The organism is Neobacillus sp. DZ-9 (genome assembly GCF_059587065.1).
This window is the reverse complement of the sequence record NZ_JCAIOL010000008.1, coordinates 57,672-115,342: the sequence shown is the minus strand read 5'-3', so window position 1 is coordinate 115,342 and position 57,671 is coordinate 57,672. Positions and strand designations below refer to the sequence as shown.

The following is a 57,671-nucleotide window of genomic DNA, read 5'->3' as shown; positions in this document are numbered from 1 at the left end:
TGGATCAAGCGTGCAGCCATGACAACTCTTTTCATAATGGCCTTATTCGCGACTTTCCAATCTATTTCTGGTGTTAATGCTCATACGTTAATTTCACAATTTGCATCCGTTATTTCATCAAGCGAAAATGTATCAGGGACAACCTCTCCGACATTAGAGGATGCCTTTGATTGGTCAAAGTATCCAAAGCAAACTGTTACAGCTACCGGCTACACTGCAGGTTTTGAATCGACTGGAAAAAGACAAGGCCATCCTGAGTATGGGATAACCTATTCAGGGGTTAAAGTGAAACGCGATTTATTTTCTACAGTAGCAGCAGATTTGAACGTATTTCCGATTGGTACAATTCTGTTTATCCCCGGATATGGATATGGGGTCGTGGCTGATAAGGGTGGAGCGATAAAAGGAAATGAATTAGATCTTTATTATGAGACCGTTGAAGATGTTTATAAAAAATGGGGCAAAAAGCAGTTAGAGGTTTATGTTGTCAAAAAAGGCAATGGAAAACTGACAGAACAACAATTACAGGAATGGAACGAAGATAAAACGCTGCAGGTATTCCGCCAGCAGTATATTAGCTCAGAAAAAAGGTAAAACAGGCATCGAGCCTGTTTTTTTATTTTGGGTTCGGTATAATAAATGATGAATAACACGGAGGTGAATTGAATGTTTCAAGTTACATCAGAAATGGAGTTAACTGCTGAACATGAAGGTCTGGTCATTGGTCTTTTTGAAAAACCAGAAAAATTCTCAGGTGCTTTAGCTAATTTGGATAAAAAATTCGATGGACAGCTAACTGAGTTAGTGAAATCAGGCGATATTTCGGCAAAATTAAAAAGTATTAGCAAAATACATACCTTTAGTAAAATCGGTGCAAAACGAATTTGGTTTGTCGGTCTGGGGAAGGAAAAGGAATTAACCTTCGATAAACTAAGAGAAGCATTTGGTAAGTTATTTAAAGATGTGAAGGCAAGTAAACTAGAAGAGGCTGCTGTTTATCTGGATACTTTCCTTACGGATAAATTGGATGGATCTGACGCTGCCCATGCATTAAGCGAAGCTTTTTCACTGGCTACTTATCAATTCAAGGATTATAAGCAAAAAGCGAATGAACCTGAGAAAAAACTGAAGTCCCTGACTGTTTACTGTGAGGGCTTTGATAGAGACGATATTCAAGCCTCGTTATCGGTCGGCTTTGCTTTCGGAAATGGAACAAACTCGGCTCGGACGCTTGTCAATATTCCGGGGAATTTGCTTACAGCCACCGCTATGGCAAATTATGCAGAAGAGCTGGCTGATAAGTATGATTTTGAGATAGAAATTTTAGATAAAGCAGAAATTGAAAAACTTGGTATGGGGGCATTCCTTGCTGTTAACCAAGGGTCAACAGAGCCTCCTAAGATGATTGTCCTGAAATACCAAGGTAAAGAAGAATGGAAAGATGTGATCGGTCTTGTCGGAAAAGGAATTACCTTTGATACAGGCGGTTACTCGATTAAAACAAAAGCCGGCATTGTTGGGATGAAAACAGATATGGGCGGAGCGGCTGCTGTGCTTGGAGCAATGGAAATCATTGGTGAAACCCGCCCAGAACAAAATGTTGTAGCTGTTATCCCTTCTACTGATAATATGATTAGCGGACATGCTTTTAAGCCTGATGATGTCATTACCTCAATGTGTGGGAAAACGATTGAAGTATTGAATACGGATGCAGAAGGCCGTTTGGTGTTAGCGGACGCGGTGACATATGCAAAGCATCATGGAGCCGAATATTTAGTCGATGTGGCTACATTAACAGGCGGGGTTATTACAGCACTTGGGCTACATACAACCGGAGCAATGACTAATCATGAATCATTATATGAACAAGTGTTAGAAGCATCGGTGGAAGCCGGTGAGCAAATGTGGCTATTGCCTTTGTTTGAAAGTGAGAAGGAACGAGTCAGAAATAGCAAAGTAGCTGATTTAAATAATTCCCCAGGCAGTGAGGGACATGCGCTTGTTGCCGGTGCCTTCATCGGCGAATTTGCTGAAGGCACTCCTTGGGTCCATTTAGATATTGCCGGAACAGCTACGACTGCTAAAGGCAATGATCTTGGTCCTGCAGGTGCAACCGGAGTGATGACACGTACTCTTGCCTTATTTGTAGAACGGTTTGAACCAATTAAAAAATAAACTTTTAAACCCACGGAAATCTTCCGTGGGTTTTCTAAATGATTGCCCACTCATTACCATTCCTTCTCGCATATGAAATAGTGTAGGCAAGTATAGCGAAAAAGGAGGTATGGTAATTAATGTACCCATATCGAAGTCCCTACCCGGTACAAGATCAACGATTTTTCGGCTTTGGATTACCCTTAGCGATAGGCGGGCTTAGTTTTTTAGGTGGTTTAATTGGAGGCGGACTTGGTGCATCGTTTGCTGCACGTCCATTTTATGGCGGTTTTGGTTACCCTGGCTTAGGCTACCCGGGATCAGGATTTGGTTTTGCACCAGGACTTGGTTTTGGAGCTCCAGGGCTTGGCTTGGGCTATCCTGGTATAGGCGGCCCTGGATTCGGAGCGCCATTTTATTATTAATAAAGGAAAAAACAGCTCTAGGGCTGTTTTTCCTTTAATAAAAGAAGGAAATTCATGAAAAAAAGAGAATAGGATTAATGATGAGGGCTTTCTTAGTGCATTACATAGAATGAAAAAGAGGAGGATTATGATGATTAAAGATACATTAATTGAAGCTTTAGGAATCGAAATCACGCATATTGAAGAAGGAAAAATCATCGCAACCATGCCGGTTGATGAGCGGACGCGCCAGCCTTTTGGCATCCTGCATGGCGGTGCATCTGTGGCCTTGGCAGAAACAGTTGCGAGTTTGGGCGCTTATGAGTTAGTTAATAAAGAAGAGGAAGCAGTAGCCGGTCTTGAAATTAATGCGAATCATGTTCGATCTATTCGAGAAGGTGTGGTCACAGCGGTGGGCACAGTCCTGCACCATGGCAGAACCACACAGGTCTGGGATATTAAAATTTCCGACGATCAGGAACGCCTTATTTGCGTTTCAAGATGTACAATGGCAGTCATAAAAATCAAAAAATGAGAATGGGATTTTTACCCACTCTCTTTTTTATTGAAATATTTAAAAAATTTAAGGAAAATCGTGTTATAATTGAAAATAAAAATAGAACAATAGCACAGTTTTTTGTACATGTTTCTTTATATAATGGTAGTATAACTGATTCATAAGAAATGGGGGTGAAGAATATGAGAGCAAAGCGGCAATACCTATTTATTGATTTTGAATTTACAATGCCTGAACGAAATGGACGCATGAAGGATTTTTTCGCGGAAATTATCGAGGTTGGAATTGTATCCGTTATTGACGATCAGATCGCCGAACAGTTTTCTTCCTTTGTTACTCCTCTAAAGTTCCCTAAGCTATCAGAACGCTGTAAATCTTTTTTACATATTTCACAGCAGCAGGTTGACACGGGCCTATCCTTTTATGATTTTATCCGAAAGCTGGAGGAATTCAATAAAAGTAATTTGGAAACCACTATTGTTACTTGGGGAAATATGGATATGAAGGTACTTCGGCATAACTGTTTGGAGGCTGGTACTGCTTTTCCATTTCATGCTTCAGAATTAGATTTGTCAATGGAATATAAACGATTCTTCGGAGATCAAAATCAAACAGGACTGTGGAAGGCCGTTCAAGAATATGGCAAGGAAGGGACAGGCAGACACCACCGGGCACTTGATGATGCCTTGACTACCTATAATATATTCAAACTTGTTGAAAAGGATAAACGATATCTAGAAAAACCAAAGCCAACCACCATCGGTGACCGGGTTGATTTTTCAAAGTTATTAAATGAATTCGCATAAAAGGCCAAATCACTCAACCTGATTTGGCCTTTAGTGTTTTAATCTTGGCTGCTTTGTGGATTTCCGCTCCAATCAACAATATCCTTTACCACTTAGGCTTTGAAATAATCCTTTTCTAGAGAGTCTATCATTTTTAAGCTCATTTCAGCCCATTGTGAAGATGTTTCTAACAATTCGTTTTTCATTTTATCTACCGCTATTTTTAATGACTCTTTGTAGTCGGGGATTTCATCTGTAAAAGGTTTGACCATCTGCTTTGGAATATTGGCCTGCTCTCTAAAGGCCAATGCGCGCCTCTCATGGAAAATGAGTACATCCGCTTCCTTTGGATTATGAAGATCGCCTTGCATTGGATGCTTGAGAACCCCTAAAACTCTTACTAAATAATGCTGCGGCCGAATATCCGTTATTTCTCCGATATACTTTCCTGTTTTATAGATAGCTGTTACTGAAGTACCAATCTGCAATTCTGACATAAAAAAACCCCCTGACACCCAATCTTAATCTTGATTCTTCCCCTTCATTATGACTAAATTTAAAACAGAGTGCAAAAATTTTTATTTTCGATTAAAGTGAAAAAATGGAGGGATGATAAATGAAGAAGCTAAAATTCATGATTGCTTTATTTGCTATTATTTTAGTATTGGCAGCATGTGGGACAAGCACAACTAAGAAGGAAGAAGCAAAACCGAAAAGTTCTGAGCCAAAATCGGAACAGAAGGAAGGGGATCAACAAGTGTCAAATGATGTCTATCCTCAGCTTTCAACAGAGGTATCTGAGAACGAGAAGCTCGTTGAAATGGAAACATCGATGGGGACAATAAAAATTAAATTATTTCCAGAGTATGCGCCAAAAGCCGTTGAAAATTTTGTGAAGCATAGTGAGGAAGGATATTACGACGGTTTAATTTTCCACAGGGTTATCAAAGACTTCATGATTCAAGGCGGCGATCCTAATGGGAATGGAACAGGCGGCGAAAGTATTTGGGGGAAACCATTTGAAGATGAATTCTCCAAAAACCTTTTCAACATCCGCGGCGCCTTGTCAATGGCCAATTCAGGCTCTAACACGAACGGCAGCCAGTTTTTTATTGTTCAAAAAACTTCTCTTGACCCGCAAATGAAATCGGAAATGGAGAAGGCTGGATACCCGAAAGAAATGATTGATGCATATGATGATCGCGGCGGAACACCGTGGCTTGATCACCGCCACACAGTCTTTGGACAGGTTGTTGAAGGCATGGATATCGTTGATAAGATTGCTGACACACCAGTGGGGGCACAGGATAAACCAGAAAAAGATGTTATTATTAAAAAGATTAAAGTATTAAAATAAGCTATGTTGGTCGGGAACGTTTTTTCTTGCTATAATGTTTTATTAGAGCAAGTCCTTTATAGAAAGGAAGAAAAAAATGTTTCAGTCATTAGTAATGTCCTTATTTCTATACTTTCCTGAAGATAAATCGGAATATATTCCCGCAGGAATTACGTTTTTTATTTTTTTCATAGGTGCTTTGGTGACGATGAGGATAATCATTGTTCACTCCAAGCGGGAAGCCAAAAAAGCAAAGGAATTAGAGGACCGAATCCAAAAACACGAGCTCAATCAGAGGAACAGTTAACCGCAGCTGTTCCTTTTTTTTGCCCTAAAACACTGAATAGTCCAATGTTCGTTTGTCTATACTAACGGCAAATTGCCTATTGTAGGGGGATTACATATGAAGAAATTCTGGATGATTGTTCCACTTCTCATTCTAACTGGATGCACGGAAAAGAATATCACAAAAATCAATGTGGAATTGTTTAATGCGGTGGGAGATTCTTTGGGAACAGTCAAATTACAGGAGCAGGCCAGTGGTGTGAAAATGTCCGTCGATTTGAAGGGGCTTCCACCTGGGGTCCATGCCATTCATTTTCATGAGAAAGGAACCTGCAAGGCACCTGATTTCAAATCTGCCGGAAACCATTTTAATCCGGAGAAAAAGGAACATGGACTTCTTCATCCAAAAGGCGCCCATGCCGGCGACCTGCCCAATTTAATAGTTGAGGATGATGGGTCCGTAAAGGCAGACCTTATGGCACCAAATGTCACCTTAAAGGATGATAAGAAATCTCTGTTTACAAAAGAGGGGACATCGCTTGTTGTTCATGAAGGAAAAGATGATGGCATGACTCAGCCTGCCGGCGACTCAGGAAATCGAATTGCTTGCGGGGAGATTTCTAAGGATAAAAATAAAGAAGGTCAAAAGAAAGCACAGGACGATAAAAAATAGTGTGTAAAAGCTATCTCATTGAGCGAGATGGCTTTTTATATGGAATTTTTCTTTTTTGGGTAAAAATCTAAGCTTTTCCAAGGTGTGGACATACACTAACAAGGAGATTGTTAGGAGGCGAGTATTGATGGAGAAAAGACAATTTGGCGTTCCTCAGGGACAGCCTGGTTTTCAACAAATGGGTTTTCCTCAGATGGGCGGATTCCAGCAAGGGTTTCCACAAATGGGGGGCCAACCGCAAATGGGGGGCCAACCGCAAATGGGGGGCCAACCGCAAATGGGGGGCCAACCACAAATGGGGGGCCATCCACAAATGATGGGAGGTTATCCATATCACGGGTATCCTCATATGGGAGGGTATCATCACGGCTATCCATATATGGGTGGCCATCCACAAACGATGGGCGGTTTCCAGCAGCCTGGAGGATTCCCGCAAATGATGGGCGGACAACAAACAGGATTTCCACAGGGAATGGGCGGACAGCAAACTGGTTTTCCTCAAGGTATGGGCGGTTTTCAACAAGGCCAAATGCCACAGACTCAACCATCTACATTTGGTCAACGTAAAGACAAAAAGTAACTATTAATATTTTTGGAAACCTGTCCTTTAAAATACTGGGACAGGTTTTTTCTTGATTTCTCATCCTTTTTTCAAGACAATGAGGTTATTAAAATATAGGAGCTAATGAAATGGAAAATAAACTATATTACCAAAATGCCTACGTTCAATCATTTACAGCACAGGTGCTTAAACAAGAGAAAGACGAGGAAGGGAATTGGTACGTTATTTTAAATCAAACGGCTTTTTACCCAAATGGCGGCGGCCAGCCTCATGACATTGGGACAATTGGAGAAACCATTGTAATAAATGTAGAAGAAGTACATGGGGAAATACGACATTACATAGAGGGGCAATTGCATAATATCGATAATGAAGTAATTGGAGTCATCGATTGGGAACATCGCTTTGATCATATGCAGCAGCATGCTGGCCAGCATATATTATCAGCTGCATTTGAGCAATTGTTTGATTACAAGACCGTTGGCTTCCATTTAGGAAATGAAATGGTCACCATTGATTTGCAGACAGAAAATTTAACGGAACAGGAAGTGAAGAAAGCGGAAGAGCTTGCAAACCAAATAATATTGGAGAATCGGACTATTGAAGTGAAGTGGGTAACAGAGGAAGAGTTATCTCAATATCCATTAAGAAAAGAAACGAAGGTTAAAGAAAATATCCGTCTCGTGATTATTCCAGACTTCGACTATAACGGCTGCGGCGGAACCCATCCCAAAGCAACAGGAGAGGTTAATGCAATAAAAGTTTTAGATTGGGAGAGACAAAGGAAAAACATTCGCCTTCAATTTGTCTGCGGAAATCGAGTTCTAAAACAGCTTGGGCAAAAACAGAGAATCCTGTTTCAGTTAACCAGCCTGCTTAATGCACCTGAAAAAGATATGGAGGCAGCCGTTATTCGGATGCTAGAGAATGCAAAATCGCAAGAAAAGCTTTTGGAACAAACCAAGGATCAATTGCTGCAATTCGAGGCAAAGGAATTGATTGATAAATCTAATGCTGATAATATCATAAATGAAATTTTTCAAAATCGCAGTATTCAAGAACTTCAGAAGTTAGCTCGTTTTATCACGACAAACAATGAAAATGCTGTGGCTATCTTTGTATCGAACAATGAAGATAAGCTCCAAGTCGTCTGTGCAAAGGGAACGGCTAGAAATGAAAATATGAAAACGATTATTGGAAAAGCTCTGCCTTTCATTAATGGTAATGGTGGAGGAAATGATTCATTTGCGCAAGGAGGCGGTGAAAAGCTTATTACCCCGGAGGAATTACTGCGGTTATTATTCGAGTAATCGAAATAGCAGTCTTTTTTCTTTTATTGATACACTTTTTACTAATAAAAAAGTGTATTTTTTTTAACACTATAAATATAAATTTTATTTTAAGTGATATGCGAAAAAAATTTTCTTATATGTTATAATTTAAATAAATTTTTTTTCATAACCTTGAAGGGATGATCAGATTGGAAAAGCAAAAAGTTGGGGTTGTCGGTGTAGGTGTAATGGGAAGAAGTTTGGCCCTGAATTTTGAAAGCAAAGGGTTCCCGGTTTCCGTATACGATCTCTCCGCTGAGAAAGTAAATGAAATTGTAGAAAATAATAAAGAGAAAAATATAATTGGTACTAACAAAATTGAAGAATTTGTTCAATCATTAGAGCTTCCGCGAAAAATTTTATTAATGGTAAATGCCGGTGAAATCACGGATAAAGCGATTGACTCGTTGGTTCCGTATTTAGATAAAGGTGACATTCTAATTGATGGAGGCAACAGCTATTATAAAGATACCATTCGTCGAAATGCCGATCTTGCTGAAAAAGGGCTTCTTTTCATAGGTGCCGGTGTTTCTGGTGGTGAAGAGGGAGCATTGACAGGTCCATCGATCATGCCGAGCGGACAAAAAGAAGCTTACGATGAGGTTGGTCCGCTCTTAACGGCTATTTCGGCTAAAGTGGATGGCGACCCATGTTGTACATATATTGGTCCAAATGGTGCTGGGCACTATGTAAAAATGGTGCATAACGGAATTGAATATGGTGACATGCAGTTAATTTGTGAATCCTACCATCTAATGAAAACTCTTCTTGGCTTGTCTGTCAACGAGCTTCATGAGGTCTTTAGCGAGTGGAATCAAGGTGAGCTGGACAGCTTTTTGATTGAAATTACCGCTGACATTTTTACAGTAATGGATCCGGAAACTGGAAAACCATTAGTAGATGTCATTCTCGATACTGCAGGACAAAAAGGAACAGGAAAATGGACGAGTCAGAGTGCCCTTGATTTGGGTATTCCGCTATCCATTATAACTGAATCTGTGTTCTCGCGTTTCCTTTCAGCTATGAAGGAAGAGCGTGTAAAAGCCAGCAAGGTGCTAAAAGGTCCTAGTGAAAATAAATTTATTGGCAATAAAAAGGACGTTATTGAATTAATTCGTAAAACCTTGTATTTTAGTAAAATTATTTCATATGCACAAGGCTTTTCCCAATATAAAGTGGCTTCCCATGAGTATAATTGGGATTTAAGACCGGGAGAAATTGCGAAGATCTTCAGAGGCGGCTGCATCATACGAGCAGCATTCCTACAGAATATTATGGATGCGTACGATCGGAATCCGAATTTAGATAACTTGCTCATGGATTCATACTTTCAATCAATTACAGGTGATTATCAAGATGCAGCGAGAGAGGTTGTTTCCATCGCTATTAAAGCAGGGATACCTGTTCCTGGACTCTCTAGTGCACTATCGTATTATGACAGCTATCGCTCAGAGGTTCTGCCTGCCAACCTGCTTCAAGCTCAGCGCGATTATTTTGGAGCCCATACATATCAGCGGGTGGACCGTGAAGGAACTTTCCACACCGAGTGGCTTGAAAAATAATTGGCAAACCAGACGTGGAATTCACGTCTGGCTTTTTTATATATGGAAACTTATGTATACTAAAATGAGAGAATTGAGTTGAGAGGGTGATTTTGATGGGTTTTTTAGATGGTCTAATGGGCAATGCCTCAGAAGTGAATGTACAAGAAATCCAAAAGGAATTTGAACGCGTTCTGGCTCCTAGTGAGAGAATTGATAAAGCGTATAGGCTCATTCGGGACATGTTCATTTTTACGAATAAACGGTTAATTTTAGTTGACAAGCAAGGTTTAACTGGAAAAAAGGTCGAATATCATTCCATTCCCTATAAAAACATTACCCATTTCAGCATTGAAACAGCAGGAAGCTTTGATTTAGATGCTGAATTAAAGATTTGGATCTCCGGAAATGCCCTTCCGCTGCAAAAGCAATTTAATAAGAATTTAAATATATATGAACTGCAAAGTGTTTTAGCTGAATATGTGTTGAAATAATCTTTTTATACCTTCTTATCGACCGAGGGAGCCAATTTTTTAGTTCGACGGTCGATAAGAAGAGTTCATAATGACCGAGGGAGCCAATTTTTTAGTTCGACGGTCGATAAGAAGAGTTCATAATGACCGAGGGAGCCAATTTTGGGGTACAACGGTCGATAAGAAGCGATCATAACGACCGTGAGCCCCAATTTTGGGGTACAACGGTCGATAAGAAGCGATCATAACGACCGAGGGAGCCAATTTTTTGGTTCGACGGTCGATAAGAAGAATTCATAACGACCGAGGGAGCCAATTTTTTAGTTCGACGGTCGATAAGAAGAATTCATAACGACCGAGGGAGCCAATTTATCGGTTCGACGGTCGTTAAGAAGTGTTCATATTAACTTAGTGCTCTTTTTAGACGTTCTAGCCCCTCAATTAAATCATCCTTAGGACAGGCAATATTGATGCGGACGAATCCTTCCCCGCCGGGGCCGTATTTAGGACCCGGTTCTAATGCCAGCTTTCCTTTTTGAATCAGCAAGTTTCGTAACTCTTTGTCGCTTAATGCAAGTTTCCGGCAATCAAGCCAAAGCAGGTAGGTTCCTTCAGAATCAATACAGGTGACTTCCGGGAAATGTTCCGCTAGGAATTGAATTGTATAATCTTTGTTCACCTGCAAATAATTAATCAAATCATCGAGCCATTCCTCACCGTGACGATAGGCTGCCTCCATTCCAATTATCCCGAAGGTATTCAAGGAGAAAACACCTTGGCGTTTTTGCTGCTCCTGAAATTGGTTCCGTAATTCCTTATTTTTAATGACCACAGCTGACGCTTGTAAGCCAGCAAGATTAAACGTTTTGCTTGGAGCAATTAAAGTGATGGTTCTATCCAACAGCTCATCGTTTAAAGAAGCAATCGGTGTATGAGTAAACTTCTTATAGATAATATCAGCATGAATCTCATCAGAAACAATAAGGCAATTATATTGTAAACATAACTCACCAATTTTTAATAGCTCATCCCTTGACCAAACTCTGCCAGCAGGATTGTGCGGATTGCAAAGCAAAAATAATTTACAGCCTTCTTGCAAAGCTTTTTCAAAACCCGCAAAATCAATTTGATAACGATCTCCGTCCAATAGAAGTGGTGAGTTTACGACGATACGTTTATTTTTTTCAATCATATCAAAGAAGGGAGTATAAACAGGTGATTGAAGCAGCACCCGATCACCTTCCTTAGTAAAAGAATAAATGGCCGTACTGATGGCTTGAACCACACCGCTGCAATATAATAGCCATGAAGTGTTAATTTTCCATTGGTGCCTCTTTAACAGCCATGTGTAAATAGCTTCTGAGGTGGAAGACGGGACATAAGTATAGCCAAAAACCCCGTGTTCGACGCGATTCTTTATCGCATCGATGACGGCCTGTGGCGGCTTAAAATCCATATCCGCTACCCACATTGGCCATAAATCAGACTCTCCAAAAATATCTTTTGTTAATTCCCATTTCACTGATGACGTCTTTAACCGATCTATCCGTTCATTAAATACCGACATATGCACACCACCTGTAATATTTTCTTACCCTCTGCTTCTTATGATAAAATAAATCCATCAAATGTTAAAATAATAGGAGAAAAAAATGAGAAAAGAGATTCAGACAAATTTAAAATTTGTTGACCTATTAAATGAATGGGATCCCTTCCATTTGAATAATGGCAGTTACGAAACGGAAATCGCCGATGTGATAGCAGCTGTTCATGAGCTCGACCACCCATTAACACTTGCAAAGAGAATTCAAAGCATCTATGAATTTTCCTTTGAAAAGCTCATCCCACTGGAAAGCTGTTTAAATGTGGCAGGGGAACTATTAGATATTAAGTCGGACGATTCTTGCTCGTTGTAAAAAAAGGAAAAAAAGAGGACATCCCAATACGGGGTGTCCTCTCAAAAAGGGGGGAATACTAGAAAGCTTATGATATAAGGTTTGCCAGATTTCCCCTTTTTTATACAACCATGAAAAAAAGATTTATTAATGTTCCACTGACGAGGAGTTTGTATGAAGTTTGTGGTATTCTAATAACTCAGATGCAGCGATATCTAGTACAGTAGATAATTTTAAAATGGTCTGACTACTTGGAATTTGTTCACCGGATTCATATTTTTCAATCGTACTTGTTCCAACTCTGATTTTTTGTGCTAATTCTTCCTGTGTCATGTTACGCATTTCACGAGCGGTTTTGATTGTTTGGCCGATTTTATTCATACTGTTCACCTCAACTTAAAATAATAAGTTACTCCCTAATAGTGTAACATTGGATAAATCTTTTTTCTAATTCCACATGTTAAGATTTACTGACAATTTTGTATTTGGAAGGCGCTCTGTTTCTATTATTTTACTTTCTTTGATAAAAACAATCCTTTGTGGTATAATCTTATAATGCGTATATAAGGGATTAAATAATTATTTACTTAGGAGTGTTTTCATGTCAGGAAAATTTGAAACAGGAAGTATCGTAACAGGTAAAGTAACAGGAATTCAACCATACGGCGCGTTCGTAGCATTAGATGAAAATACACAAGGTCTTGTGCATATTTCAGAAATCACGCACGGTTATGTGAAGGATATTAATGACCATCTTAAAGTTGGGGATGACATTCAGGTAAAAGTTTTATCGATTGATGAAGGGGCTGGAAAGATCGGTCTTTCAATCAGAGCAACTGAAGAAGCACCAGTCGAGCAAATTGCCAAAGTGAAGAAGCCTCGCAAACGCCAAGCTGCTGCGATCATTCCAGAAACAGAAGGACAACAAGGTTTTAATACTCTTAAGGATAAACTTCAAGAATGGATTGACCAATCACAGCGTGAAGATTTAATTAAAAAATAATTCATAAATAAAGTCAAGGCATACTGTTGAAAAGCAGTTGGCCTTGGCTTTTTTTTATAAAAAACTTTCATTCTTTTTTCCTGCTCGGCTACAATAAAGTTATGTGTACATATCATGTTAATGAAATGGAGGAAATGTAAATGGCTGCAAAAATAAATACAAATGAACTCATTGAAAAAACAGAGAAATATGGTGCAAAAAATTATCACCCCCTGCCAATCGTCATCTCTCGTGCTGAAGGGGTTTGGGTGGAGGACCCTGAAGGAAATAAATACATGGACATGCTTAGTGCCTACTCGGCAGTAAACCAAGGACACCGGCATCCGAAAATTATTCAGGCATTAAATGAGCAAGCGGACAAGGTGACATTGACTTCCCGTGCCTTTCATAACGACCAGCTTGGTCCATGGTATGAAAAGGTAAGTGAATTAACCAATAAAGAAATGGTTCTGCCTATGAACACAGGGGCTGAGGCAGTGGAAACAGCTGTGAAGGCGGCACGCCGCTGGAGCTATGATGTGAAGGGAGTAGCGGAAGACCAAGCGGAAATTATCGGCTGTATTGGGAATTTCCATGGCAGGACGATGACGGCGGTTTCATTATCGTCAGATGCTGAGTACAAACGAGGATTTGGACCGATGCTTCCGGGAATTAAGCTTGTGCCATATGGTGATTTAGAAGCATTAAAGCAAGCCATTACTCCAAATACGGCTGCCTTTTTAATCGAACCGATTCAGGGAGAGGCGGGCATCGTTATTCCGCCGCAAGGTTTTATGAAGGCAGCTTCTGAGCTGTGTAAAGAAAACAATGTCCTGTTTATCGCGGATGAAATTCAGGCAGGTTTAGCACGGACAGGTAAAATGTTTGCCTGTGAGTGGGAAGATATTGAACCTGACATGTATATTCTCGGAAAAGCTCTAGGAGGCGGTGTGTTTCCAATCTCTTGTGTTGTTGCCAATAGGGAGATTTTAGGAGTCTTTAATCCAGGATCCCATGGTTCTACCTTTGGTGGAAATCCGATGGCATGTGCTGTCTCTATTGCCGCTCTTGATGTGCTTGTCAGTGAAAAGTTAGCTGAAAAATCCTTAGAGTTTGGTGAGTATTTTTTAAGCAAACTAAAGGAAATTAACAATCCGATTATTAAGGAAGTTCGCGGACGAGGCTTGTTTATTGGAGTGGAGTTAACGGAACCGGCCCGAAAATATTGTGAACAATTAAAAGAACAGGGATTGTTGTGCAAGGAAACACATGATACAGTCATTCGATTTGCGCCTCCGCTCGTGATTACGAAAAACGAATTAGATTGGGCTATTGAAAGAATCACGAAAGTATTAGGCTAAATTGGATTGCTAGGGGTGCCAAAATGGGGAAAATTGATGGAGCAGGCAAAGAAAAAGAGACGTTAAACCTTCTTACATCAACACAAACTATCATTCGTGATGCAATAACTGAACTCGGTCTTAACCATGATATGTATCATCTGCTAAAAGAACCTATAAAAACATTCGAAGTCAGGATCCCTGTTCGTATGGATGACAGCTCGACGAAGGTATTTACTGGTTTTAGATCCCAGCATAATGACTCACTCGGGCCGACCATGGGCGGTGTCCGTTTTCATCATCAGCTGAAAGAGGATGACATAAAAGCCTTATCAATGTGGATGAGTTTGAAATGTGGAATAGCTGATTTACCTTTCGGAGGAGGAAAGGGCGGCGTTATTTGCAATCCAAGAACGATGTCTTTTGGTGAACTGGAACGACTAAGCCGCGGATATGTAAGGGCAATAAGTCAAATCGTCGGACCAACCAAAGATATCCCAGCACCAGATATGTATACTAATTCGCAAATTATGTCGTGGATGATGGATGAATACAGCCGTCTCCGACAATTCGATTCACCCGGTTTTATCACAGGAAAACCCCTTGTTCTTGGCGGGTCTGAAGGCCGCGAAAAAGCAGGAGCAAAAGGTGTCATCATTTGTATTGAAGAAGCGGCCAAGAGGAGTGGAATCAGATTAAAGGGAGCACGGGTGATTGTCCAAGGGTTCGGTAATGCCGGAAGCTTCATCGCTAAGTTTCTGCACGAGGCGGGGGCTTATATCGTTGGGATTTCTGATGTATATGGCGCTCTTTATGATCCAGATGGATTAAATATTGAGTATTTACTTAGCAGGCGCGATAGCTTTGGTACTGTTACCACCCTTTTCGAAGGGGCTATTTCTAATCAGGAACTACTGGAGCAAGATTGTGACATTTTAGTTCCAGCGGCGATTTCGAATCAAATTACGTCTGAAAATGCTGGAAGCATAAAAGCTAAGCTTATTGTAGAAGCGGCGAATGGCCCTACATCGCTTGAGGCGACCAGGATTCTTACAGAGCGTGGAGTGTTAATCGTCCCTGATGTGCTGGCAGGGGCTGGTGGTGTAACGGTTTCCTATTTCGAGTGGGTGCAAAATAAACAGGGCTATTATTGGTGTGAAGAGGAAATCACCGGAAAATTACGGGATAGAATCGTCAAGTCATTTAATGAAATTTACAACCTCGCGCAAAACCGTCAAATAAATATGCGTTTAGCTGCCTATATAGTTGGCATAAGAAAAATGGCCGATGCCACAATATTTAGAGGGTGGATATAATTTCTCCTTGCATTCTTTATGGATGCAAGGTAATTTTTTTGCAAAAAAATCTTAAATCAATAATAATGTTTAGTGAAAAGGATGGTGTTAATTTTGGATAATTTTACATTTTGGAATCCCACCGTTTTAATTTTTGGAAAAGACCAGCTTGAACAATTAAAAACACAAGTTCCCCGCTTTGGAAAAAAGGTGCTGCTCGTGTACGGCGGCGGTAGTATCAAGCGAAACGGCTTATATGATAAGGTGACGTCCCTTTTAGATGAAATCGGGGCTGAAGTGTATGAGCTATCAGGTGTGGAACCAAATCCACGCCTTACAACTGCCCAAAAAGGAATTGAAATCTGTAAAAAAGAAGGAATTGAATTCCTATTGGCGGTTGGCGGCGGAAGCGTTATCGACTGCACCAAATTGATTGCTGCCGGCGCAAGATATGAGGGAGAGTCCTGGGATTTAGTAACGCGAAAAGCAGTTGCCAAGGATGCCCTTCCGTTTGGTACTGTTTTAACCCTTGCTGCTACGGGTTCAGAAATGAATGCCGGTTCGGTTATTACCAATTGGGAAACAAATGAAAAATATGGCTGGGGAAGTCCTGTGACGTTCCCGAAATTTTCGATTTTAGATCCTGTTAACACTTTCACTGTTCCACGAGATCAAACCATTTATGGAATGGTTGATATGATGACACACGTTTTGGAACATTATTTTCATCTTGAGGAGAATACGGATTTTCAGGACCGTATGTGTGAGGGCTTGCTGACAACCGTAATGGAAACGGCGCCAAAATTGCTCGCTGATTTAGAAAATTATGAACACCGAGCCACGATTCTATACTGCGGCACAATGGCTTTAAACGGCATTTTAAACATGGGATACCGCGGCGATTGGGCGACACATAATCTTGAGCATGCGGTTTCTGCCGTCTATGATATCCCTCATGGCGGCGGGCTTGCGATTTTGTTCCCGCACTGGATGGAGCATAACCTTTCAGTAAAACCGGAACGCTTTAAAAAGCTGGCGGTAAGAGTGTTTGGCGTTAATCCGGAAGGAAAAAGTGCCGAGGAAACAGGACATGAAGGAATTAGAAAACTGCGTGAATTCTGGAGCAGCATTGGTGCCCCAGCTCGGTTAGCAGATTATGATATTGATGACAGCAAGCTTGAAATTATGGCAGATAAAGCTATGGTGTATGGTGAGTATGGAAACTTTAAAAAGCTGAATCGAGAAGATACACTAGCAATATATCGCGCATCATTATAAATGCATGGACTCGGGCACTTGGTGTCCGAGTTTTCTTATTTTTATGTTAATAGTTATCCATTCGACAAAATCTACGAAATTGTAAAAAAATTATCGAAAATGTGTACGCTTACATGAAAGGACCCTGCTTGATAATCCGTCTGCCATTCGATAAAGTGGTTATTGTAAATAAAATTATGGAGGATCATTCATGACACACGTTCGTTTTGATTACTCAAAAGCATTAACCTTTTTTGGAGAGCATGAACTTACATATCTGCGCGATGCCGTTAAAGTTGCCCATCATTCACTGCATGAGCAAACAGGTGCGGGCAGCGACTTTTTAGGGTGGATTGAGCTTCCAACTAACTATGATAAAGAAGAATTTTCCCGGATACTAAAATCAGCCGAAAAAATTAAAGCTGATTCTGACGTACTTCTTGTCATTGGAATAGGTGGTTCTTACCTTGGCGCAAGAGCAGCGATTGAAATGCTCCAGCACAGTTTTTATAATTCGCTTCAAAAAGAAAAGCGGACCACCCCGCAAATCATTTTTGTCGGTAACAATATTAGTTCCACATATATGAGGGATTTAATGGATCTCCTTGATGGCAAGGACTTCTCCATTAACGTTATTTCTAAGTCTGGGACTACAACAGAACCAGCGATTGCTTTCCGTATTTTCCGTAAGCTTCTTGAAGAAAAATACGGACAAGAGGAAGCACGTAAAAGAATTTATGCAACTACTGATAAAGCCAGAGGTGCTTTAAAAACATTATCAAACGAAGAAGGCTACGAAACCTTTGTTATTCCAGATGATGTAGGCGGCCGTTACTCCGTTTTAACTGCAGTTGGTTTACTTCCTATCTCCGTGAGCGGTGCAAATATAGAAAAAATGATGGAAGGAGCTGCCAAAGCACAGGAGGATTTTGGTCATTCCGAACTTGAAGACAATGCTGCCTATCAATATGCAGCCGTTCGAAATGCTCTTTATAATAAGGGAAAAACGATTGAAATGCTGATTAACTATGAGCCAGGGCTTCAGTATTTCTCAGAGTGGTGGAAACAGCTTTTTGGTGAAAGTGAAGGAAAAGACCAAAAAGGAATATTCCCTTCCTCGGCAAACTTCTCAACAGATCTTCACTCACTTGGTCAATATGTCCAAGAAGGTCGCCGCGATTTATTTGAAACGATTATTAAGGTTGAAAAGCCGCGTCATGAGCTTACCATTGAAGAAATGGACAATGACCTGGATGGTCTTAATTACTTAGCCGGCAAAACGATTGATTTTGTCAACAACAAGGCGTTTGAAGGCACGATGCTTGCCCATACAGATGGCGGTGTACCAAACCTGATCGTAACCATTCCATCTTTAGATGAGTATACATTCGGCTATCTGGTTTATTTCTTTGAAAAGGCCTGTGCCATGAGTGGATACCTGCTTGGCGTCAATCCATTTGACCAGCCTGGCGTCGAAGCATATAAAGTCAATATGTTTGCATTATTAGGTAAACCAGGATTTGAAGAGAAAAAAGCTGAACTAGAAAAACGTTTGAAATAAATAGGCTATTGTTAAAGTCCATTGTTGGTTTATTACACTGTTGATTGGCGCGGAAGGCGCGAGACTCCTGCGGGATAACGGGGCAGGGGAGACCCCACAGGCGCAAAGCGCCGAGGAGGCTCTCCGGACCGCCCTAAGGTGCGCGAAGCGCCTGGAGCGCAAATCAACAACTAAGTTTAACTGGCCCATAATTAAAAAAGTGCTGATTGGATTTTACGCAATCAGCACTTTTTTTATTGAAATTGGAGAAACTAACGGTAATGTCTAAAGGGGGTAAATAAATAATGATTGAATTACCATCGAAAGTAGAAGGGAAACAATTTGATTTATACAAGCTTGAACAAAAATTAAAACCAATCGGGTATTCGATTGGCGGGAATTGGGATTATGATCACGGAGCATTCGACTATAAAATCAATGATGATGATAGTTATGAGTTCTTGCGCTTGCCATTTAAAGCTGTGGACGGCCAGCTAGACGCCCGAAATTGCACAGTCCAATTAGAAAGACCATTTCTGTTATCACATGTTTATGAATCAGGATTGGACCAACTAGGCTCTTCTGGAGGAGGTACTTTCAATCAATTTCAAGATCCTGTTGATAAGGATGCCAGTTTTCCAGAACAATATATCGAATCCGGAAAATCGCTCGTTCAGGAGCTAGAGTCATTGCTGTTAAACGATTAGCATTATTTAAAAGTCAATAGCTGGTCATTTTCTTCAATCTTGAAAGAGTGGGAGGGGTTAAGCATGGTATCCTCTCCTCTTTTAATTCCGATTAAAAGAAAACCTTTGCCGAGCAGCTCCTGACAAAGCTCCATGAAGGTTTTTCCAATATCTGTTTCCATTACTTTAGAGGAAGATAATCGACTTTCCTGGAGCTGATGGATCACGCTAGATAAGAGCCCGTCACCATTGGAATGGAGGCTGTTCACCATAAAAACGCTAGTTAGCTTATTAGATTGAATGACCTCGTCAGCACCGGCTCTAATCGCATTAATCACTTGTTCAGCGGTTAATATTTCAACGATGCATTTAACCTTTGAGCATAGCCCTTTAATCGTTAATAAGGTTAATATACTATTCATATCAGCTTGCAGCTCATCATTTCCCCGGTCGGCAGTGATTAAAACCTTTTCTGCCTTTTCGATATCACTTTTAAGGATTGTTTCATCTACATGACCTTTTCCTTGAATAAAATGAACAAATTTTGATTTCACCGGATTCGTTTCAAGTGTTTCGTCGATTAAGACAATCATTTGTGGAAAGTTAGTATTTGTCAGCTTGCTAATTAATTCTTTGGAGCGTTCGTTCCAGCCAATGATAATAATGTGGCTTTCACCCTTAAAAGGAATTCTCCCCTCTGAAAATGCATCTTGCTTTGTGACGGCGGCAGCTGCGAGTGTTCCAAAATAGGAAGAAACAAAACCTACTCCCAGTAAGATTAAAAATAACGCTGTTAATCTGCCCAATAACGACTGAGGTACATAATCTCCATACCCCACTGTGGAAGCAGTGATAATAGCCCACCAAATTCCATCAAAAATAGTTGGAAAGGTTTCTGGTTCTAATAGATGAATGGTTATTCCGAAGGTAAGAAAAACAAGCAGGGCAATCAGTAATATCCTTACTAGAAGCGGCATTCGTAAAAAGCTTATATAAACCCTATTTGGCACAACCAACACCTCTTTTCTACTAAGTAATATTATGGACGAAATTGGAGGATCTAATAATCGTATCTAGTAATTTCTAAAAAACACGAAAACCCTTCCGATCCGTTTGGAAGGTTTTTTTATAGGAATAAAATTTATCAAATTTGTAAAATTTAAACGAAAGTGACCAATTATTTCAAGATTTATGAGGTGTATAAGGTGCTGATTGAAAGAAAAAAAGAGCGAAGATATATCCTCTTTGCCTTGATTGTTATAGCGGTCTATCTTTCCCCGCTTTTTATTCTTCAAGAAAATGCCCATATTCGTGTCCATGATAATTTAGACTCTAATTTGGCATGGTATAAAGTTTTAGCTAGAAGCGGCGAGATGTTTGGGGGTGTACATGCTCCTATCCCGCAAATCATTAATGGACTGTTACCTAGAAATGCCTTCGGAACAGAATATAGCGTGATTGTTTGGTTATATGCGCTTCTTCCAACCATGGCAGCCTATGGTTTGAGTCAAGCTTTAACAAGACTTGTGGCCTTTTTTGGTATGTACTTACTGTTAAAGGCGCATTTACTTCCCGGGGAAAAATGGCTTCCCATTCAAATAGTAACGGCTTTGGCTTTTGCTTTAACGCCTTTTTGGCCATCGGGGATGCTAAGTACGTTAGGGATGCCGCTCGCACTATGGTCATTCCTTAATTTTCGGAATCGAGAGGATACGTGGAAGGATTATTTAGTAATAACCTTATTACCCTTATATGCAAGTATTGTCTTAGGCTTTTTCTTTTTCTTAAGCGCTATGGGCATCTTCTGGCTGACAGACGTTGCAAGAAGAAAAGGCTGGAACCTGCGCTTATTGTTTGCCATTGTTTATATGACCTTCATTTTTATGCTAGTAGAATATCGCTTAGTTTATTCGTTTCTATTCAAATCTGAGCCCAACAGCAGAGATGAATATTTCCATGCACAGATGCCATTTTGGGGGGCCGTTCGTCTCTTTTTTAAAAATTACCTGCTTGGGCACACGCATGTTCTGACGGTACATACTTTTTTTATTTTACCGGCTACGTTTATTGCCATTTACTTTGTTTTTATGAAACAGCTTTGGAAACAAGAAAGAATTTTTGTATTTTTATTTGTTTTCAATATTTTGTTGTCGGCTTGGTATGCCTTTTGGTTTTATGAGGGCTGGCTTCCTTTGACAAAGAAATTTCATTTTATGGATACCTTTAATTTTGCTCGCTATCATTTTTTGAGGCCGCTCGTGATTTATGCCAGTTTTGCCCTTGCCTTAAAGATCATTTCACTGCAGGGATTTTCCTGGAGAAATACGGCAAAATGGTTAGCTATTATGCAAATTGTTTTTTTAGGATTATTTAATGATGAAATCATTTATCAACAAAAACCAACTGTGAAGGAATTTTATGCAGTGGAATTATTTAGGGAAATCAAAGAGCATATTGCTCTTCCTCAAGAAAAATATCGAGTGGCCAGTATCGGAATCCATCCAGCAATCTCCCAATATAATGGCTTTTACACACTTGATACCTATAATAATTTTTATCCTTTAAGCTATAAACATCAATTTAGGAAAATAATTGAAAAAGAATTGGCGAAAAATAAAACGGTGCGAACGTATTTCGATCAATGGGGCGGGCGCTGCTATCTGTTTACTTCTCAGCTTGGAAAAAGATATATGATCAAAAAGGATTCAAAACAACATTTGAAAAAACTAGAGTTAAATACAGACGTTTTTAAAGAAATGGGCGGCCGTTATATATTCTCTGCCATCCCAATCGATAATGCCGAGCAAAATCAGTTACTGCTGGACAAAGTGTTTGAATCGAAAAAATCTGCCTGGAAAATTTATTTATATAAGATTTTGTAGACATTGGGGGTATATAACAGATGATGGAACCAGTTCTTACGATTGTGGTGCCTTGCTATAACGAAGAAGAGGTGTTGCCGGAGACAATGATGAAGCTTGGTCAGCTGCTGCAGGAGCTAATGAGCGATGAGCTAGTTTCAAAGCAAAGCAAGATCTTATTTGTGGATGACGGAAGTAAGGACCGTACGTGGGAAATGATTTATAAAGAAGGGTTAAAAAACGACCATGTACGGGGCTTAAAATTAGCACGCAATGTTGGACACCAAAACGCATTATTGGCTGGTTTATTTACCGCTCAGGAACTTTCTGATTGTGTCGTTTCCATTGATGCTGATTTACAAGATGATATTCAGGTAATCCGGGATTTTATGTTGAAATTTCATGATGGCTGTGAAATCGTTTATGGTGTTCGCAAAGGCCGTGATACAGATACGTTTTTTAAACGAAGCACGGCACAGGGATTTTATAAAATCATGAAAATGCTCGGTGTCGATCTCGTATACAACCATGCGGATTTCCGGTTAATGAGCAAAAGGGCTTTGCAAGAGCTGGAGCGATTTAAAGAGGTCAATCTTTTTTTACGGGGGATTGTCCCACTCTTGGGTTTTCGAACTGACGTGGTCTATTATGACCGATTAGAGAGGCAGGCGGGAGAAACAAAGTATCCTTTAAAGAAAATGTTGGCCTTTGCATTTGATGGGATTACTTCCTTTTCAATCTCTCCGATTCGTTTTGTTTTAATGATTGGCTTTGTCTCATTCTTTATGAGCCTTGTCTTTGGCGGCTACTTTTTAACGTTAAAATTTTTGGGGAATACTGAAACCGGCTGGACATCACTGATTACATCGATTTGGTTAATTGGAGGTCTGCAGTTAATTGCGATTGGTTTAATTGGAGAATATGTTGGGAAAATATATAAAGAAGCAAAGCAGCGTCCCAAGTATATCGTTGATATTGATTCCTTTAATTTACCTTTGCCAAGGCATCGTCTGCTTAACCAAACCGGTGAGGATGAGTTTTATAACCTTGAATATAGAAAAATAGCGGAATCTAATAAATAGTTTATTGTGTAAAGAGTTTCCCTGACGAGGGAAGCTCTTTTTATTTTTGTCGTACAACCTACTGGCCTTGAATAAAAATGGATAGACAGGCTTTTATTTTGGGTGGGGGAGATATATATGAATGTATTTTTAAGCTATATACTATTAGGATTGTCTCTAGCTGCTCCCATTGGACCAATAAACGCAGCCCAAATTGACAGAGGAATTAGAAATGGCTTCCTGCACTCATGGCTGATTGGCGTTGGTGCTGTGTTGGCGGATGGGATCTATATGCTGGTGGTTTACATAGGTGTGGTCAATTTTCTTGAAACGTCCTTTATGCAAACCTTCCTATGGCTTTTCGGCGCCTTTGTACTAATCTACACAGGGGTTGAAACGATTTTAAAGGCAGGAAAGATTCACTTACAGGATTCAAGGGGGACGGAGCCGCTCATAAAATCGTTTCTCTCCGGTTTTTTTATGTCGATTTCCAATCCATTAACAATTCTTTTTTGGCTGGGTATTTATGGCTCAGTGCTTGCGAAAACAGCTTCAGCCTATGATACCACTCGATTAGTATTTTATAGCAGCGCTATTTTTATCGGGCTTTTGTTATGGGATATCACCATGGCAGGGGTTTCTAGCAGCTTCCGATCCTTTGTCACCTCACGTTTACTCATTATGATTTCACTTATGTCGGGTTTTTCTTTAGTAGGATTTGGCGTGTATTTTGGTATCCAGGCGTGGAAAATGTTATTTCCTTAAAGCACAAAAGCTGGCATGAATAATTGCCAGTTTTTGTGCTTTATTTTTATGCGGTAGGCCAAGGTTTAAGCACTTTCTTCTTATGCCTATTCCATTTGAGGTTCATCATAAAGGTAATGGCACCAATGACCCCAAGAAAGGCTAAACTTATAAAAAAGCCTGGACGGCTTTTGTCATGGAATATCGTTCCGCTTACGGCGATTAAGATTAAGATTGCCCCGAGGGTATATTTCATTTTGTCCATTATTCTTAATTCAAGAATTTTTCTTGAGGAGGCCAGAATAAACATCCAATTATATAGAAGCATTAAGCCGGCCGCCGTTGTAATATACTCATAAATTAGATTTGGCATTAACAAAGCAGATACTACTGAAGCTGTGATACCGACCATGGTAAGGATGAGTGTCGCAATCGGTACCTTTAATTTTCCTTTTCTAGAAAAGCTTTTCGGTGCATCACCTTCTTCACCCAGTGTAACAAGTACGCTTGTTACACCATAAAGAGAAGCAACCATCGTAGAAAAACCTGCAATGATTAAGGCTCCATTGAAAATATGAGGGATAAATGAAAGATGATAGGCATCTAAAGCAACGACAAACGGGCTTTCCATTGCATTAAATTTCTCCCAGGATACCATTAAGACAGCAAGGCCAATGGATAGAATATAAATGAGCATAAGAGTAAACAGCATAACTCTTCCTGCCTTAGGGGCTTCTTTGGGATCCTTCAAATTTGTTGCCATTAATCCTAATATCTCAATCCCGCCAAAAGCGTAAAAGGCAAAAATGATGGAAGACCATAAGCCTTTCATTCCATGTGGAAGTATATCGTTTCGGCTGCTCGTATATTGTATTGGGCGGTCTCCATCAATCACACCGAAAATGGCTAAACAGGCAATGATAATAAACATTAATATCGCAGAAATTTTTAATATCGCCAAAATGTTTTCCAGTTTGTTCAATACACTTACTCCGATTAATAATACGAAGAGTCCAAGAGTGGCATAGCCGGCTGCGAACAGCCATAAAGGCACTTTTGGTAACCAAAAACGTGAAAAAATGGAAAGAGCAGTCATTTGGCTTCCCATAATTAACACTTCAGAGCACCAGTATACCCATCCGCTGCTGAAGCCTGCCCATCTCCCGTAAGCTTTTTTTGCATAAGAGCGAAAACCGCCTTTAAGGGGCTCTTTTGATGTCATTTTTGAAAGAGCATCAAAGACAAAATAAGTACTTATGGCAGCAATAATAAACGCCATTAAAATGGAAGGACCTGTCATTTTAATGGCTAAGCTCGATCCTAGGAAAAATCCTGTTCCTATCGTACAGCCTACTCCAAACAAAGAGAGGTGCCACCACTTCATAACGTTTTTCTCCTCTGCCGCTGACTTTGATTTGCTCATACAACTTCTCCTTTTTACAAACTTCGTCCAGTGGCACCTGGTGATTTATCGGTATCCTTTTGATTGTTATATTCTTCATCATTAAGTCCTGGATTCTGGTTATTGGCTCCTCCTAAATACTGTCCCTCATGCTCACGTTGGACTTTTCGAAATTTATTAAAATTTTCATTTACCATCTAATCTCCTCATTTCTTATCAAGTTATCTTTTTTAAGATTTACGTCATGTACATTCTTATTCAATTTCTTAAAGTAATCTTAGTTAGGTTTTTGATGGAATTAAATTTTTATTACATAATCAACCGCCTAACAATTGAAAATATATGATATAGACAATTGCGCTTTTTGATGAAAGGGGTTTATCTTATGCTATCGACACAGCAATTAGCTGAGTTACGTCTACAACTATTACAGGAAAAGAATGAAGTGGAGGAACATTTACAACAAAATGACCACTTTGGTTTAGAAAGAGGCCATGCACATGAAGCGGTAGGGGAGTTGTCGAGCTATGATAATCACCCCGCAGACGAAGGAACAGAATTATATGAACGTGAAAAGGATATTGCCTTAAATGAGCATTATGGATTGCAGCTTCAAAATATTAATCATGCTTTAGAGGCGATGGAAAATGGAACATATGGGAAATGTGAGGTTTGCGGAAAAGACATTCCTCTAGAACGCCTGCAGGCCTTGCCTAATACCACTTATTGTATTGAACACAGTCCTGACCAAATAGTTTCTCACAACCGCCCAGTTGAAGAAGGGGTACTTATGCCGCCTTGGGGGAAATTTGATATGGATGAAAAGAATGAGAACGTCGCCTTCGATGCTGAAGATTCCTGGCAAACGGTGGCCCAGTGGGGAACCTCGGATACTCCTTCTGATTTAGCCTTTCCACAGGATAATTATCAGGATATTTATGCGGAGGCAGACGAAAACATTGGGTATGTGGAAGACTTTGAAAACTTTGTCGGGAATGATATGTACGGCAATAATATCACAGTATATCCAAACCCTCAGCACGAACAGTATGAGGAAGCGCTCGATGAGGAAGGAATTATGACAAGCTTCGGAGATTTACCAGCATTTGAACATGACCCATATGTGGATCATGATGATAAATAATTAAAAAAAAAAGAAAACAGCTTTCTTCCTGAGAGCTGTTTTCTCTGATTATTGCTTAACTTTGTTCAGTTGCATTTTCGTTTCCGGTCGTTACATCGCCTTCCGCATACACATCACTTATTTGTTCATGTGTGGTGGCAAGTCCTGATGAAATCTGATCTTTTTCTTGATAATAGCTTGGATGGTAGAAGCTCCCGGCAACTTCTTTATTTGGATTCGCTTTCTGTTTCTGTTTGTCCATCATGTGATCCTCCTTTTCAATGTGATACAACGGTATTTTTTTCTTTTTTATAGCGGATTACTCCTAAAAAATATTTCAGCTAAGGAAGTGTTTATTATGAAGAATAAAAAGAAATTTCCAACCCGAGAAGATTTAGACCAGGCCTTTCATTATCTCCACGACCAGATAAACAGGATTTCCGTTATCGAGGAAGTTGAAATGATGAAAGAAGAAAAAGAGGAATATAAAGAGTAAATAGGACTGAAATATTGCCTAAAGCCAAATTAGATTGAAAGGGGCAATAATTTTTCTCTAGACCCAATAAGGTTGTGTTTGCTATGATTTCTAGAGGCATTTCAAAGGTGGTTTAATATGGTAATAAGAGAAACGCTGGCAAAAAAAGTCGCTTGGATCAGTGTGATCAGTAATATTATTCTTACATTCGGAAAGATCATCATAGGCTGGTATGGAAACAGTGATGCGGTATTTGCAGATGGGATTCACTCCGCCGCCGATGTTTTCGCGTCTATTATTGTTCTATTGGTCATTAAAATTGCCAATAAACCCGCGGATAATGAACACCCCTATGGACACGGAAAGGCAGAAGTCATTGTCTCTGGCATTGTTGGAATCTTACTCTTTCTTGTCTCCCTTTATGTTGTTTATGAAGGAATAAGCGGCTTTTTTCACAAAGTGGAATCACCTAGCCTGTTGGCCATGTGGGTCGCACTATTTTCATATATTATGAAAATCATTCTATACCGCAGTTCATTAAAAGTAGCCAAACAGCATAATAGCAAGGCCATTGAAGCCATTGCTTTTGACCATAAAGCCGATATTGTTGCTTCTATTGCTGCGGCTATTGGTGTTCTTATCTCTATTTTAGGAGAACGATTCGATCTTCACCTTCTTCTTTATGGAGATAAAGCTGCAAGTATTTTTGTCGCCTATTTAATTTTTAAAATTTCAAAGGAAATGCTGACAGAGGCATTTGATATTCTCTTGGAGCGGAACATTAGCACGGAAACGATTCAAGAGTATACTAAAATAATTAATGATTTTCCTGATGTTAAGCGAATTGACAGAATCCGGGCAAGAGAGCATGGCCATTATATATTGGTGGATTTGCGGATTGCCATTGATCATTATAAGACAATCAAAGAGGGGCATGATCTGGCCAAATCGATTAAACAAAAGCTTATGAAAAATTATGATAACATCGATGAAGTTTTAATTCATTTAAACCCTTATTTTCCAGAAGATAATTAATTCCAAAAAAAACACCTTTGTACTTTGGACCATTTGGGTTTATGATAGGATATGATATAAAAAGATCGAAGGAGTTGATATTTTTGAGTTATTCCGTTGACCCGGACCCAAGTAGGCGAGGGGAAGTCAATGTTATTTTTGAATTGATTGAATTGATTATCAAGAATATCAACTCTAGAATTGGATGTTGGCTTCCTCAAACAAAGTGAGTGAGGAGGTTTTGGCATGCTTGAAATGTTTAAAAGCACCGATGCGAGGGTGCTGGAAAAAGTGGATTCTATTTCCAAAGGCTGCTGGATCAATATCTATGCTCCAACACCCGAGGAAATAGCAAAGGTATCAAATGATGCTCAAGTAGATATCGATATTATAAAAGACGCGCTGGATGATGAAGAGCGTCCGAGGATTGAACGTGATGATGGCCGAGTTTATATCATCGTTGACTTTCCCTATATTATCCATGATGAAACAGGTCTTGCTGTTTATGAAACGATTCCAATTGGGATTATTTTAACGGAGGATAATATTATTACCGTATCCTTAAAGGATTCTCCAATTATAGAGGAATTCCGAAAAAATCGCGTCAAAGAATTTTTTACGTTTAAAAAGACGCGCTTCGCTTTGCAGATTCTATTTGTAATCTCATCCTATTATCTTCGGTATCTAAAGCAAATCAATAAGAAAACAAATGAAATAGAACGAGAAGTACACCAATCGTTGAAAAATAAAGAACTTTATGCCTTTTTAGCTTTAGAGAAAAGTTTGGTTTACTTTACGACATCCTTAAAATCAAATAAAGTCGTCCTTGATAAAATCCTGCGTTTTAACTATTTAAAAATGTATGAAGAAGACAAGGATTTATTAGAAGACGTGATAATTGAAAAAACGCAGGCAATAGAAATGGCGGAAACGTACCGTTCGATCTTGAGCGGGATGATGAATGCTTTTGCTTCGATCATTTCAAATAACCTGAACATTGTGATGAAGTTTTTAACTTCAATTACAATTATCTTGTCTTTCCCAACGATGGTGGCCAGCTTTTACGGAATGAACGTGGATATTCCATTCCAGCATGCTACACATTCCTATGCAATCCCGCTAGTGATCTCTGCCTTTTTAACGAGTTTAACAGCGTTTATTTTTTGGAAAAAGAAATATTTCTAGATTACCAGCCAGTCAATTGGCTGGTTTTTTTATTTTCAATGATAAAATTTCCCTATTTTTTATTACCAGAAAAAATAATCTATTTACGTTCTAATTATTTTTATAGAAAATTAAAAATTTTCCCAACATTAATAGCTGGCGGATTGTTATTATATAAGAAATTTAACAATAGGCTAGAACATCAGCAAAACGGCTGTAGTGCAAAGGGAGAAGGGAGTTTTTGAATGAAAAAAGGGAAAATTCTAGGGGCTGCGGTAATGAGTGCGGTCATGGGGATATCGATGTTTGCAACCGCCGCATTCGGACAGCAATCTGCCAATCAGGAATCATATCGCGTCTTGATTCAAGGCCCGTCTGCGGAAAAAGCAAAAGCTAAGGCAAGCTATGGGGCCCGCTGGGAGTTTGAAGGGCAAGGATTTACAACAACGGTAAACGCTCAGCAATACCAGGCACTATTGAAAAATAAAAATCTAAACATTGAAAGACTTCCAGAGCTTCAGCTTGGCGTAAACCAGGATGCAGCCGCAAAGCCAGGAGGAACAACGGCTGCAGCGCCTAGTGATCAAACTCCTTGGGGGATTGAAGCCATCTATAATGATTCAGGAATAAAGGCAACTTCCGGTGGAAACGGTATTATAGTTGCCGTACTTGATACAGGTGTTAAAAAGGACCATAAGGATTTAGTTAATCAAGTTCTTCAGTGTAAGGATTTCTCCCAAATGAAAACCCCACTAGTTGATGGAAGTTGCTCTGACGGAAATGGACATGGGACACATGTTTCCGGTACCGTTCTTGCAAATGGAGGCAGTGACGGGAAAGGAATCTATGGTGTGGCACCAGGGGCAAAACTGTGGTCCTATAAAGTATTAAACGACCGTGGCTCAGGTTTTTCAGATGATATTGCGGCTGCAATCAGGGCAGTGGCAGATGGAGCAGGTAATTCAAACGTTATTATCTCAATGTCGCTCGGTTCAAGTTCAAAGGATTCGCTTATTTCTAGTGCTGTTGATTATGCCTACAGTAAAGGTGTGCTAATCGTAGCGGCTGCTGGAAACGACGGTCCTGGAGTCAACACTATTGGATATCCTGGAGCATTAGTGAATGTTGTTGCCGTTGCTGCATTAGAGAATGTTCAGCAGAACGGCACCTACCGTGTGGCAGATTTCTCTTCCCGAGGCAATCCGGCTACAGCAGGTGACTATAACATTCAAGAGCGGGATGTCGAGGTTTCGGCACCTGGCAGGGCAATTGAATCGACGTGGAAGGATGGAGGTTATAACACAATCAGCGGTACATCGATGGCTACTCCGCACGTATCGGGTCTTGCCGCAAAGATCTGGGCTGCAAATCCATCTTGGGATAATAAGCAGCTTCGCACAGAATTGCAAAATCGCGCCAAAGCGAATGATATTAAAGGCGGAACAGGAGCGGGTATAGGGGATGATTATGCATCCGGCTTCGGATTCCCTCGAGTAAATTAAATGAATATGTGCCATCCGGCACTGATGATTGGATGGCCCTGTAAAAATATTATTTATTTTTAAAAAAATCAGAAAAATAACTGTATGGAGAGTGACAATTCATGTAAAATAGTGTAAAAAGGAAGGCAAGCTAGGTGGCCATATGGAATTTGGAGCCCTGATTAAATTCTATCGTACACAAAAAGGAATGACGCAAGCAGAGCTTGCTAAAGGAATCTGCTCTGTCCCCCATTTAAGTAAGATTGAAAACAACTCGAAAGAAGCAAATGAGGAAACGATTTCCCTTTTACTTGAACGGCTGGAAATCGGACTGGAGGAAATGGACGAGAAAGAGGGCTTAATCCAGACTCTATTGGGACAGCTTGGGGAAAAAATCAATTATTATTTAAAAGATAAAATCGACGAAATCTATCAAAAACTCCAGGAAATGGAGCATATCATCCCATTTTCAAAGTTTATTCATACCTATGAATTATACAAGTATCGATATCTATTATTTAAAGGATTTTTGGCTGAGGCCGAAAGCCAAAAGGATTTATTATTTAAACAAAAGAAAAATTTTTCCCAACATGAAGAGTATTTATTTCGCTACTTTAATGCGATATGTTTAATTATGAAGGGACAGTATAAAGCTGCAGATGAATTACTCGAGGCATTGTATATTGATCCAAGTAATGATAGGCCTAACGCTGAATTTTTTTATCATCGTGCAATAGTAAAAAGCGCGTTAGAGCAATCAGGACATGCCATTCATTTTGGCAAAATGGCATTGCAGCTGTTTATGAACGAACATAATTTCTTCCGAATCCTTCATACGCTTATGATGTTAGGAATTAATTATACGCAATCGAATATTTATGAGGAAGCTGAAGACTGCTTCAAACACTTAATCCGCAATGCCGAATTATTAAAGCAGGAAAAGCTGCTTCCGCAAATTTATCACAATATGGGCTACCTGCAAAACAAAAAGAAAAATCCTAAGGAAGCGATAAGTTATTACGAAAAAAGCTTGGCCCTTCAGCCAATCAACAATCCGCATTATCTGGTGACCCTGTATTCAATTGGTGAGAACCAATATGCACTTCAAGAAACGGCTAAAGCAAAAGAGTGCTTTCAGGTTGTCAGTTCATTAGCGAAGGAGCTAGGTGTTAAGAAATATCGCTTGCTGGCAGATTTTTATATTTTCCACATCGTTTCTCCAGAAAAGGCGTTTAAATACTTAGAATCAAAAGTGATTCCCTATCTTGAAGCTACAAACGAACATCATAATGATCTTACCCGCTTTTACAAAATGCTTTCAGATTTCTATAGTCAACAAGGAACCTATTTGGAAGCAGTTAACTATTTAAATAAAATTACATGAGGAGGATATAAAATGAAAAAGGCTTTCATTCTATTATTTTCAGTTGCATTACTAGTTTTAGCCTCACCAGTCAGCAGCGCGAAACCTGTTAATGTCGCAGATGCTGCAACAGATCACCCTATTCTGCCTCCAGTATAATACAGTAAATAATTTACCCCCTGTTCACCAGGGGGTTTTTATTTTGCGGAAAACGCGATACCTTGAAATGTCTAGTTGAATAATAATAATAATAAAAAGTATTTCTTTGAAAGGATATCACAATGGATATTAAGAAAAAGGAAAATGAACAGGTTTTATCTGAAAGGGAAGAGTTAATCATTAAGCACGAAAAACAAATTGCCATCGGTGTCTGGATTCAAGCAGTGGGACAATTAATTGAATTGGTGGGCTTATACAGGCTTTATCTTATTAGTGATGAAGACGAACCTATGATTGAAAATCAAATTCTAACAGGAGCATCCCTGCAAACAATCGGCACATTTTTAGAAGCGATTGGCGTTACAGAAGAAATTGGCATTGACAGCGGCGAGATGAGCTTAGGTGCACAAAAATTAGCCGTAACGGGTGATTGGATTCAGGGATTAGGTGCAATATTGGAAGCTGTAGGCGGAACTGAAATTATTAAAGAAAACGCCAATTTATTTGTCCCATAAAAGGAATGAAACCAACGCTAATAAGGGTATCCTAATCACATGTGTTGAAAAATTATGGAAGAGGATTGAGGATACGATGAAATCATTTGTTGTTGGTTTTCACCAAGAAGACAATGTAGATGCAATGCAAATTCAAAAACTAAGCAAAGAGGATTTTGATAAAGCAACCGAAGGCGGAACGCGGCATTTATTTGAACTTGATACCAACATTGGCTTTTTTGTTTTTTTTGATGGAGAGGATGCTGATGGGCTGGTCTCATACATGGTGCTCCAATATGAAGAGGACAATGAAGAGCCAATGGCTTGTTACTCGTTCCAGTTGAAGGATTTTTATGAATTTATGGCGCTTTACTTAAGTGATCTTGGATTTAGCGAAGAAATGGAAGAAGAGGACCAGGAATACGGCCCCATTCATCATCTTGCACATCTTATGTTTCACATCGTCGAGGAAGGGCAAAGTCTTGAGGTATAAATGTGGAAATAATGAGAAAAAACAAGCACCGGACCTGAGTAGTCCGGTGCTTGTTTGTGTTAGCTTTTTGCTGTACCCTTTTTATTCACAATAACTCGGGCATTGCCCATGAAAAAGATCGTAATGGCAGCTAGGGCAATCGGGATTAATGTAAGCACAAAGGTATGTGTAATCGAATCCGACATTGCATGGACAATTTTATCCAAGATAAAGCTAGGGATTTTCGAGCGTTCGCTTGCTTGGAAAATTTGTCGTGGATCGCCCATTTGGAAACCTTGTCCCCCAGCACCCTGCATGCCTTTAAATGCCTCTTTGAGCTTATCCGTAAATAAGTTGTTTTGAAGCGAACCGAAGATAGTAACCCCGAGTGTCATCCCAAAAGAACGCAGGAATGAGTTCGTAGAGTTGGCTGTACCGCGGAATTGGGGCTCTAAATTATGCATCGATGCCGTCGGTAATAGCGAGAAAGAAAACCCAACGCCGAAACCGACAAGAATCATATAAATCGTTAATAGCCAGCGTGCGGTATCAACAGTTAAGGTTCCGAGGAGATACATGCCGACAACATATGAAATAATGGAAATAATCATCAAATTTCGATAAGAAGTTTTCGTTAAGAATATACCGCCTATCGAGCTTCCCGCTACAGACCCCAGCATCATCGGCGTCAAAATAAGTCCGGCATTCTTCGCGCTGCCCCCGTAGACTGCCTGCACAAAAATCGGAATAAACACTGTTAATATAATAAACGTGCCGCCATATAAAAAGGCCAAGATTTGCGAGGTAGCAAATAACCGCCTTTTAAAAAGCCATAGTGGCAAAATCGGTTCGGCTGCTTTTAATTCGGCAATGAAAAAGGCAATAAAAAAGACAAGAAAACTTGCAAATAAACCAATGATTTGAATAGAATCCCAGTCGTATTCTTTGCCGCCCAATTCAAGGGCAAACATTAAGCTAACGACAGAAATAATTAGCGTGATCGCTCCAGCCCAGTCAATTTTTTGCTTAGAGTGCTGAAGTGATTCATGATAATAACGAACGATTAAGATAATTGAAACAATGCCAATCGGAACATTTACATAGAAAACCCAATGCCAGCTGATATAATCAGTAATATAGGCACCAAGCAACGGCCCTAAAACGCTGGATGCCCCAAATACGGCACCAAGTAAGCCCGTCATTTTTCCGCGATTTTCAGGCGGGAAAATATCAAAAACAATCGTAAAGGCAATCGGCATAAGAGCACCGCCGCCGATACCCTGAATCGCTCGGTAAACACTTAACTGAACGATACTCTGGGCGATACCGCATAGAGCGGACCCAATAAGGAAAACGACTAATCCGAAAATAAAAAAGCGTTTCCGTCCGTACATATCAGATAACTTACCGAAAATCGGCATTCCCGCCATAACAGCAACCATATAGGCTGAGGTTACCCAAATAAATTTATCAAGTCCGCCGAGGTCGGAAACGATGGTCCCCATTGCTGTTGCGACGATCGTGTTATCCATCGCTGCCATCAGGATACCTAATAGTAAGCCTGCAACAACAGGTTTTATATTACTGTCTTTTTTTATCATAAAAATCTCCTTAAAATGGTCTTATAGGGTATTGGCCATAGTTGCCACGAGTCCTCCTCCTGATGACTATTTTAACTGATGAGTGAAATAAAATAAATTTTAAACAATAAAAAAAATCCCCTTTTGCAAGGGGATTAAATCATTGATTATTTTAAAACATCGTGATCGACATAACGTTCGCCATTCATTTCACTAATGACGTTGATCGCCACTTTTGCACCGTCACCAGCCGTGATGATCGTGTGCATGCTAACACCAGCGATAGTGCCGGCTGCCCAAATTCCTTCAATATTTGTTTTTCCTTGAGCATCAACGTCAAGGATCGTTTTAATTCTTGGTTCAGTTCCAGGCTTTGTGGTTAAGCCGATTGTTTCAGCAAGGTCAGCCATCAAACCAGTTGCAACAATGACATGCTTTGCTTCATATGCTGATTGGTCGGTTTCTACTTTAAATCCACCGTCGGTTTTAGTTACGTTTGTTACAGTAGCTTTAACCAGTTCAGCGCCAAATTTGCTGGCTTGTTTTTTGCCCGTTTCAACAAGGTCTGGTCCAGAGATTTCTAAAACGCCATAATGGTTTTCCATCCAGGCTCTCTTTGTCACGCTCTTATCATTATCGATTACCAGGGTTTTCTTGCCAGCTTTAGCTGTAAATAAGGCAGCACTAGCACCAGAAGGGCCTGCACCAATAACTACAACATCAAACATCTTCAAAACCTCCACTTTTTAAAGTTATTTCTTGTATTATCGTAGCGTAACAAAAAATGAAAGTAAAATGAATTGCTTGTTTGAGATATTGGGAAAACGAAGTAATTGATAAGATTCTCTTGTATTATTTTTAACATCCATATACTGTAATATTTAAGAAGGTGATAGTGATGGTGGAAATTGTTCCGCTTGGTGATTTGGCCATTCGCGGCAGACTACAGGGGGTTACACCAGAATAGGCACGGTTATTTCAACAGATCTTCCAAAGCTTGCTCAGGCGGTGTCTGACACCGTTATACAGTTCTCCACCATGTCATTAGAGGAAGCACAACATTTGTATTTACAAAATCAGATTTTATTAAAGCATTTGTCGCTTGCAGCAAAATAAAAAGTCCTAATTTTTACAGTGATAAGACCGAATCCTCAGCCGGACAGGAAATTGGAAATAATATAATTAATTATATTTACTATTAGTAGCCTATCAGGTAAAATGTATTTTGTACAATACATATAGAAATAGTAGGGATTAAAATACTTCACTAAAACTACTATTCTTGTTGTTATAAAAATATAAAGCATAGGGGGAAGACAAAATGGTTCGTAAAAATGTAAATATTCTTGTAGCCATTTTACTCAGTATTTTATTAGTACTTGCAGGCTGTTCTTCAAAGACGAAGGATAATGCAAGCACTAAAGATAAAGGTGATACTGCAAATAAACCAGATACCTTTATTTATGGAATTGACGGAGATCCAGGTAACGCAGTAAACGTTATTTCAACAGGTGACCGTTATGGATTAATGGAAATTAAAACTATTTACTCTCCATTGTATATGTATAACGGAAAGGATAATGTTAAGTACTTCTTGGCCGAAAGCATGACTCCTTCAGAAGATTTCTTAACATATACAGCAAAATTAAGAAAAGGTGTAAAATGGCATGATGGACAGCCATTTACGGCCGATGATGTTGTTTTCACGTATGAGCAAATGTTAAAAGAAGAAAATGGCGGCTGGGCAAGAAGCCAACTGATCTTTAATAACCAACCAGTTAAAATTGAAAAAGTGGATGACTATACAGTAAAATTCACGCTACCAACTGTCAGTATGGGAGCAATGGAAGCTTTAGGCAATATTTTCATCATGCCGAAACATGTTTATGAAGGGGAAGCAAATATTGCTAACAGCCCTAAAAATGCCACTCCAGTTGGTACTGGTCCATACAAATTAAAAGAATATAAAGCAGGGGAAAGCGTCACGTTTGAAAAGAATGATGATTATTTCCTAGGCGCACCTAAAATTGCAAAAGTTGTTTACCGTATCATCATGGATCCAAATACAGCTACATTGGCTCTGCAAAAAGGGGAAATTAATGCCCTTGCGATCCAGCCATCCGATACAAGTAAGTTTAAAGGTAATGACAACGTTGCGATTAAACCATACGATGAAGGGCGAATCGGTTACTTAGCCTTTAACTTAAGCTCAAAAGCAGTACAATCAAAGGATGTAAGAACCGCATTAGCCTTCGGTTTGAATCGTGACGAAATCAATACAGCAAGCTATGTTTCAACTGATTATTCCAAGCCAGCTTATTCATTCTTACCCAAAAAAGCAACCTATTTCACTGAAAATGTTGAAAAACATAAATTCGATACAAAAAAAGCAAAAGACCTACTGGCAAAAGCCGGAGCATCTAATTTAAAATTAAAACTAGCATTTATCGCCAATAATCCAATCCAGCAAAAGCAAGCAGCTGTTATTCAACAAAACTTGAAAGCGGCAGGCGTTTCAGTTGAGTTAGTTGGTATGGATGCGACAGCTTTAAGCAAGAAGCTTCAAAGCGTCCAAACGGACTTTGATATGTATCTAAGCGGATATATCATGGGAATTGACCCAGATACCTTTAATTCCTTATTTGTTACAAATGGTGAAGCAAACTACATGCACTATAGTAATCCAAAAGTGGATGAGTTATTTAATCAAGGCCGTGTAGAAAAAGATGATGCAAAACGTAAAGCTATTTATGAAGAAATTCAAAAGCTCATCATTGATGATGCTGCGTTCTATCCATTAACAGAGAACAAACGAATCCTTTCGATTGATTCAAGAATCAAAGGTATTGAGGAAGCTGCTTTAGTTCCAGTTTACACATTTGAAGATATGTCAAAGCTATCCTATTAAAAAAATAAAGGTTTTAGTAGATAAAGATAAACAGTTCGCTGTTTATCTTTATTTATTAAGACCAAAAGGAATAAAATGATAGAGTAGGACAGCGTAAGGAGTGAGATTATTTTTGTTAAAGTATATTTTGAAACGAATTTTACAGGCAATCCCTTTGCTTTTCATTATTTCGATTATTTGTTTTACGCTCATTCAATTGGCTCCATATGATGCAGTTGACGCGATGACAACACCAAACATGACGAAGAAAACAGTGGAACTAATAAAAGCAAGATATGGATTAGACCAGCCAGCCTATATGCAATATGTTTATTGGATAAAAGGGATTTTGAGCGGTGAATGGGGATATTCTATTGTAACGCATGAAAGTATTACAAATGATCTTTCCGCAAGGATACCGAATACGATTCTGCTTGTCCTTCCTGCTTACATTCTTGCACTTTTATTTTCTATTATTCTTGGGTTGATTGCAGGAGCGAATAGAGGGAAATGGGCGGATAAAATCATTGATGGCTTAAGCTCGTTTGGGATTGCGATACCGAGCTTTTGGATGGCGATGATTCTAGTGTTTATTTTTGGCTATCTTCTTAATTTATTACCAATCCTTGGGATGCACACCATTGGGAGTGAAGAATCATTCTCTGACCTGCTAAGTCATATGGTGCTTCCTTGCACCGTGTTGATGCTGTCTTTCATGCCTGAGCTTGTTCGATATGTACGCTCATCCACCATTGGACAGCTTTCCGAAGATTACGTCATGGTGCAACAGGCATACGGTGCCGCTTCTAGTTGGATTTTATTTAAGCATGTACTCAGAAACGTTCTGCTTCCCATCATTACGATTGTAGGGATGAGCCTTCCGATGCTTGTTACCGGGGCCGTCGTAACAGAAACGGTATTTGGCTGGCCTGGAATTGGGACATATTTTGTCAAAGCAATCCAAGGGTTTGATTACCCAGTTGTTATGGCCATCATGCTGCTGTCCTCAAGCCTTGTGATTATCGGTAATTTGCTATCCGATCTTTTATATTGCATCGTCGATCCGAGAATCAAGGGAATGGGGGAATAGAACATGGCCGGAAAGAAAAATAGAAGAATGACCCAGTTTAAAAATGAATTAAAACGTAATAAAACGGCTGCCATTGCCCTTATTTTTCTTATTCTTATTTTAGTCATATCCATTTTCGCCTTTCTCTCACCTTATCCTCCTGATCAGGTCGATGTAACTAGTGTCCTTCAGGGACCAAGTGCGGACCATTGGTTCGGTACAGACGAGCTTGGCAGAGATTATTTAACACGAGCCTTATATGGCGGACGAATCTCCCTTGCTGTCGGAATTTTAGCCATGCTTATTTCGACTAGTATTGGCGTATTGGTGGGATCGATAAGCGGCTATTTTGGCGGAAAGGTAGATAACTTTTTAATGAGAACGGTTGATGTGATTTCTTCGATTCCGTGGATGATTCTTGTTACAGTTGTAAGTATTTATCTGACACCGGGGTTAAAAGCGATTATTCTCGTCATTGGTCTGTTTACCTGGATGAGTACGGCAAGGCTTGTACGTGCCGAAACTCTTTCGATAAAAGAAAGAGAATATGTTTTATATGCGAAATCATCAGGACAATCATTGAAAAAAGTCATTTTGAAGCATATTATTCCAGCTGTCTTTCCTACTTTTATCGTCGCATCCACCGTTAGTATCGCCAATGCGATCTTGATGGAATCAGCCTTAAGTTTTCTTGGTCTTGGAATTCAACAGCCATTATCTTCATGGGGAAGCATGCTTCAAAATGCACAGGGGAACTTAGGGAATGCTCCCTATATGGCCATATTGCCTGGACTTCTTATCGTACTGACGGTTTATTCTTTTAATAGACTCGGAGATATTCTTAGGGCCGTAGTCGAGCCGAAGACAAGTGGGAAATAGGAGGGTTGGATGAAATGAGTACCATTATGGAAGAGAATAATAGATTACTTGATGTAAAAAACCTCCGGACGAACTTTTACAATGGCAAAGCAAAAATGGAAGTAGTCCGAGGAATTGATTTCACTGTGCAAAAGGGAGAAATACTAGGGATTGTTGGTGAATCCGGGAGCGGAAAAAGTGTCATGGTTAAATCGATTCTCGGCATTATCCCGAGGAACGCGAAAGTAGATGCCGGTGAAATTGTTTTAGATGGAAAGCGTATTGAAAATCTATCGAACAAAGAAAAAAGGGCGATTAGAGGTCGCGATATTGCTATGATATTCCAAGACCCGATGACTGCTCTTAATCCCTTAAAAAAAGCTGGGGATCATCTGATTGAATTATTAACAAGGGTCAGGGGCATGAACAAGAAGGAAGCCAAGCTTGAGGCTGTTGAACTGTTAAGAATGGTCGGTATCCCTTCTCCTGAAACGCGCGTGGACCAATATCCGCATGAATTTAGCGGAGGAATGAGGCAAAGGGTATTGATCGCCATGGCATTAGCGTGCAATCCTAAGCTGTTAATAGCAGATGAACCTACAACTGCACTGGATGTCACAATTCAAGCACAAATCCTGGAACTCTTAAAAAAACTTCAGCAAGAAAACGATATGTCAGTCGTGTTAATTACACATGACCTCGGAGTGGTAGCGACGATTTGCAGCCGAATATTGGTGATGTATGCCGGAATGGTGATGGAGGAAGGGTTGGCCCATGAAATTTTTTATTCACCTAAGCATCCTTATACAAAGGCATTATTAAATTCCATTCCTAGAGTGGATGGGGAGAAAACAAGATTAAAGCCAATTAAAGGGGCTGCCCCATCGCTTCAAAATATACAGAGCGGCTGCCCATTTGCAGGAAGATGCGATTTGGCTATTGAAAAATGTTTCACTTCAGTACCAGAATACAAGAGCTTTTCATCAACGCAAAGAAGTATGTGCTTTTTAGCAGGGGAAGGGGATCATCTAGATGACTAAGTCTAAGCAAAAACTTATTGAAGTTAACAATCTAAAAAAATACTTCCCTTTAAAATCCTCCATTATTAGTAAAAATAAACAAGTTGTGAAAGCTGTTGATGATATCTCGTTTCATATTTATAAAGGGGAAACGTTTGGGCTAGTTGGTGAATCAGGATGCGGCAAATCCACATTGGGGAGGACTATCAATCGTTTGTACGACCCGACGTCAGGAGAAATTCTTTTTGATGGCAAGGATATTGCCAATCTATCGAATAAAGAATTGCAGCCCTATCGAAAAAGAATGCAAATGATTTTTCAAGATCCGTATTCATCACTTAACCCATATATGAGTGTCGAAGAAATCATCGATGAACCGCTGGAGATACACACTTCTCTTTCGAAAAATGAACGAAAAGGAATCATGGTTGATATTCTTGAAAAGGTCGGTCTAAAGAAAGAAGACCTGGAAAAATACCCGCATGAATTTAGCGGTGGACAGCGCCAACGGATTGGAATTGCACGGGCGTTATCGATAAATCCTGAGTTCATTCTTTGTGATGAGGCCATATCTGCTCTGGATGTCTCCATTCAAGCTCAAGTCATAAATATGTTAGAAGATTTACAGAGTGAGATGAAGCTTACGTATTTGTTTGTCGCACACGATTTATCCATGGTCCGCCATATCTCAGACCGAATAGGTGTCATGTATCTGGGTAAACTGGTCGAGATATCTAACAGCGACGAGTTATACCATAAACCGCTGCATCCATATACGCAAGCGTTATTGTCTGCTATTCCAATACCAGATCCAATCAAGGCACAAAATAGCAAACGTGAAATTATTACTGGAGAGCTTCCGAGTCCAATAGAAATGGAAACCGGCTGCCGATTTCGATCGCGCTGTCCATTTGCCAAACCAATCTGTGCAGAAGTCGATCCGCAAATGAAACAAGTGGATGGAGAGCATTTTGTCGCCTGCCATTTATACTAAACGAAGGTGGATGAAATTAATGGAAAAAGTAAAATTAGCGTTAAATTATGCACTCATGCTGGAAATGATGAAAGCAAAAGGATTCAATAATCCAACCATCGTTGCTCTCTTAAATGAGGGAAAGGAAGAATTGCTTGAGAGCATGGGGGAAGGAATTCCTACATGGAAATCGTTGATCGACTATTACCATATGAACAAAGTTAAATGCCACCAAGCACTAAAGGAAGGTTATGAATTTTCTTTTATGACAAAAGGAGCACTCAAGTCTTTGCTGAATATTAAGTTTGCGATGAATGAAGGCGAAGATTTCGTTGATACTGGCGAGTTTTTAGACACAGTAAAAATGACCAGTGACAACCTGGAGGCACTCCGTGAAATGATTGCTAAAAATTGGACAATTGTTTTACAAGAAGAAAACTATAGCGAAGACGTTCATCTTCTAAAAATTGAACTGACTCATAAACCGAATTTTAATTTTAAATAACTAGTAAAATAAAAAGAACCATCATTTCCGTCCTGGGATTGATGGTTCTTGTGTTTAAATTGATATAAATGGTCTTTCTTAGTCTTTGTTAATCTTGTTCTCATATCTACATAAACAAACGAGCTGCGCTTTACTTCTGGGTTCATTTTTCCTTCACGCTCAAGCTTTTCTCGTAATTTCTTGGCATTAGATTTTGCCAAATTAATCACTCCTTAAATTAAATTCATTCCATTATATAACAATTATTTTATTCTGAAAACAAATTTATAAAAATTTAAGAAATTCATTATGAGTTCTTTAGAATTTAGGTTTATTCTAAGATAAATGCAAATTTTTAAAAGGTGGATTTTCATGTCAATCCGTAAAAGTCTCTTTCTTTCGAATGCTGCCATGGTCATTATGCCGATCATCATCTTCATTCTTTATTTTACCCTGTTGAATGTCTTGTTCAGCGGTGATTTTAAACTTCTTAGCAATAACTATCACCGTGGCTGGCAATCAGGGGCAGGCGGACAGAATATTGAAGTATTTAATCAATTAAAGAAAACCGCCTCTTTAGAAGAGGAGAAATTTTCGAACCCGTCATACCAGGGTGCCATATCCAAGGAATTGGAGGATATGAATGCCGGTATCATTATCCGAAAAGATAAAAAAGTTTTGTTTTCATCTGATAATGTAAGTAATTTGAAAAAAGAAACGCTGCCAGCTTTCGGAAATGAAGGATATCAACCTATGGTCAGGCTTGGACAGCAGCCTTATTCAATCAGGCAGCATGATTTTTATTTTAAGGACGGGACAGAAGGTACCATTTTTTTATTCGATAAAGGGGTGCCGTTTATCCAATTTGCTAGAAGATTCTTTCCGATGATATTCATTGGATTTGTGCTTATTTTGGTACTAACAAATTCTGTTCTCTCCTATTTTATGTCAAGACGAATTCTTAAGCCAATTAATCAAATGTCCGCAGCTGCAGCAAAAATTAGTGCAGGCAATCTTGATTTCCATTTGGAACCAACGCGAAAAGATGAATTAGGAACACTAGTAAAATCCTTTGATGAAATGAGAGAGAAATTAAAAAAATCAGCCGAACTCAGGGAACAATACGAAAAAAATCGCCGTGAACTCATTGCTAATATTTCCCATGATTTAAAGACTCCCATTACATCTATTCGGGGCTACGTGGAAGGAATTAAAGATGGAGTTGCCAATACAGAAGAAAAGTTCGAGCGTTACCTAGATACCATCCATGCCAAGGCAACTCATATGGACCGTTTAATTAATGAACTATTTCTTTTTTCAAAATTAGACGTCAATAGTGTCCCGTTTAATTTTGAAAAAGTTGAACTGACTCCCTTTTTAGAAGATTATCTCGAGGAAATAAGGCTGGATTTGAGCTATGAAGGTACGCAATTAGTCCTGCTGACGAATTTCCGAATAGCGGTGTATATGGACCGAGATAATATCATCCGAGTAATGAATAATATTATTTTTAATAGTGTGAAATATATCGAAAAAGGTAAATGCCGAATTCAGATTTCCTTCAAAGAACAGGGGGAAATGGTAAAGGTCTCTATATGTGACAACGGGCCTGGAGTCCCAGCTAATGAGATTTCCAATATATTTGACCGTTTCTATCGTGGCGACCCTTCCCGCAGCTCGGATACAGGTGGAAGCGGTCTAGGACTTGCTATAGCTGCCCAAATTATTCAAGCCCATGGTGGTGAGATTTGGGCAGAAAATTCTTCTGGAAGAGGTTTAAGTATCCATTTTACTCTTCCAAAATCGAATGATAAAGGTGAAAACTAATGAGTGAAATATTAATCATTGAGGATGAACGGAGTATTGCAGAGCTGGAACGTGATTATTTAGAAATTGCAGGCTTTGAAGTTGAAATTGCAACAGATGGAAAAACGGGGCTTGAGGCTGCCCTTAATCAAAACTACCGATTAATATTGCTGGATTTAATGCTGCCAAATATTAATGGGTTTGAGATTTGTAAGCAAATTCGAAAAGAGAAAGACATCCCTATCCTTATGGTTACTGCCAAAAATGAGGACATAGATAAGGTTCGCGGTTTGGGACTGGGGGCCGATGATTATATCGTTAAACCATTCAGCCCAAGTGAACTTGTCGCCAGAGTTAAAGCACATTTGGCGAGATATGAGCGGCTGATCCGAAAAAGTGTGCCGCTCGATGAAATTCAAATTCGCGGCCTGCAGATTAATAAATCCTCCCGTCAGGTTTTTATTAATGAAAAGGAAGTAATCTTAACAGCGAAGGAATTTGATTTGTTAACCTTCTTAGCCCTTCATCCTAACCAGGTTTTTACGAAAGAGCACCTGTTTGAACGGATTTGGGGACTTGAATCGATGGGGGATACTGCAACTGTAACCGTTCATGTAAGAAAAATTCGTGAGAAAATCGAAACTGATCCAACCAATCTTCAATATATTGAAACAGTTTGGGGAGCAGGGTATCGATTTAAAGGATATTAAATTGCTTGTTGAGGATGTCCTGCTAGCGGGGGCATCCTGTTTTTTATTTCGAACGATTGGGTAAAAGGTGCATCCGAGTCCGCAATAACGATAAAGTTTAGAAATATTTAAGAATTGCTTTAGAAGGAGTTTAGATATTCTGTTTAAACTAAAGCTTGTAAAACATCAAGGAGGTGACGGGGCTGAAAGTTTCGCATAAAGCCAAGAGATGGCTGCTGATTTTTCATATATTATTCGCAGCAATCATGCTGGGAAATATGACGGCTTTTCTTATTTTTAGTATTACAGCAGCAGCGGCAAGTGATGATGGCTTAATTCAAGCATGCTATCAAGCCATGCATATCCTTTCGAAAACATCAGTGCGAGCTTCTACCATTGGAACGACTATAACAGGCATTCTACTTTCCGTTTGGACCAAATGGGGATTGTTCAAATATTATTGGATCATTTCAAAAGAGGGCCTGACAGTACTTTGTATCGTTCTAAACTTGTGGGGTATGTACACTTGGACCCTTCAAGCTATAAGCAAAACAGATGACCTTTTCTTTGTCAAAACCGAGCTTTGGACTGGGATTATTATTCAAATCATATCACTCGTGCTGATGTACATTATTTCAGTAATTAAACCATGGGGGAAAAGAGTTAGCACCGCCACCTAAGAAATTGGAGGCTTTGCTTTCCTCACATGGTTGAAAGGGCAACAAAACTATTAAGGAAAAACCATTATAAATTTAGGAGTTGATTCATATGCATCACTGGGGATATTTTCACCCTTTCGCATTTATTTTCCCTTTACTTTTCATTGCTTTTTTTGCAGCTAATTTTATAATGTGGAGGCGTAGAGGCAGATTTTGTTTTCAAGGTAATGCCGATGCACAGGTAATCCTGGCAAAAAGATTGGCATCAGGGGAAATTGGTGTCGAGGAATATGAAAAAATAAATGAAATCCTGAAGAAAAAATAAAAGTAAAGACCCTCTTGAAAATCAAGGGGGTCTTCGAGTTTAATTAATTCGCTCTTTATATTGCTTAACTTTCTCTTTTTTACGACTGTGAAGGAAGTAATAAAGGACGATCCCGATAAGGATATAAAATGAACTTAAAAAGTAAAACGAGCCAAAGCCCATTTTTGCAACTAACAAGCCTACAACGAATGAACCTAATCCAATTCCAGTATCAAATATCGATAGGAAGGTTGCAGTTGCAAGCCCTCGTTTTTTAGGAGGGGCATCTTGAAGGGCAATGGTTTGAAAAGTTGGAAAAAGTGTTCCCCACCCTAAGCCGATCAATCCAGCTGAAAATAGGAATGTGCCGGCTGTACCACTATTACTTAATAGAAACATCCCAATGGCAAATAAAACAATAGAAGGGAAAACAATCACGTTTGGACCACGGAGGTCAAACAATTTGCCAGTAAAAGGTCTTGAGATTAAAAGAACAACTGCATAAACTACAAAGAATAAGCTTGAAACGGCTGATAAATGAACTTCAGTTGCATACACATTGACGAAGGAAAGAATCGATGAATAAACAAGTGCAAAGAATGCGCCAATTAGTGAAATGGGAACAGCTGAAGCTTCAAAGAAATTACGAAATGAAAAAGTCGAATAAGCGACTTCCTGCTTAGGTTGTTCTCTCTTCTCTATTTTTACAAAGAATCCAGCAATGAGCGATGCTAACGCACCAATTATACTTAGTGTAAATAATACTTTCGTTCCCCATTGATTCATAGCAGTAATACCTATAAATGGACCGAGGACCATTGCAAGATTGGCCGACATAATAAAATAGCCCATGCCCTCGCCCCTGCGTGAATTCGGAATAATATCAGCGACAATAGTACCAGCGGCTGTTGTTGCCATTCCAAAACCAATCCCATGCAAAAAGCGAATGGTCAGCATACCAGAAATTGTTTTTGGAAAAAAGTAAAATAGCGAGGCCGCAAAGAATATTATAAGGGCTGTTAAAAGAATTTTTTGATGGCCAGCCCGTTCGAGCCATTTGCCGGCGATCGGACGTGAAATGATGGCAGAAATCAAGAATACTGTCGTCATCAGACCTGCTTCAGAAGCGCTGCTATGATATTCCTGTAGTGCGAAATTTGGCAGAGTAACAAGTAAGAAATAAAAGGTTAGAAAAAGAAAAAAGTTACTTAAGGAAATACTAATAAAATCCTTCGTCCATAATTTTGTTTTATCCATATGTTGCACTCCTTATTTAAGCTGCTGTAACCAGCTTTTTTGCAAACTTAATAGCTCTTCCTGTGAAGATAGTGGAAAATTATCTAATAAAAATTCATTTGATTCAAAAACGGCTTTTTCCCAATTTGGGTATTCAGACAATGCCAGGTCAGTTAATTGAATGATTTTCTCGCGCTTGTCTTTGCCTTGCACCTGTCTGACATATCCTTGTTTAACTAGTCGCTGAATGGTGCGGGTCATTGGCGGTGCTTCGACAAACAGGTAATCACATATTTCTTTTTGAGATAAGGAACCTTTTGTTTTTAAAACGAAGATGACCGACCATTGTGAGCCGTATAATCCTAATGGCTTCAATGCCTCATTCAGTTTATTGGTAAGATGACGTGAAAGCTGATGCAGTGTATGGAACAATTCGTGGGTATTCAATGTGGATTCACTCCAAAAATAATTAGTTACCTAGGTAACTATATTCCTTTAATTGAAAAATGTCAAGGTAAGTGTGTTTTGTGGAATATAATAAAAAATCCGCGGAAATATAATCCGCGGAAAAAAATCATCTAACTAATTTATCTCAAAACATTAAAATACCTAGCTTCTGGATGTGCAAACACCATGGCTGAAACAGAAGCCTCAGGTTCCATCATGCAGCCTTCAGTCAATTCAATACCGATTTCTTCAGGTTTAATTAGTTTAAATAATTTTTTCTGATCTTCTAAATCAGGACAGGCCGGATAACCGAACGAGAATCGCTGACCTTGATATTTTGCGGCGAACCGGTCTTGCATTGTAAAGTTTAGTGGATCAGGGAAGCCCCAGCGGTCACGCATCTGCCGGTGAATTAATTCGGCAAAACCCTCTGCTGTTTCTAGTGCCAATGACTGAAGTGCATGACTTTCAAGGAATCGACCTGCGGCTTTAAATTCGTCAGCTTTCTCACGAATGCCTCTTCCAGCAGTGACAGTGAAGAAACCAACATAATCCTTAACTCCACTATCAACCGATTTAATAAAATCCGCCAAACAAAGATGAGGCTCAGACTCTTGTCTAGGGAAATCAAACGTTTCAATGATTTCCTCTGGATTTTCCGGATTATAAATATTTACCTTATTCCCTTCTGATTGAGCAGGGAAAAACTGATAAAGAGCTTGAGGTGTAATCCAATTGTTTGCAGTCGCATCAGCAAGCAATTGATCAACCACTTCTTTTACTTTTAAAGCTTTTTCATCTTTTTCAGCGATTAATTTGGCGATTTTTCCTTTAACTCCAAGGTGATGTCCAATAAGCATTTGCATATTTATATAAGGCTCAATATGTGATAAAGAATAAGACCTTAAGATATGTCTTTTTGTATCCATTGGAGTAAAAACTGGCACTTTTGTAGAAACAGATGGCTTTGGTTTTACGGCAACAGACACAGCAGACCGACTTGGAATATCTCTTGGAATTTCAGCTGCTGCCAATTTTTCTTGTTTTTCAACAAGGAGTTTTTGATGTTCTTCAGGTGATTGCAGCTGATTAGCAAGTGACAATCCGGTCATGGCATCTTTAGCATAAAGCACTAGTCCATCGTACTCTTTAGCAATTTTTGTATCTGTAAACTTACGGGAAAGTGCAGCACCGCCAACTAGAATAGGCATGGAAAGTCCTGCTTCCTTCATGTCTTGTGCTGTTAACACCATTTGCTGCGCCGATTTTACTAGCAAACCAGAAAGTCCAACCATATCTGGTTTTTCATTTTTGATAGCTTGAACCAATTCAGTCGGAGTCACTTTAATTCCTAAGTCAACCACATTATAGCCATTATTGCTCAGAATGATATCAACAAGGTTTTTCCCGATGTCATGAACATCACCTTTAACCGTTGCTAATATAACTTTCCCTTTTGATGCAGAGACATCGCCTTTTTCCATGTGGGGCTCTAAAAAAGCAACTGATGCTTTCATTACCTCAGCACTTTGCAGTACCTCAGCCACTATAAGTTGATTGTCATTAAAAAGACGGCCAACTTCCTTCATGCCGTTCATTAACGGACCATTAATTATATCAAGTGGTGCAGGGTACACCTTAAGCGCTTGATCCAAGTCAGGAAGCAAACCTTCTTTTGTGCCTTCAACAACATAATACGAGAGACGCTCTTCTAGGGTCATATCTGGTAAAGTACTCTTTGCTTCTTTCTTTTTGCCACGATAAAACTCCGTAAAAGTAGCTAATGTTTCATCTGTTGTCGTAAATAAAAGATCATCTGCTAACTTTACTTCCTCTTTTGAAATAGATGCAAAGCGTTCAAGCTTCTCAGTGTTTACGATGGCATAATCGAGGCCAGCCTGTGTACAGTGATATAGGAACACAGAATTTAATATTTCTCTTCCAACTGGCGGTAAACCGAAAGAAACATTACTTATTCCAAGTATGGTCTGAACTCCGGGAAGCTCCTCCTTAATTAACCTAATCCCTTCAACTGTTGCCTTAGCAGAACCAATGTATTGCTCATCTCCCGTACCAACTGGAAAAACAAGTGGATCAAAAATTAAATCCTGGGATTTAAGACCGTATTTGTTCACCAAAAGGTCATGGGAACGTTTGGCAATCTCAAGCTTTCGTTCTGCTGTAACTCCCATGCCTTTCTCATCAATGGTACCTACGACTACTGCAGCGCCATATTTGTGTATTAATGGTACAACCGCTTCAAAACGCTCTTCTCCGTCCTCAAGATTAATCGAATTAATAATTGCTTTACCTTGAGAATATTTAAGCGCCTTTTCAATAACCTTTTCATCGGTAGAATCTATAACAAGAGGAACCTTAACCTTCTTTACTACCTCCTTAATAAAATTCTCCATATCAACGATTTCGTCACGGTCTGGATCAGCAAGGCAAATATCAATAACATGCGCTCCGCCCTTAACCTGCGCGCGGGCAACTTCAGAAGCTTCTTCAAATTTTCCTTCGGTAATTAATCGTTTAAATTTACGAGAGCCAATTACGTTTGTCCTTTCACCAACCATGATAGGTCTTAATGTAGGATCATCATAAACAAAAGGTTCAATACCAGAAACCATGTGTACAGTAGATTGTTTTGTTTCTCTAGGTTTAAAGTTTTTCATAGCCTCAGATATTGCTTTAATATGTTCAGGTGTGGTACCACAACAACCCCCGACTATATTAAGCCAGCCATGAGCAGCAAAATCAGATAATTTTTTCGCCAGAATTTCCGGCGTTTCGTGGTAGTGTCCTTCTTCATCTGGCAAACCGGCATTAGGGTAACAGCTTACTGCTGTTGTAGCAAGCTCTGATAAAGAACGAATATGATCCTGCATGAACTCCGGTCCTGTAGCACAGTTTAGTCCAACGGCAACAGGATTCATATGCTCAATCGATATAAAGAAAGCCTCAATTGATTGTCCCGCAAGAGTCGTTCCCATTGGCTCAATCGTTCCTGATATCACAATTGGAAGTGTTGTTCCGGTCTTGGAAAAAGCACTTTGGATCCCTGCGAATCCAGCTTTTACATTCAACATATCCTGGCTGGTTTCAAGAAGGAGCAGGTCCACACCGCCATCAATTAAGCCTAGAGCTTGTTCCTCGTAGCTGGCTGTAAGTTCATCAAAGGTTGTTCCGCCTGTAACGCTTAACGTTTTCGTAGTGGGCCCCATAGAACCAGCAACATAACGAGGCCATTCTTCGGAATAAACTTTTTGCACTTCGCCAATTGCGATCATTGCAGCGATTTTATTAATTTCATAGGCTTTATAGCCGAGTCCATACTCATCAAGGACGATGCTTGTAGCGCCAAATGTATTTGTTTCAATGATGTCGGCTCCAGATTCAAGATATTCCCGATGTATGTTGGCAATAACAGAAGGGGCGGTCAGATTCAGGTTTTCATTACATCCTTCCAATTCCTCACCGCCAAAATCATCAGCGGTAAGGTTGACACGCTGGAGCATTGTTCCCATAGCTCCGTCCATAACGAGGATTCGTTTCTTTAACTGATCAGTAAATGATGTTTTCGGCAATGTTGTTCCTCCTCACTTCACTTGCCCGCTGATTGGCATATTGAGCAAGCTCAGCGGTTAATTCATAACGTAAAAACGGTGTAATTAAATAAATCCCGTTGAATAAATCTAATGCTGCATCAATTAATGACTTTGTTATGTCAATTCCCAGGCGGGTTGCTGCCAGCGGATTATCGTTCATATTGGCCATTTGTTCACGTATGGAATCAGCAATTTTGATCCCCGGTACTTCATTATGAAGGAACTCTGCATTCTTGCTGCCTGTTAACGGCATAAGGCCAATATAGATAGGTGCATCTAAATGCTTCGTATTTTCATAGACTTCAAGTAACTTTTCTTCTGAAAAAACAGGCTGAGAGATAAAGTAATCGGCCCCGAATTCAACCTTTTTCTCCAATCGCTTGACAGCTTTTTCAAGCGAGCGGACATTGGGATTAAAGGCAGCAGCAATGCTAAAAGCCGTTTTCTGTCCCAAGTCCTTTCCGGAATATGACAAGCCTTCGTTCATTTGCTTAATCATTTTGATTAGTTCAAATGAAGACACATCATAAACGGAAGACGCACCCGGAAAATCTCCTACTCTTGCTGGGTCGCCTGTAATGGCTAAAACATCATGCATACCCAGCGTATGAAGGCCCATTAAATGGGATTGCAAGCCGATAATATTTCGATCTCGGCAAGCGATGTGGATAAGCGGCCGCATTCCTAATTGTTCTTTCACTAGATATCCCAATGATTCATTGGAAATTCGAACTGTAGCAAGAGAATTATCCGCCAGAGTAATAGAATCAATGCCTGCTTCCTTCAACGCTTTAGCCCCTTCGAAAAACTTTGTGGCATCCAGCTTTCTAGGTGGGTCTAATTCTACAATAACCGATGTTCTCTCTTTCACAATTTCTTGCAGAGGAGTGTGCTCCCTTACTGGTGGTTCAACAATGATCTTCTTTGGTTTTAATTGTACTATTTTTTCAGTAACCGGAACACTATTCTTTAATTCTTCTGCAAAAGCTCTAATGTGTTCAGGCGTTGTTCCGCAGCAGCCGCCAAGCAGCCGTACTCCCTGTGTACGGAACGCTTTTGCGGAATTGCGGAAATAAGTTCCATCTCCCTCGGTATAATGGAACTTTCCATCCGTATAGGCAGGGAGACTAGCATTTGGATAGGCGGAAAGAAAGGCACGTTCAGGCAATTCGACCTGCTCCAAAGCTAATAACATATGATGGGGGCCAAGCCGGCAATTAAGACCGACGATATCCGCTCCAAGAGCTTCAAGTCTTTTTAATGCGTCATTGACAGGAGTCCGGTCCTGTAAAAATCCAGGCTCTTGATGGGATACCTGCGCAATAATCGGTAGCTTTGTTTCCTTTCTGGCTATGGTTAGAACCGTTTCAAGTTCTTCAAAATCGTAAAAGGTTTCAAGCAATAATCCATCCACACCTTCAAGAAGGAGGCAATATAATTGCTCCCGAAAGCTGCGCTTTAATTCTTCTAACGTAATGGAATCTGGCTTAACACCTCGATTTCCACCAATTGTTCCAAGAACGTAAGTACTATTTTGGGCTGCTGCCTTTTTGGCAATAGAAACTGCAGCACTGTTAATTTCCTTAACAGAATCCTCTAAACCATACCTTTGCAGCTTTAAATAGTTTGCGGCATAAGTATTAGTTTGAATAACGTCAGCACCGGCATAAATATAAGCCCTATGAATATTTTGGATGTGGTCTGGCTGGGAAAGGTTCAATTCCTCTAAACAACTATCCTTACCGAACGAATACAATAATGTACCCATGGCCCCGTCGGCTATTAAGATTTGATTTTTTAATTTTTCTAAAAAGCTCATATACATTCTCCTTGTTAATAAACCAAATCATTTTGGTACTGCTTCGCTAGGGCCTGTGAAAAATCCTTTATTATGTCATCAGGGTTTTCTAATCCAACAGATAGCCGCAGCAAACTATTTTTGATTCCACGCTTTTCTCTTTCTGCCTGCGGCATGGCAGCATGGGACATTTTTGCCGGATACGATAAAATCGATTCCACTGCGCCAAGGCTAACTGCAAAGACAGGGATTTTTACATTTGAAACAAACGAGCGGACCGCTTCTTCATCATCCAGCTCAAACGATAAAACAGCGCCTGCTCCCTCAGCCTGGGACTTCTGTAATTCAAATTCAGGGTGGTCTTCCAAACCAGGATAATAAACCTTTTTAACAAGCGGATTATCCTGTAAAAACTGGGCAATCTTTAATGTGGATTTTTGGGAGTGCTCCAACCGGACATGAAGCGTCTTCAGTCCTCTAAGCACCAGCCAGGCATCTTGAACTCCTAGAACAGCACCGAAGGAATTTTGTAAGAAATATAGCCGCTTTGCCAAATTTTCGTCCTTTACCACAGCAAGGCCAGCCACAACATCACTATGTCCGGATAAAAACTTGGTCGCACTATGGAGAACAACATCCGCGCCTAGCTCTAAAGGCTTTTGTAATGCTGGTGTAAGAAAAGTATTATCCACAAAGGTTAAAGCTTTAATTTCTTTCGCAAGCACACTAATTGCCTGAATGTCCGTTACTTTTAATAAAGGATTCGATGGAGTTTCCACATAAAATGCCTTCGTATTCGGTTTAATGGCTTGTTTCACTTGATCCAAATCAGTCATATCGACAAAAGTATGCTCAATTCCAAAACGAGTAAGCACCTCAGTAACCATACGGAACGTACCGCCATAAACATCTTCAGTGATCACAACATGATCACCAGAAGATAAAAGTAGAAATGCAGTCGAAATCGCAGCCATTCCGGAAGAAAAGGCAAAGCCTTTAATTCCGCCTTCGAGCTCCGCAATCACATCCTCAAGCGCTTCACGAGTTGGGTTTAAACTGCGGGCATAATCATATTTTCCGAAACTATCAATATCAAATTGATGAAAGGTTGATGCATGCTGAATCGGTACACTGACAGCTCCTGTAGCGGGATCAAATTTATGCCGGTTATGAAGAAGCTTCGTTTCAAAACAATATTCTTCAGTCTCCATTACACAATCACTCCTTCGTTAACTTTGGCTAATGCCTGCTCCAAATCAAAAATGATATCCTCCGCATCTTCAATCCCAACAGAGAAACGCAACAAACGATTACATACACCGGACTGAATTCTAATTTCTTCTGGAATATCCGCATGGGTTTGCGTTGCTGGATAAGTGATAAAGCTTTCGGTGCCGCCTAAGCTCTCAGCAAAACTAATCAGTTTTAAATTTTGTAAAAATGGATTAACCCACGATTCGTCTTTAACACGGAAGGAAACCATTCCGCCTCTTCCTGGATAGAGGACATCTGTTACTCCTTCATGATTAGAAAGATATTCAACCACAGCCTTTGCATTCTTCTCATGCTGTTTCATCCGAAGCGATAAAGTCTTCATTCCGCGCATTAATAACCAGGAATCAAAAGGACTTAAGACAGCACCCGCGCCATTATGATGGAAGGCCAATGCTTCACAAAGTTCTTTGCCTTTTGCGACAACTAGCCCGGCAAGAACATCATTATGTCCGCCTAAATATTTCGTTGCACTGTGGATAACGATATCTGCACCAAGTGCAATCGGCTGCTGCAATAGAGGAGTATAGAAAGTATTGTCAACAATCAGGAGAATCCCGTGCTTTTTGGCAATCTTGGATACTTCAGCAATATCGGATTCCTGCATAAGCGGATTGGTTGGAGTCTCAAGGAAAATAGCCTTTGTTTGCGGAGTAATTTTCTTTTCGATCTCTTCCGGACAACACGTATTCACATATTGGCTGTTCAAGCCCCACTTTTTATAGCCTTTTTCTAATAGACGGTAGGTTCCGCCGTATAAATCCTCGCTTACAAGCCATTCATCACCGGATTCAAATAAGGCAAGAATCGTTAATATAGCGGCCATCCCAGAGCTGCAGGCAAACCCTTGATCAGCGCCTTCTAAATCCGCGATTGTCTTTTCAAGAAGCTGGCGTGTTGGATTTCCGGTTCTGATATAATCAAACCCAGTTGATTGCCCAATCCCCTCGTGGCGGAAGGCAGTTGAAAAATAAACAGGCGGGTTAACGGTTCCAGTTACAGTCTCACTTCGATTTCCAATTTGAGCTAATTTCGTATCAATTTTGTACATAATGCACACTCCTTGTTTATATAAATAAAAAAAGCCTTCTTATAAGAAGAAGACTTTTGCTAAACGACCACATTGTCATTCTTCTTATCTAGCAAATTAACCAATAATTTGCAGGACTTAGCACCTTTTCAATGAAAAATACATTGAAGGTTGCTGAGGTGTCTTCGGGCCATTCCCTCAACCTCTCTTGATAAGAAAATAAATATTTTGACTTTTTATAAAATTTACTACAAAGAGGACATTGTGTCAATTGGTTTTTTAACCATTTAATTGATTAAAGCGCTTTCATCTTCTTTTTTCCCAGTTTTTAAATTTAATAAAGTTTATATATTCTTTAAAGTCATCCTTATTCATGCCATCATTAATGGCTTTTTCGATAATAAATTGCCACTCCTCGTCCAGTAGTTCCTTCCCATTTGGACTCGAAGGATTATCAGACTGATCCAATCCCGTTAGTAAAAACTCCATGGAAACATCTAAAGGCTTTGCCAGCTTCATTAAAAAATGAATAGAAGGGTTTTTATTAAGATTACGCTCAATATAGCTTAAATAAGATTTAGAGACATTTGCTAACTCTGCCAGCTCTGTAATCGAAAATTTTTTTTCTTCTCTTAATTTCTTTATACGCTCTCCAATCATAAGTTTCTCCTCATTACCATATTTATTTTATATGTAGTAAAAATGTTATAAATCTAGCAAGTTAACTGTTCGCTCAAACGAAAAACATTATTCAATTAAGCATTCTTTGGTAAAAATAGTATACTATATAATTCGTTCTATTTAAAGAACATATTTATATGAAAATGCAAAAAAATGATAGATATATGCTGGTTATCATGGAAAAGTAAACGAATTTCAACTTTTTTTAATTTGCATTTTTTTATAAAGGGATTATAATGTTCTTTATACAGAATAAACTTATAGCTGGAACAAAAAAATTAAAGGGTAAAGGTAAAAATTTTTTTATCTGAATTGTTCTATATTAAAAACGAGGTGTTCTATTAATAATAGGTGATGTCTTCTTACCATTATCAATGAAGGCACTCGGTCATGCTGTGGGTTGCAAAATACCTTAGACGCGTTTCGTCGTCGGGAGTGTGATGTGAGGGAGGGTTTGATGCCCTACTATTACCGATTAAAGATTTTGATGATCCTTACTTTAAGAAGATGGATAATCAAAATCTTTAATTTTAATTACTCTATTCAAAGGGGAGAAAGTATGACTTACCGACAGAGAGTGTCTCTATTTTTTTTAGTTGATTCCTGTATTGTCTTAACCGCAATTTTTTTCAGCAGATTCTTGGTAGATGCAACTGTACATGTCATTACTTTTTCGATTATTGTCACTTCTTTAACTATCCTAGTTAGCCATCACCTATTCTCGCTATATTTTAAACTGTATAAAAAAGCTTGGGAGTATGCGAGTATAGGAGAATTGCTAATTATATTTAAGGTGGTAACTGCATCAATTATTGTGGCAGCTTTACTTCAGAAGTTTTTCACTCTTGAAATACAGTTTCGTCTACTAGTAAACACATGGTTTCTCCATATTTTTTTAATTGGTGGATCCCGTTTTTTTTGGAGACTGTACCGTGATTCGCTTATTAATAATAACCATAATAAAAAACGGACTTTAATTGTTGGCGCGGGTTCAGCAGGGACAATGGTGGCCCGGCAGCTCATTAAAAATCAAGGGGCGGATCTATTTCCTGTTGGGTTTATTGATGATGATCTTCACAAACAGCAATTAGATATTTTAGGAATACCAGTTGTTGGGGGAGTAAACTCTATTGTTCAGGTTGTTAATGAACTTCGCATTGATAATATTGTTATTGCCATTCCTTCATTAGGCAGAAAAGAGTTAAATATTATTTTTCAGGAATGTGCTAAAACACCTGCTAAAACGCAAATCCTACCTATGCTTGAGGATATAGTCACGGGGAAGGTTTCAGTTAGTCAGTTCCGTGATGTTCAAGTAGAGGATCTATTAGGCAGAGATCCTATCGATTTGGATATTGAAAAGATTTCATATTACCTTACAGATAAGACAGTGTTGGTGACGGGGGCGGGCGGCTCAATTGGATCAGAAATTTGCCGCCAAATTGTACAGTTCAGGCCCAAAAAGTTGATTCTATTAGGACATGGTGAAAACAGTATTTATAAGATAGAGATGGAATTGAAGGAAGTATATACTGATTTATCCATTGAATTTATTACTGAAATAGCTGATATCCAGGATGCAGAAAAAATAGACTTGGTGATGCGTACTCATCAACCGGATGTAGTTTACCATGCAGCCGCCCATAAACATGTACCTTTGATGGAACGTAATCCTGAGGAAGCTGTAAAAAATAATGTTATTGGAACAATGAATGTTGCAAATGCTTCAAGCTGGAATGGCGTCAAAACCTTTGTCATGATCTCAACGGACAAAGCAGTCAATCCAACAAGTGTAATGGGCGCAACAAAAAGATTGGCTGAAATGGTCGTGCAGTCCGTTGGTAAGGGAAGTAAGACGAATTTCGTTGCAGTTCGGTTTGGCAATGTGCTTGGGAGCAGAGGCAGCGTCATTCCCTTATTCAAAAGGCAGATTGAAAAAGGCGGACCGGTTACCGTTACTCATCCAGAAATGATTCGTTATTTCATGACGATACCAGAAGCCTCAAGGCTTGTGATTCAGGCAGGAGCTCTTGCTGAGGGAGGGGAAATATTTGTTTTAGATATGGGAGAGCCAGTAAAAATTGTCGACCTTGCACGAAATCTAATTAAATTATCCGGAAATTCTGTTGAAGAAATCGGAATTGAATATACGGGGGTGCGTGCGGGTGAGAAGCTTTTTGAGGAGTTGTTAAATAATGATGAAGTTCATAATAAACAAATCTATCCGAAAATTTATATTGGCAAAAGCTCAAAACTATATATACAAGAAATAGAAGAATTTCTTACTATCTTCTCAGGCCTTGAGAAAGAGGAAATTAAGGAAAGGCTTATTCAACTTGCCAATCAAAAAGAGGGTAAGTCACAAATTTCTATTTCGGTATAACAATCATATGTACTGA

Annotated in this window: 60 protein-coding genes, 1 pseudogene and 1 riboswitch (1 of these 62 only partly in view); of the genes and pseudogenes, 44 read left to right on the top strand and 17 right to left on the bottom strand. The window is 39.5% G+C overall.

Features of this window, described 5'->3' with window-relative positions; translation table 11 throughout:
* The 5 genes from spsC to kapD all read left to right on the top strand — a co-directional run.
* On the top strand, window positions 1-594 hold the 3' portion of the coding sequence (spsC, locus tag AC59HZ_RS21615) for a stationary phase survival protein SpsC (protein WP_496547835.1). It extends 18 nt beyond the left edge of the window; the window shows 594 of its 612 coding nt (coding positions 19-612); the start codon falls outside the window, past its left edge; its stop codon occupies window positions 592-594.
* 72 nt (window positions 595-666) lie between these two features.
* Entirely contained in the window at window positions 667-2,175 is a 1,509-nt protein-coding gene (locus tag AC59HZ_RS21610) for a leucyl aminopeptidase (protein WP_496547834.1), read from the top strand.
* 119 nt (window positions 2,176-2,294) lie between these two features.
* Window positions 2,295-2,579: a hypothetical protein gene (locus AC59HZ_RS21605; RefSeq protein ID WP_430065447.1), complete on the top strand. Its 285-nt coding sequence runs from the start codon at window positions 2,295-2,297 to the stop codon at window positions 2,577-2,579.
* Window positions 2,580-2,706: 127 nt separating this feature from the next.
* Window positions 2,707-3,093 (top strand): hotdog fold thioesterase, encoded by a 387-nt coding sequence (locus AC59HZ_RS21600; RefSeq protein ID WP_496547995.1) that lies wholly within the window; start codon window positions 2,707-2,709, stop codon window positions 3,091-3,093.
* A gap of 164 nt (window positions 3,094-3,257) precedes the next feature.
* Window positions 3,258-3,881, top strand: a complete 624-nt coding sequence (gene kapD, locus AC59HZ_RS21595) for a 3'-5' exonuclease KapD (protein WP_289989410.1) — start codon at window positions 3,258-3,260, stop codon at window positions 3,879-3,881.
* A gap of 92 nt (window positions 3,882-3,973) precedes the next feature.
* On the opposite strand, the gene kapB is transcribed toward kapD, so the two are convergent.
* The gene (kapB, locus tag AC59HZ_RS21590) at window positions 3,974-4,357 is read right to left on the bottom strand and encodes a kinase-associated lipoprotein KapB (protein ID WP_496547833.1); all 384 of its coding nucleotides are present in this window, start codon (window positions 4,355-4,357) and stop codon (window positions 3,974-3,976) included.
* 119 nt (window positions 4,358-4,476) lie between these two features.
* Between kapB and AC59HZ_RS21585 the strand changes: the two genes are divergently transcribed.
* The 7 genes from AC59HZ_RS21585 to AC59HZ_RS21555 all read left to right on the top strand — a co-directional run bounded on the left by AC59HZ_RS21585 (window position 4,477) and on the right by AC59HZ_RS21555 (window position 10,082).
* Complete coding sequence (locus AC59HZ_RS21585) at window positions 4,477-5,217, top strand: peptidylprolyl isomerase (RefSeq protein ID WP_496547832.1); 741 nt, start codon at window positions 4,477-4,479, stop codon at window positions 5,215-5,217.
* A 76-nt stretch (window positions 5,218-5,293) separates the two neighbouring features.
* The gene (locus tag AC59HZ_RS21580; protein ID WP_496547831.1) at window positions 5,294-5,503 is read left to right on the top strand and encodes a hypothetical protein; all 210 of its coding nucleotides are present in this window, start codon (window positions 5,294-5,296) and stop codon (window positions 5,501-5,503) included.
* 96 nt (window positions 5,504-5,599) lie between these two features.
* The gene (locus AC59HZ_RS21575; RefSeq protein ID WP_496547830.1) at window positions 5,600-6,154 is read left to right on the top strand and encodes a superoxide dismutase family protein; all 555 of its coding nucleotides are present in this window, start codon (window positions 5,600-5,602) and stop codon (window positions 6,152-6,154) included.
* A 127-nt stretch (window positions 6,155-6,281) separates the two neighbouring features.
* Window positions 6,282-6,734, top strand: coding sequence for a hypothetical protein (locus tag AC59HZ_RS21570; RefSeq protein WP_496547829.1), 453 nt, complete (start codon window positions 6,282-6,284; stop codon window positions 6,732-6,734).
* Between the two features lie 110 nt (window positions 6,735-6,844).
* Window positions 6,845-8,026: an alanyl-tRNA editing protein gene (locus tag AC59HZ_RS21565; protein ID WP_496547828.1), complete on the top strand. Its 1,182-nt coding sequence runs from the start codon at window positions 6,845-6,847 to the stop codon at window positions 8,024-8,026.
* Between the two features lie 170 nt (window positions 8,027-8,196).
* Window positions 8,197-9,609, top strand: a complete 1,413-nt coding sequence (gene gnd / locus AC59HZ_RS21560; RefSeq protein ID WP_496547827.1) for an NADP-dependent phosphogluconate dehydrogenase — start codon at window positions 8,197-8,199, stop codon at window positions 9,607-9,609.
* Window positions 9,610-9,704: 95 nt separating this feature from the next.
* Window positions 9,705-10,082 carry a PH domain-containing protein gene (locus tag AC59HZ_RS21555; protein WP_496547826.1) on the top strand — a complete coding sequence of 126 codons (378 nt, stop codon included), beginning with the start codon at window positions 9,705-9,707 and terminating at the stop codon, window positions 10,080-10,082.
* A 382-nt stretch (window positions 10,083-10,464) separates the two neighbouring features.
* Here the strand turns inward: AC59HZ_RS21555 and AC59HZ_RS21550 are convergent, their stop codons facing one another.
* The gene (locus tag AC59HZ_RS21550; protein WP_496547825.1) at window positions 10,465-11,628 is read right to left on the bottom strand and encodes a MalY/PatB family protein; all 1,164 of its coding nucleotides are present in this window, start codon (window positions 11,626-11,628) and stop codon (window positions 10,465-10,467) included.
* Window positions 11,629-11,713: 85 nt separating this feature from the next.
* Here AC59HZ_RS21550 and AC59HZ_RS21545 point away from each other — a divergent pair, with 85 nt between their 5' ends.
* A complete protein-coding gene (locus AC59HZ_RS21545; protein ID WP_496547824.1) occupies window positions 11,714-11,977 on the top strand; it encodes a DUF1871 family protein in 264 nt (87 codons plus the stop codon).
* Window positions 11,978-12,103: 126 nt separating this feature from the next.
* Here the strand turns inward: AC59HZ_RS21545 and AC59HZ_RS21540 are convergent, their stop codons facing one another.
* Window positions 12,104-12,337: a helix-turn-helix domain-containing protein gene (locus tag AC59HZ_RS21540; RefSeq protein ID WP_496547994.1), complete on the bottom strand. Its 234-nt coding sequence runs from the start codon at window positions 12,335-12,337 to the stop codon at window positions 12,104-12,106.
* A 220-nt stretch (window positions 12,338-12,557) separates the two neighbouring features.
* On the opposite strand from AC59HZ_RS21540, the gene yugI reads away from it, so the two are divergent.
* The 6 genes from yugI to AC59HZ_RS21510 all read left to right on the top strand — a co-directional run bounded on the left by yugI (window position 12,558) and on the right by AC59HZ_RS21510 (window position 19,077).
* Window positions 12,558-12,959: a S1 domain-containing post-transcriptional regulator GSP13 gene (gene yugI / locus AC59HZ_RS21535; protein ID WP_496547823.1), complete on the top strand. Its 402-nt coding sequence runs from the start codon at window positions 12,558-12,560 to the stop codon at window positions 12,957-12,959.
* Between the two features lie 140 nt (window positions 12,960-13,099).
* The gene (locus AC59HZ_RS21530) at window positions 13,100-14,299 is read left to right on the top strand and encodes an ornithine--oxo-acid transaminase (RefSeq protein ID WP_496547822.1); all 1,200 of its coding nucleotides are present in this window, start codon (window positions 13,100-13,102) and stop codon (window positions 14,297-14,299) included.
* Between the two features lie 23 nt (window positions 14,300-14,322).
* On the top strand, window positions 14,323-15,594 hold the full coding sequence (locus AC59HZ_RS21525; protein ID WP_496547821.1) for a Glu/Leu/Phe/Val family dehydrogenase: 1,272 nt from the start codon (window positions 14,323-14,325) through the stop codon (window positions 15,592-15,594).
* A 93-nt stretch (window positions 15,595-15,687) separates the two neighbouring features.
* A complete protein-coding gene (locus AC59HZ_RS21520) occupies window positions 15,688-16,851 on the top strand; it encodes an iron-containing alcohol dehydrogenase (RefSeq protein ID WP_496547820.1) in 1,164 nt (387 codons plus the stop codon).
* A gap of 190 nt (window positions 16,852-17,041) precedes the next feature.
* The gene (locus AC59HZ_RS21515; RefSeq protein ID WP_496547819.1) at window positions 17,042-18,391 is read left to right on the top strand and encodes a glucose-6-phosphate isomerase; all 1,350 of its coding nucleotides are present in this window, start codon (window positions 17,042-17,044) and stop codon (window positions 18,389-18,391) included.
* Between the two features lie 284 nt (window positions 18,392-18,675).
* Window positions 18,676-19,077, top strand: a complete 402-nt coding sequence (locus AC59HZ_RS21510) for a YugN-like family protein (protein ID WP_496547818.1) — start codon at window positions 18,676-18,678, stop codon at window positions 19,075-19,077.
* 2 nt (window positions 19,078-19,079) lie between these two features.
* On the opposite strand, the gene AC59HZ_RS21505 is transcribed toward AC59HZ_RS21510, so the two are convergent.
* Entirely contained in the window at window positions 19,080-20,066 is a 987-nt protein-coding gene (locus AC59HZ_RS21505) for a potassium channel family protein (RefSeq protein ID WP_496547817.1), read from the bottom strand.
* 195 nt (window positions 20,067-20,261) lie between these two features.
* Here AC59HZ_RS21505 and AC59HZ_RS21500 point away from each other — a divergent pair, with 195 nt between their 5' ends.
* The 3 genes from AC59HZ_RS21500 to AC59HZ_RS21490 all read left to right on the top strand — a co-directional run bounded on the left by AC59HZ_RS21500 (window position 20,262) and on the right by AC59HZ_RS21490 (window position 23,743).
* Entirely contained in the window at window positions 20,262-21,938 is a 1,677-nt protein-coding gene (locus AC59HZ_RS21500; protein ID WP_496547816.1) for a DUF6044 family protein, read from the top strand.
* 20 nt (window positions 21,939-21,958) lie between these two features.
* Window positions 21,959-22,999 carry a glycosyltransferase family 2 protein gene (locus AC59HZ_RS21495; protein WP_496547815.1) on the top strand — a complete coding sequence of 347 codons (1,041 nt, stop codon included), beginning with the start codon at window positions 21,959-21,961 and terminating at the stop codon, window positions 22,997-22,999.
* 117 nt (window positions 23,000-23,116) lie between these two features.
* Window positions 23,117-23,743, top strand: coding sequence for a LysE family transporter (locus AC59HZ_RS21490; RefSeq protein WP_496547814.1), 627 nt, complete (start codon window positions 23,117-23,119; stop codon window positions 23,741-23,743).
* 46 nt (window positions 23,744-23,789) lie between these two features.
* On the opposite strand, the gene AC59HZ_RS21485 is transcribed toward AC59HZ_RS21490, so the two are convergent.
* Together AC59HZ_RS21485 and AC59HZ_RS21480 are read right to left on the bottom strand one after the other, a co-directional pair.
* Entirely contained in the window at window positions 23,790-25,145 is a 1,356-nt protein-coding gene (locus tag AC59HZ_RS21485) for an amino acid permease (protein ID WP_496547813.1), read from the bottom strand.
* Window positions 25,146-25,159: 14 nt separating this feature from the next.
* Window positions 25,160-25,321 (bottom strand): hypothetical protein, encoded by a 162-nt coding sequence (locus AC59HZ_RS21480; protein WP_496547812.1) that lies wholly within the window; start codon window positions 25,319-25,321, stop codon window positions 25,160-25,162.
* 188 nt (window positions 25,322-25,509) lie between these two features.
* On the opposite strand from AC59HZ_RS21480, the gene AC59HZ_RS21475 reads away from it, so the two are divergent.
* Window positions 25,510-26,268 carry a yteA family sporulation protein gene (locus AC59HZ_RS21475; protein WP_496547811.1) on the top strand — a complete coding sequence of 253 codons (759 nt, stop codon included), beginning with the start codon at window positions 25,510-25,512 and terminating at the stop codon, window positions 26,266-26,268.
* A 55-nt stretch (window positions 26,269-26,323) separates the two neighbouring features.
* On the opposite strand, the gene AC59HZ_RS21470 is transcribed toward AC59HZ_RS21475, so the two are convergent.
* Window positions 26,324-26,512, bottom strand: a complete 189-nt coding sequence (locus tag AC59HZ_RS21470) for a YozQ family protein (RefSeq protein ID WP_496547810.1) — start codon at window positions 26,510-26,512, stop codon at window positions 26,324-26,326.
* 93 nt (window positions 26,513-26,605) lie between these two features.
* Here AC59HZ_RS21470 and AC59HZ_RS21465 point away from each other — a divergent pair, with 93 nt between their 5' ends.
* The 9 genes from AC59HZ_RS21465 to AC59HZ_RS21425 all read left to right on the top strand — a co-directional run bounded on the left by AC59HZ_RS21465 (window position 26,606) and on the right by AC59HZ_RS21425 (window position 32,890).
* Window positions 26,606-26,743, top strand: a complete 138-nt coding sequence (locus tag AC59HZ_RS21465) for a hypothetical protein (protein ID WP_496547809.1) — start codon at window positions 26,606-26,608, stop codon at window positions 26,741-26,743.
* A 117-nt stretch (window positions 26,744-26,860) separates the two neighbouring features.
* Window positions 26,861-27,757: a cation diffusion facilitator family transporter gene (locus AC59HZ_RS21460; RefSeq protein ID WP_496547808.1), complete on the top strand. Its 897-nt coding sequence runs from the start codon at window positions 26,861-26,863 to the stop codon at window positions 27,755-27,757.
* A 225-nt stretch (window positions 27,758-27,982) separates the two neighbouring features.
* On the top strand, window positions 27,983-28,921 hold the full coding sequence (locus tag AC59HZ_RS21455) for a magnesium transporter CorA family protein (RefSeq protein WP_496547807.1): 939 nt from the start codon (window positions 27,983-27,985) through the stop codon (window positions 28,919-28,921).
* Window positions 28,900-29,145 carry a hypothetical protein gene (locus AC59HZ_RS21450; protein ID WP_496547806.1) on the top strand — a complete coding sequence of 82 codons (246 nt, stop codon included), beginning with the start codon at window positions 28,900-28,902 and terminating at the stop codon, window positions 29,143-29,145. Before AC59HZ_RS21455 ends, AC59HZ_RS21450 begins: the two co-directional genes overlap by 22 nt.
* Window positions 29,146-30,402 (top strand): S8 family peptidase, encoded by a 1,257-nt coding sequence (locus AC59HZ_RS21445; RefSeq protein ID WP_496547805.1) that lies wholly within the window; start codon window positions 29,146-29,148, stop codon window positions 30,400-30,402.
* Window positions 30,403-30,544: 142 nt separating this feature from the next.
* A complete protein-coding gene (locus AC59HZ_RS21440) occupies window positions 30,545-31,765 on the top strand; it encodes a helix-turn-helix domain-containing protein (protein ID WP_496547804.1) in 1,221 nt (406 codons plus the stop codon).
* A gap of 12 nt (window positions 31,766-31,777) precedes the next feature.
* A complete protein-coding gene (locus AC59HZ_RS21435) occupies window positions 31,778-31,903 on the top strand; it encodes a hypothetical protein (protein WP_496547803.1) in 126 nt (41 codons plus the stop codon).
* A gap of 122 nt (window positions 31,904-32,025) precedes the next feature.
* On the top strand, window positions 32,026-32,418 hold the full coding sequence (locus tag AC59HZ_RS21430) for a hypothetical protein (RefSeq protein ID WP_496547802.1): 393 nt from the start codon (window positions 32,026-32,028) through the stop codon (window positions 32,416-32,418).
* A gap of 76 nt (window positions 32,419-32,494) precedes the next feature.
* Window positions 32,495-32,890, top strand: a complete 396-nt coding sequence (locus AC59HZ_RS21425; protein ID WP_223591844.1) for a cytosolic protein — start codon at window positions 32,495-32,497, stop codon at window positions 32,888-32,890.
* 59 nt (window positions 32,891-32,949) lie between these two features.
* Here the strand turns inward: AC59HZ_RS21425 and AC59HZ_RS21420 are convergent, their stop codons facing one another.
* A complete protein-coding gene (locus tag AC59HZ_RS21420) occupies window positions 32,950-34,470 on the bottom strand; it encodes an MDR family MFS transporter (protein WP_496547801.1) in 1,521 nt (506 codons plus the stop codon).
* A 146-nt stretch (window positions 34,471-34,616) separates the two neighbouring features.
* Window positions 34,617-35,177 carry an NAD(P)/FAD-dependent oxidoreductase gene (locus tag AC59HZ_RS21415; protein WP_430065373.1) on the bottom strand — a complete coding sequence of 187 codons (561 nt, stop codon included), beginning with the start codon at window positions 35,175-35,177 and terminating at the stop codon, window positions 34,617-34,619.
* A gap of 211 nt (window positions 35,178-35,388) precedes the next feature.
* On the opposite strand from AC59HZ_RS21415, the pseudogene AC59HZ_RS21410 reads away from it, so the two are divergent.
* From AC59HZ_RS21410 to AC59HZ_RS21380, 7 genes and pseudogenes are all read left to right on the top strand, one after another.
* Window positions 35,389-35,565 (top strand): annotated as a pseudogene (locus AC59HZ_RS21410) (KipI antagonist); the annotation flags it as partial.
* A 205-nt stretch (window positions 35,566-35,770) separates the two neighbouring features.
* Window positions 35,771-37,357, top strand: coding sequence for an ABC transporter substrate-binding protein (locus AC59HZ_RS21405; protein WP_496547800.1), 1,587 nt, complete (start codon window positions 35,771-35,773; stop codon window positions 37,355-37,357).
* Between the two features lie 112 nt (window positions 37,358-37,469).
* On the top strand, window positions 37,470-38,426 hold the full coding sequence (locus tag AC59HZ_RS21400) for an ABC transporter permease (protein WP_496547799.1): 957 nt from the start codon (window positions 37,470-37,472) through the stop codon (window positions 38,424-38,426).
* A gap of 3 nt (window positions 38,427-38,429) precedes the next feature.
* A complete protein-coding gene (locus AC59HZ_RS21395) occupies window positions 38,430-39,284 on the top strand; it encodes an ABC transporter permease (RefSeq protein WP_496547798.1) in 855 nt (284 codons plus the stop codon).
* A gap of 14 nt (window positions 39,285-39,298) precedes the next feature.
* A complete protein-coding gene (locus AC59HZ_RS21390; RefSeq protein WP_496547797.1) occupies window positions 39,299-40,303 on the top strand; it encodes an ABC transporter ATP-binding protein in 1,005 nt (334 codons plus the stop codon).
* Entirely contained in the window at window positions 40,296-41,276 is a 981-nt protein-coding gene (locus tag AC59HZ_RS21385; RefSeq protein ID WP_496547796.1) for an ABC transporter ATP-binding protein, read from the top strand. The genes AC59HZ_RS21390 and AC59HZ_RS21385 overlap by 8 nt, the downstream gene beginning before the upstream one ends.
* A gap of 19 nt (window positions 41,277-41,295) precedes the next feature.
* Window positions 41,296-41,760, top strand: coding sequence for a hypothetical protein (locus AC59HZ_RS21380; RefSeq protein WP_496547795.1), 465 nt, complete (start codon window positions 41,296-41,298; stop codon window positions 41,758-41,760).
* On the opposite strand, the gene brfA is transcribed toward AC59HZ_RS21380, so the two are convergent.
* Entirely contained in the window at window positions 41,733-41,960 is a 228-nt protein-coding gene (gene brfA, locus AC59HZ_RS21375) for a ribosome rescue factor BrfA (protein ID WP_496547794.1), read from the bottom strand. The two genes, AC59HZ_RS21380 and brfA, sit on opposite strands and share 28 nt — an antisense overlap.
* Before the next feature lie 151 nt (window positions 41,961-42,111).
* Between brfA and AC59HZ_RS21370 the strand changes: the two genes are divergently transcribed.
* From AC59HZ_RS21370 to AC59HZ_RS21355, 4 genes are all read left to right on the top strand, one after another.
* A complete protein-coding gene (locus AC59HZ_RS21370; protein ID WP_496547793.1) occupies window positions 42,112-43,566 on the top strand; it encodes a sensor histidine kinase in 1,455 nt (484 codons plus the stop codon).
* Complete coding sequence (locus tag AC59HZ_RS21365) at window positions 43,566-44,255, top strand: response regulator transcription factor (RefSeq protein WP_496547792.1); 690 nt, start codon at window positions 43,566-43,568, stop codon at window positions 44,253-44,255. Before AC59HZ_RS21370 ends, AC59HZ_RS21365 begins: the two co-directional genes overlap by 1 nt.
* A gap of 173 nt (window positions 44,256-44,428) precedes the next feature.
* Complete coding sequence (locus AC59HZ_RS21360) at window positions 44,429-44,914, top strand: hypothetical protein (RefSeq protein WP_496547791.1); 486 nt, start codon at window positions 44,429-44,431, stop codon at window positions 44,912-44,914.
* Window positions 44,915-45,083: 169 nt separating this feature from the next.
* Entirely contained in the window at window positions 45,084-45,218 is a 135-nt protein-coding gene (locus AC59HZ_RS21355) for an SHOCT domain-containing protein (RefSeq protein ID WP_496547790.1), read from the top strand.
* 39 nt (window positions 45,219-45,257) lie between these two features.
* On the opposite strand, the gene AC59HZ_RS21350 is transcribed toward AC59HZ_RS21355, so the two are convergent.
* The 7 genes from AC59HZ_RS21350 to AC59HZ_RS21320 form a co-directional block, all read right to left on the bottom strand.
* Complete coding sequence (locus AC59HZ_RS21350) at window positions 45,258-46,454, bottom strand: MFS transporter (protein WP_496547789.1); 1,197 nt, start codon at window positions 46,452-46,454, stop codon at window positions 45,258-45,260.
* Window positions 46,455-46,466: 12 nt separating this feature from the next.
* Complete coding sequence (locus tag AC59HZ_RS21345; protein ID WP_496547788.1) at window positions 46,467-46,880, bottom strand: MarR family winged helix-turn-helix transcriptional regulator; 414 nt, start codon at window positions 46,878-46,880, stop codon at window positions 46,467-46,469.
* A gap of 140 nt (window positions 46,881-47,020) precedes the next feature.
* A complete protein-coding gene (gene metH, locus AC59HZ_RS21340) occupies window positions 47,021-50,470 on the bottom strand; it encodes a methionine synthase (RefSeq protein ID WP_496547787.1) in 3,450 nt (1,149 codons plus the stop codon).
* Window positions 50,448-52,310 carry a bifunctional homocysteine S-methyltransferase/methylenetetrahydrofolate reductase gene (locus AC59HZ_RS21335; protein ID WP_496547786.1) on the bottom strand — a complete coding sequence of 621 codons (1,863 nt, stop codon included), beginning with the start codon at window positions 52,308-52,310 and terminating at the stop codon, window positions 50,448-50,450. The genes metH and AC59HZ_RS21335 overlap by 23 nt, the downstream gene beginning before the upstream one ends.
* A gap of 14 nt (window positions 52,311-52,324) precedes the next feature.
* Window positions 52,325-53,500, bottom strand: coding sequence for a cystathionine beta-lyase (metC, locus tag AC59HZ_RS21330; protein ID WP_496547785.1), 1,176 nt, complete (start codon window positions 53,498-53,500; stop codon window positions 52,325-52,327).
* Entirely contained in the window at window positions 53,500-54,612 is a 1,113-nt protein-coding gene (locus AC59HZ_RS21325; protein WP_496547784.1) for a methionine biosynthesis PLP-dependent protein, read from the bottom strand. Before AC59HZ_RS21325 ends, metC begins: the two co-directional genes overlap by 1 nt.
* 81 nt (window positions 54,613-54,693) lie before the next feature.
* A riboswitch (SAM riboswitch) is annotated at window positions 54,694-54,809 on the bottom strand.
* An 88-nt stretch (window positions 54,810-54,897) separates the two neighbouring features.
* Window positions 54,898-55,251: a helix-turn-helix domain-containing protein gene (locus tag AC59HZ_RS21320; protein WP_496547783.1), complete on the bottom strand. Its 354-nt coding sequence runs from the start codon at window positions 55,249-55,251 to the stop codon at window positions 54,898-54,900.
* A gap of 580 nt (window positions 55,252-55,831) precedes the next feature.
* On the opposite strand from AC59HZ_RS21320, the gene AC59HZ_RS21315 reads away from it, so the two are divergent.
* On the top strand, window positions 55,832-57,655 hold the full coding sequence (locus AC59HZ_RS21315) for a polysaccharide biosynthesis protein (RefSeq protein WP_496547782.1): 1,824 nt from the start codon (window positions 55,832-55,834) through the stop codon (window positions 57,653-57,655).
* Window positions 57,656-57,671: the final 16 nt, after the last annotated feature.

Coding starts and splice junctions, on each gene's coding strand:
- AC59HZ_RS21610 (WP_496547834.1), top strand. CDS start 667: ATGTTTCAAGTTACATCAGAAATGGAGTTAACTGCTGAACATGAAGGT.
- AC59HZ_RS21605 (WP_430065447.1), top strand. CDS start 2,295: ATGTACCCATATCGAAGTCCCTACCCGGTACAAGATCAACGATTTTTC.
- AC59HZ_RS21600 (WP_496547995.1), top strand. CDS start 2,707: ATGATGATTAAAGATACATTAATTGAAGCTTTAGGAATCGAAATCACG.
- kapD (WP_289989410.1), top strand. CDS start 3,258: ATGAGAGCAAAGCGGCAATACCTATTTATTGATTTTGAATTTACAATG.
- kapB (WP_496547833.1), bottom strand. CDS start 4,357: ATGTCAGAATTGCAGATTGGTACTTCAGTAACAGCTATCTATAAAACA.
- AC59HZ_RS21585 (WP_496547832.1), top strand. CDS start 4,477: ATGAAGAAGCTAAAATTCATGATTGCTTTATTTGCTATTATTTTAGTA.
- AC59HZ_RS21580 (WP_496547831.1), top strand. CDS start 5,294: ATGTTTCAGTCATTAGTAATGTCCTTATTTCTATACTTTCCTGAAGAT.
- AC59HZ_RS21575 (WP_496547830.1), top strand. CDS start 5,600: ATGAAGAAATTCTGGATGATTGTTCCACTTCTCATTCTAACTGGATGC.
- AC59HZ_RS21570 (WP_496547829.1), top strand. CDS start 6,282: ATGGAGAAAAGACAATTTGGCGTTCCTCAGGGACAGCCTGGTTTTCAA.
- AC59HZ_RS21565 (WP_496547828.1), top strand. CDS start 6,845: ATGGAAAATAAACTATATTACCAAAATGCCTACGTTCAATCATTTACA.
- AC59HZ_RS21555 (WP_496547826.1), top strand. CDS start 9,705: ATGGGTTTTTTAGATGGTCTAATGGGCAATGCCTCAGAAGTGAATGTA.
- AC59HZ_RS21550 (WP_496547825.1), bottom strand. CDS start 11,628: ATGTCGGTATTTAATGAACGGATAGATCGGTTAAAGACGTCATCAGTG.
- AC59HZ_RS21545 (WP_496547824.1), top strand. CDS start 11,714: ATGAGAAAAGAGATTCAGACAAATTTAAAATTTGTTGACCTATTAAAT.
- AC59HZ_RS21540 (WP_496547994.1), bottom strand. CDS start 12,337: ATGAATAAAATCGGCCAAACAATCAAAACCGCTCGTGAAATGCGTAAC.
- yugI (WP_496547823.1), top strand. CDS start 12,558: ATGTCAGGAAAATTTGAAACAGGAAGTATCGTAACAGGTAAAGTAACA.
- AC59HZ_RS21530 (WP_496547822.1), top strand. CDS start 13,100: ATGGCTGCAAAAATAAATACAAATGAACTCATTGAAAAAACAGAGAAA.
- AC59HZ_RS21525 (WP_496547821.1), top strand. CDS start 14,323: ATGGGGAAAATTGATGGAGCAGGCAAAGAAAAAGAGACGTTAAACCTT.
- AC59HZ_RS21515 (WP_496547819.1), top strand. CDS start 17,042: ATGACACACGTTCGTTTTGATTACTCAAAAGCATTAACCTTTTTTGGA.
- AC59HZ_RS21510 (WP_496547818.1), top strand. CDS start 18,676: ATGATTGAATTACCATCGAAAGTAGAAGGGAAACAATTTGATTTATAC.
- AC59HZ_RS21495 (WP_496547815.1), top strand. CDS start 21,959: ATGATGGAACCAGTTCTTACGATTGTGGTGCCTTGCTATAACGAAGAA.
- AC59HZ_RS21490 (WP_496547814.1), top strand. CDS start 23,117: ATGAATGTATTTTTAAGCTATATACTATTAGGATTGTCTCTAGCTGCT.
- AC59HZ_RS21485 (WP_496547813.1), bottom strand. CDS start 25,145: ATGAGCAAATCAAAGTCAGCGGCAGAGGAGAAAAACGTTATGAAGTGG.
- AC59HZ_RS21480 (WP_496547812.1), bottom strand. CDS start 25,321: ATGGTAAATGAAAATTTTAATAAATTTCGAAAAGTCCAACGTGAGCAT.
- AC59HZ_RS21475 (WP_496547811.1), top strand. CDS start 25,510: ATGCTATCGACACAGCAATTAGCTGAGTTACGTCTACAACTATTACAG.
- AC59HZ_RS21470 (WP_496547810.1), bottom strand. CDS start 26,512: ATGATGGACAAACAGAAACAGAAAGCGAATCCAAATAAAGAAGTTGCC.
- AC59HZ_RS21465 (WP_496547809.1), top strand. CDS start 26,606: ATGAAGAATAAAAAGAAATTTCCAACCCGAGAAGATTTAGACCAGGCC.
- AC59HZ_RS21460 (WP_496547808.1), top strand. CDS start 26,861: ATGGTAATAAGAGAAACGCTGGCAAAAAAAGTCGCTTGGATCAGTGTG.
- AC59HZ_RS21455 (WP_496547807.1), top strand. CDS start 27,983: ATGCTTGAAATGTTTAAAAGCACCGATGCGAGGGTGCTGGAAAAAGTG.
- AC59HZ_RS21445 (WP_496547805.1), top strand. CDS start 29,146: ATGAAAAAAGGGAAAATTCTAGGGGCTGCGGTAATGAGTGCGGTCATG.
- AC59HZ_RS21440 (WP_496547804.1), top strand. CDS start 30,545: ATGGAATTTGGAGCCCTGATTAAATTCTATCGTACACAAAAAGGAATG.
- AC59HZ_RS21435 (WP_496547803.1), top strand. CDS start 31,778: ATGAAAAAGGCTTTCATTCTATTATTTTCAGTTGCATTACTAGTTTTA.
- AC59HZ_RS21430 (WP_496547802.1), top strand. CDS start 32,026: ATGGATATTAAGAAAAAGGAAAATGAACAGGTTTTATCTGAAAGGGAA.
- AC59HZ_RS21425 (WP_223591844.1), top strand. CDS start 32,495: ATGAAATCATTTGTTGTTGGTTTTCACCAAGAAGACAATGTAGATGCA.
- AC59HZ_RS21420 (WP_496547801.1), bottom strand. CDS start 34,470: ATGATAAAAAAAGACAGTAATATAAAACCTGTTGTTGCAGGCTTACTA.
- AC59HZ_RS21415 (WP_430065373.1), bottom strand. CDS start 35,177: ATGTTTGATGTTGTAGTTATTGGTGCAGGCCCTTCTGGTGCTAGTGCT.
- AC59HZ_RS21405 (WP_496547800.1), top strand. CDS start 35,771: ATGGTTCGTAAAAATGTAAATATTCTTGTAGCCATTTTACTCAGTATT.
- AC59HZ_RS21395 (WP_496547798.1), top strand. CDS start 38,430: ATGGCCGGAAAGAAAAATAGAAGAATGACCCAGTTTAAAAATGAATTA.
- AC59HZ_RS21390 (WP_496547797.1), top strand. CDS start 39,299: ATGAGTACCATTATGGAAGAGAATAATAGATTACTTGATGTAAAAAAC.
- AC59HZ_RS21385 (WP_496547796.1), top strand. CDS start 40,296: ATGACTAAGTCTAAGCAAAAACTTATTGAAGTTAACAATCTAAAAAAA.
- AC59HZ_RS21380 (WP_496547795.1), top strand. CDS start 41,296: ATGGAAAAAGTAAAATTAGCGTTAAATTATGCACTCATGCTGGAAATG.
- AC59HZ_RS21370 (WP_496547793.1), top strand. CDS start 42,112: ATGTCAATCCGTAAAAGTCTCTTTCTTTCGAATGCTGCCATGGTCATT.
- AC59HZ_RS21365 (WP_496547792.1), top strand. CDS start 43,566: ATGAGTGAAATATTAATCATTGAGGATGAACGGAGTATTGCAGAGCTG.
- AC59HZ_RS21355 (WP_496547790.1), top strand. CDS start 45,084: ATGTGGAGGCGTAGAGGCAGATTTTGTTTTCAAGGTAATGCCGATGCA.
- AC59HZ_RS21350 (WP_496547789.1), bottom strand. CDS start 46,454: ATGGATAAAACAAAATTATGGACGAAGGATTTTATTAGTATTTCCTTA.
- AC59HZ_RS21335 (WP_496547786.1), bottom strand. CDS start 52,310: ATGAGCTTTTTAGAAAAATTAAAAAATCAAATCTTAATAGCCGACGGG.
- metC (WP_496547785.1), bottom strand. CDS start 53,500: ATGGAGACTGAAGAATATTGTTTTGAAACGAAGCTTCTTCATAACCGG.
- AC59HZ_RS21325 (WP_496547784.1), bottom strand. CDS start 54,612: ATGTACAAAATTGATACGAAATTAGCTCAAATTGGAAATCGAAGTGAG.
- AC59HZ_RS21320 (WP_496547783.1), bottom strand. CDS start 55,251: ATGATTGGAGAGCGTATAAAGAAATTAAGAGAAGAAAAAAAATTTTCG.
- AC59HZ_RS21315 (WP_496547782.1), top strand. CDS start 55,832: ATGACTTACCGACAGAGAGTGTCTCTATTTTTTTTAGTTGATTCCTGT.